This window comes from Streptomyces cadmiisoli (assembly GCF_003261055.1).
Lineage (GTDB): Bacteria > Actinomycetota > Actinomycetes > Streptomycetales > Streptomycetaceae > Streptomyces > Streptomyces cadmiisoli.
Map to the genome: position 1 here is coordinate 3680905 of NZ_CP030073.1, position 55780 is coordinate 3736684.

Here is a 55780-nt window from a genome sequence, read left to right on the forward strand (position 1 = left end):
CGTCGTGCTGCTTTCTGGCCCTGACCAAACGAAATTGACGATCCGTTATCTAGATCAGGGCAGAGGTGGACAAGGTGACTGGCTCGGGTGAGGGCTGGCTGAGTGACGGTCTCGACGCGCCGGGCGCGGACTCGGGTCTCTGGGTCTCCGGTGTCGACTACATCGGCGGGTGGCGCGAGGCGCGTGAGACCGCCGATCGGTTAAACCGGGCGCTGCTCGGCTTGGGGTTCGAAGTGCCCGCCGTGCGGGCCGTGGCGTCGACGAACGAGGACGGCCGCGGGGTGGTGCGGCTGACCGGCTGGCCTGGTGCGGTAGAGCACCTCGCGCGACTGCTGGAGACCTGCCCGGATCGTGACGGTGGTGCGTCGTGAACGGCTTTTCAGCTGGTGAGCGGTGCGCGTGGGCACGTCGTCGGCCGGAGAGACTTTGGGCTGGAGCTGCCATGGGGCGAGTGAACAGGGGGCCCTACGCTGGCCCGGCGAATCGGGCAGGCACTGGTGCTGCCCGCGGTTGTGCCCGATGGGCCCCCTGTTCTTCGAGGCTCGCCCCATGGTGGCTGCCTAAAGTCTCGGAGGGCGTCGACCCCCGGCCCCGTGGGCCCTGGCCTGCGACGGCCGGTCGTCGCCTCGACTTCTTGGGGGTGCTGCGGTGTGGGGCGCCGGCCGTCCGGACGGGACCGGCGGTCACGCCGCACGCCCGGCCGGGGCGGCCGGGCGCCCCGGCGCGCCGCAGGCGCGCCCTTGAGGAAGTGAAGGCCATTTCGACCGATCATCCCCGCCGCTCAGGCGCGGGTGCGTGGCGTGGGCTGCTTGTCGGCGGTGATCCGGTAGGCGAGTTCGGCACGGTCCGCGCCGAAGCGGAGTTCTTCGAGAAACACCGGGCGTTCGTCGGCATCGTGCGCGACGCGAGCAACGTGCAGGATCGGTGTCGCGTCCGGGAGCTGGAGGGCGGTTCGCTGGTCGGGCAGCGGCATGTGCGCGCGTACCGTCTCGGTCCAGGACAGCTCGTGTCCGGCCTGGGTGAGCAGCCGGTAGATCGCGGCGGGAGGCTTGCACGGCTCCTTGCCGAGGAGCGGAACAGCCTCGGCGACCTCGAACGGGATCAGCGTCCGGTGCATGGCACGGGTCCCGGTGCTGGGATCGACGAGGAGCCGGTCACAGCCGAACAGTGCTTCCTCCTCGCCGAGTTGGAGGAGGCGGCCAGTTTCCTTCGTGGTGCGGGTGCGGTAGGTGCTGGGCTGTTCGGTCTCCTGCCAGATGTCGCCGTTGGGCATCACGAACTTGCCCTCGGCCGTGCGGCTGATGCGGCGCTCGATGGTCAGGACGGGGTGTCCGCTGGTGCGTACGAAGCTGCCCTTGCCGTGGCGGACGTCGATGAGCCCTTCGGCGCGCAGGGCCGCGATGGCGTTGCGGACCGTGGGGCGCGAGACGCCGTAACGGGCCATGAGCTGGGCCTCGGACGGCAGCAGGGACTCGGGCGCGAACTCCCCGGACAGGATCGCTTCGCGGATCGCTGCGGCCACCTGCTGGTACAGGGCTCCGGGGCGCTGGATCTCTGACATCTCGGGATCTCCCGGGGTGAGGTCATAGTCACGTCGCACGCGCGACATCACTCGTCAGCATAAGTAGTTGCGGGGGCGCCGTACAGGACTTCATAGTCGTAACTCGTAAGGACAAGTGACGTCAGCATGTTGCTGGTGTCCCAGCGGCCAAGGAGGCCAATCACCATGCAGTCCATTCCCGTGGACACGGCACGACTGGGCGTACTGCGGTGCGCCATCGCGCCGGAAGCAAAGCTCAGCAATCACGAAACGCAGGAGGTGAAGAGGGACCGAGAAGGCAACCCCGTCTACACCGTCGCGGTCACCGTGCGGCAGGACGGGCGACGGATCTCCGTCATCGAGATCGCTGTGTCCGGCGTTCCGAAAGGCATCGAGGAAGGGCAGATCGTCCGCGTCACCGGCCTGACGGCCTTCGTCTGGTCGATGGGCGAGCGGCACGGCGTCAGCTTCCGGGCCGAAGCCATCACGCCCGTTCCGGCAGCACCGGCGCAGGGCAAGGGCGGTGGCGCGTGATGAGTCCGATCCTGCTCGCGCTCGGGCTTGCGGTGCTGGCCTGGGTGCTGGTTGTCGGGGACCTGGTCCGCCGGCATCGCCCTGCCTGGCACTGGTACATAGTCGGCTACCCGGTGACCGCCTGGCGAGTGGTGGCCACCTGGCGGCGGATCGCCGTACTCAACGACCTCGCCATCTCCCGGCTTCCGTCGCGCACGCACCTCGGTCACCTGCTGGTCAAGGGTGACCCGGTGCGGCCGGTGGCCCCGCGTTGCTCGTTCCCTCGCGCCACCTCGATGGGGCTGAGCGTGGTGGTGCGGCTGCACGCGGGACAGACCCCGGCGACGTACGTGAAGGCGGCCGATGCCTTCGTGCACGCGTGGAAGGTGCACGCCGTACGGGTCACCTCCCCGGAACGCGGCGTCGTGCTGCTGACCGCCATGGCGCACGACCCGCTGGAGCGGCCCGGCTTAGCCACGGCTCCGGCCGAACTGCTCTCCGTACTGATCGGGGCGCTGGAGACAGGCGGGGCGTGGGTGATGAATCTGCGCCTGGTCCCGCACTGGCTGATCGCCGGAGCCACCCGGTCCGGCAAGTCGACACTGCTGGCCCGGCTCATCACCCAGCTCGCCACGCAACGCGTCGCCCTGGTCGGCATCGACTGCAAAGGCGGCATGGAACTCGGCCTGTTCACCGCACGACTCAGTGCGCTGGCGACCTGCCGCCGTGAAGCGGTCGCCGTGCTCTCCGCCCTAGTGATCGACATGCAAGACCGGATGAGTGCCTGCCGGTCGGCCGGGGTCCGCTCCGTCTGGGAACTGCCGGACAAGCTCCGCCCGGTGCCGGTCGTGGTCCTGGTCGACGAGATCGCCGAGCTGTATCTGTCGGACGGCACCCGCGAGAGCAAGGCGGAAGCCGAGCAGTGTTCCACGCTCCTGCTGCGGCTGGCCCAGCTCGGTGCCGCCCTCGGTATCCACCTGGTCGTGGCCGGCCAACGCGTCGGCTCCGACCTCGGCTCCGGGGTCACCGCCCTGCGTGCCCAGCTCGGCGGCCGGATCTGCCACCGGGTCAACGACCCCGGCACCGCGGAAATGACCCTCGGCGACCTCAACAAAGACGCCGTCGCCGTCGCCCAATCCATCACCCCCGAAGAGCGCGGCGTGGCCGTGTGTACCGGGCCGGACGGCGGCTGGAGCCGTGCCCGCTCGCACCTGACACCGACCGATGAGGCCGTGGCAACGGCACGGAAGTACTCCGCGATGACCCCGGAACTGCCCCTCGTCACCCGCGCCCTCGCGGCGGTGGAAGGAGAGCACAAGTGATCAGCGAAGGTGCGGTGTTCATGTTCGCGGTGGTCTTCGGGATCATCACCGTCCTCCTCGTCCGCTCCCGCAACGTCCGCGCGTGGGAAGCGGTGTGCGTCGGACTCTTCGGCCTCTACCTCGGCCAGACCCCCGTGCTCTTTACCGTCCACGGGCTCGTGACCTGGATCATCAGCGGCTTCTCCCACACCTGAGCAGAAAGGACACCCCAGCCATGCCCATGCCTCGCGTGAGGTGCCCCCAGTGCAAGGGGGACGGCGCCCGCAAGACCTGGACCGGCCGCATCCGACGCTGCCGCGTTTGCCGCGGTACCGGCACCATCCGCTGAACTGCCAAATCATCCCTGACCAAGAAACGGAGTGATCCCCATGACCGACGACGCGCCACCACCGCTACCCCTCACCCGTGCCGCTACGGCGGCCCACCCCGGAAGGTCACCACCATCACCCCGCACCCCACCACCCCGGCCGACAGGCGCGCCGCCCTCGACCGCGCGGCGCGCCTGCGTCAACTCCCCGAAACCGACCGCGACGCAATCCGCATCGCAAAAGACCCCCAGTTCGCCCGCTGGCTGGAGCAGATCACTGCCACTGGCGGGTGTGCTCACCCCATCCATCTCACCGGCTCCACCACCACCCTGGACAGCGCAACCGGCGAGATCCTCCATCACTACGACACCCGCAACGAACCCGGCGAACGTCTCCTCGTCCGGTGCCGCAACCGCCGCGCCACCGTCTGCCCGGCCTGCTCCCACCTCCACGCCGGAGACACCTTCCACCTCGTCCGCGCGGGCCTTCTCGGGGGCAAGAACGTCCCCGCCGCCGTCCGCTACCGGCCCCGTCTCTTCGTCACCCTGACTGCTCCGTCCTTCGGACCCGTCCACCGGGCGACGGACGTCTGCCGACCCCGCCGCGACGGCGGTACCTGCGAGCACGGCCGTCCCCTCGGCTGCGGAGCTGCCCATACCTCCGATGCCCCGATCGTCGGCCAACCACTGTGCCCCGACTGCTACGACTACACCGGCCACGTCCTCTGGCACGCACATGCATCCAAGCTGTGGGACCGGTTCGTCATCGACGTACGGCGGTGCCTCGCCTCTTCGGCCGGCCTCGTACAGTCCCGCTTCGCCCAGCACGCCCGGCTGTCCTTCGCCCGCGTTGCCGAGTACCAGAAACGGGCAGCCGTCCACGTCCACGCCATCGTCCGCCTCGACGGCCCGACCGGGCCCGACGAAGACCCTCCGGCTTGGGGGACGACCGAACTACTCGCCCGTGCAGTTCATGCCTCCGCCGGGCGGGTTCTGGTCCACACCCGTTACAGCCCGGCCATAGGAGAACGAGCCTTGGGCTGGGGCGCCCAGGTCGATGCCCGGCCTCTGCGCGCCGACGGCGACGGACCCGCTGATGACGCGGTAGCCGCGTACGTCGCCAAGTACGTCACCAAGGGAGCCAGCGACACCGGCGCCGGCCTCGACCACAAGGTCACCAGTTGCGCAGGCATCGAGACAGCACCCGTTAACGCACACGTCCGCAGCCTCATGCGCGCCTGCTGGAGATTGGGCGGCCTGCCTGAGTACGGGCAGCTCAACCTGCGCACCTGGACCCACACCCTCGGCTACCGGGGCCACATCCTCACCAAATCCCGCGCCTACTCGACGACATACGCAGCGCTCCGCACCGAACGCGCCACCCACATGGGCCACACCGACCTGCCCGACACCGCAACGGAACGGAACTGGCGCTACGCAGGCTCAGGCCACACCCCGGGCGCCGCACTCATCGCCGCCGGAGTCGCTGACGACTTGGCGGCCGCCCGGGAAGCGGCGCACAGCGCTGTCTCGTCCATTAGGGGGGACGCACTTGGTGCCGGATGAGCTTCGAACACGAGTTGCTGCGTCACGCGCCCGACAGGGGCTACCACCGGTCATTGAGGATCTGGCAATCATCGAGAAAGTTGTCCGCGCCCTTTTACTGGTCCAGCCGGAATGCGATTCACCAAGACTTGCCGACGATCGATCTCATTAAATTTCAGCCGGATCTCTCCGAACGGGCCAGCTTATCGCAGAAAAGTGGGCAGAAGCTCTGCATTTCTAGCCAATGCGCAATCCAAGCCGCAGAGCGTAACTCGCGAGGCAGTCTTTTGCCATTACCGCCGTCTCTCGACTGGCACTTTTCAAAGAAGCAGCAATATTTGTCAGGATCTGGAAATCTGCAGTGTTCGGATCAGGTGGATGCAGGCAAACCCTGTCGTACTCGCGCAAATGCCTTTCGAATTTCTCTCGCTGCCCATAAATGGACTCAAAGTTTGACATTGAGAGATTTTCCGATGCAATGGACCAAACTTCAAGAAACCTCGTTCGCAAGTCAGGCTCGGAGTAGTTCGGGGTATATAATCTATACTGGATCAGATTATTTCTTGATTCGGCATCCAGATACATGCCTCTCATCAAGTCCGCCACTTTCGAGCAGGCCTTGTCTGCGAGATCGTACTTCTCCTCGTTGCGCTTCCTGCGATCCTCTTTCCCTGTGATTTTCGGTGCCCGCCCTGCCCCCCATGACGTCACGCCCGCTGCCACGACGGCTCCAACTGCGGCCGCGGATGCGGCGAGGATCGTTGTCATGGATGAACTTGGCATGGGCATGGATGTACCACATTCGCCCCACCCCTGTCTGGCGAATGCTCTAGAAGGATCCGCTTCGGCGGCTCAGTTGCGCGGAGCAAACTACGCATCCGACGGCAACCGGCCCAACATGGAGTCCGCTTGTGGCCCTCCACCAGCCCTCATGATTCGACAGGTGAGCGCAAACCTATGCTCAGGCGGGCGGGAGTTAGGCGATCCAGTCGAACACGAAACGATCAACATCCCACCGCTTGCGCGGATTCGCTGGACGCACCTCGATCGACCGGACGCACGCCGTGATGATGGCTCTGCGCTGGGAGTTGTTCATCTTCTTCCATCGGGCCTGCATATCCTCAAAGGTGCCCACAAAACCACTGAGGACTGCGATCCGGGAAACCTTCGCCAGCTTCGCCCGGTTCACGTCAAGTCGCTCCTCAATTGACTGACGGGCGATCATCCATTCCTTACGGCTGATCCTTCGCTCGCCCATGTCCTTCGCTAGGGCTTCGAGTTCCTCCTCGTCTTCCCGGATCTCGTCGTACAACCCTTTGCCGACGTAGTCCTGATCGCGTAGGCGCTGCATGAACGCCGGAGACTCCAGAGCGGCCAACACCATGTCCCGCACGTGATCGTCCGTCCGCTCGGCATTCGTGGCCGTACCGGCGCAGGAGTCCGTACCAGGAGTGTTGGGGCAAACGTAGCGTGGCACGCCGCTCCTCGGCCGGCCCACCATGCCCCAACCGCACGGGGTTCCGTCTGCCTTCGGCTTCCAGCAGTGCAGGACACTGGTGAGCAGATAGCTTCGCTTGGTCGTGCCCTCCACGTTGCGCCTCCGGGCCGGGTCGCTGAGAATCCGCCGGACGCGATCCGAGTCATCATGGCTGATGATGCCCGGCCAGACGGCATCGGCAACGATCTCCCCAAGCAGCGGGCGCGTGCTTCCCCACGAACCACGCGGCGTGTGTTCGCGACGGCCGCTGATCCGAGCAGACGCCAGCAAGCGGCGCAGTCCAGAGGGCTTCCACGGCTTACCTGCCGGGCTCGTGATCCCCCGTGCCTGCCAATCCCGACAGATGCTCGCCAGGCTCTCGTTCGCAAGTATGCGCCGAACTCCTTCGCGTATGGCCTCGGCCTCGCTCTCACATATCGTCACACGGTCGTCCTCGTATCCGAATGGCCGCTTCCCTCCCCCGGCCACCCGCCCCGCCTCGGCGGCCTGGCGACGCTGGCGCTTCTGTCGTTCGGCCTTGTGCTCCGCCTCATGGCGCGCGGCAGCTCCCAACATGCGGGCGACCATGCGACCGGTCGGTGTCGCAAGGTCGATTTCCCCGCTGACCGTGGCCAGCTCGACGCCCCGGCGATCGGCAAGGTCAATGACGTCTTCCAGCTCGCGCGGCGAACGTGTCAGCCTGTCCACGTGCCATACCGCGATCGCGTCGACCTCGCCCCTCTTCACCGCAGTCAACAGTTCTTGCCACGCCGGCCGCGGCGCTCCGGAGTACGCGCTGACGTCGTTGTCCGTGTGCACGGCTACTACATCCCATCCCACGCGGGCGCATAATGCCCGGCAGTCCTCCTCCTGGCGCGCGACGCCGAGTCCTGCACCACCCCGGTCCTGGCTGATCCGGCAGTAGATCGCTGCTCGCCTCGCACCCGAAGTGCCCCTCTTGACCGTGGAGTTCGTCATGGGTCACATAGGTACACCCTCGTAGGGACGGGGGTGTCCTGTCCGGCGGGTATCGCTCCGGCGGCAGAAGGTACGGAGCGGTAGCCGACCGGGCCTGAGCCCGCTACGGGACGCTCCCGGCCCGACCGGCCTGCGCTGTCGTGCGGCCCATCGGCGGCAGCGGGCCGCTCAGCGGGCCCCTCGGTCACGAGCGCAGGTGCGCGGTGAGTTCGTCTCCGGCCGGGTACGGCCGCTCCTGGGGCAGCAGTCGGGTCGCGGCGGCCAGGTCGCCGCTGCCGACGTGTGCGTGGATCTCGTGGGCGAGTGGGGTCACGTCGCTGATGGAGACCGTCCATTCGTCCGCGTAGCGTCGTGCGGCCTCACCAGAGAGGCCGAGCTGTAGGGACCGGTACGGCAGGGGCCGCAGGTGAAGGTCGCGCTCCGGGTCCCACTGCACACGGGTGGGCGCACGCTTCAACCGGCGCTGCCAGGTGGCCCGGTCGGGATGTACCCCGCGGACGTAACTCGACAGGCACGCGTGCCGCAGCGCCCACTCGAAGCCGTCGCGAGCGATCTCGACCGCGAGAACGGTCTCCTGTCCTGCCTTCGTGCCCCAGCCGCAGCGGTACATCATCCACAGGAACGACGGCTTGATCCATGTCAAGCCGTGTTCACAGTCCCTTGTCGCGGTACTGCCCAGGCGCCAACCCCGTGTCCAGGGCGGGGGAGTTGCCGGCGAGGAACGTAAGTCGGCATGCCGCGTGCGAGCATCCCTCATGCTCCTCTTTTTCTCTGCCCTGCCTGCTGCGCTGGCGCTCACGGCAACTGTGACCGGTCTCGTCACGCATGCGGTGCGACGGGTGCGGGAAGGAGGCAGGCCACGTCTGGCGAGCCCCAGGCCCTTGGCGCTCGGCACCGGACTCGCTGCGACCAGCGCGCTCCTGATCTTCAGCTACGCCGATCTGCTCTACTCACCCGGGTTCTACGGGGACAAGACCTGCATGGTCAGGATGGGCGTCAGGACCTACCCGGACTCGCACAGCTACTTCCCGCTCAGCACGGTTTGAAGCGGCGTGGAGATCGTCCCGCCCTGGGTCAATCCGGCGATCGTGGTGCTGCTCGCCCTGGCGGCAGCGGCACTCGTAGCTCTGCCGTTCGCATACGTGGTAAGCCGGGCGTCCACCAGGACCGCCTGACATGCGCCGTGCCCGGTCGCACCAGCAGCGCGGCCTGCTTTTCTCACTGGAACGGGCACTGGACGATTCCGGATCGCACCTGGCCGGTATTCGTTGGCCAGGGTAAGCAGTCTGGTCCGGTCAGACCTGGGCGGCGTCCGAATGGCTGTCGCCACTCCGGCGTGTCCAGAGCGACAGGTCGCTGCTTGTCGCCACGGCAATTGTCTGCCCGGAAGGTGAGAAGCCGGCTGCGCGGAATGTGGAGTAGTTCGAGTGAAAGATGTGCCACCACTTCTCTCCGTGCGGACCGGCGTGGGGCAACCCGCCATCACTGGACAGCAGGACACGGTCGTTCGGCCAGGCCGGGGCGACGACCTCTAGGGTCCAGCCGTCCCCGGTAGTGGTGTGAAGCCCACCGCCGAAGAGTCCCGCGATGCGTACGCGGCTTCCGGTGATCGGCCCCAGCCCGGGGCAGGTCAGGTCGGCAACTGCGTCAGGGGTGCTGTCCTCGGGGTCGAGGTCGCGGTCCCTGGCGATCTTCTCGCCGGTGACGGCGTCGAAGAGCCCGTGGCCATCGTGCGAGACGGCCATGACCAGGTCATGGCCACTGTCGGGATGCGCCGCGAAGCCGATGCCGAGCAGTCCACCGACAGGGACGCCGTACGCGTACTCGAAGACGGGCCGCCAGGGCGCGGGCGCGGGAACGACAGGGGCAGCGAGCAATCGGTCTCGTAGAGCCCGCTGGTAGGCGGAGAGTCCCGGTTCACTCACGGATTGCTCCATCGGAGCCGTCCTCTTGATCCACTTCATCACCCCCTCATGATCTCACTCCAGCGGGCTACCGCGCGGAGCCAGACAGCTGAGAAGATCACGGCATGGCAGCCTCCGACGAACGTCCGCCCGATGGCTGGGCCTTCCTTGGCGTCGGAGACCCGTTCCTGGTTGTCCCTGACGAGCAGCGCGGCCTTCTGGCCGTGGCAGGCCCGGATGCTCACGGAAGCGCTACGCCGGTCGCGGTCTGCAACAGCCGTTCCTTTGTCCGTCGTGTGGCTATTCGCTCACGCTTCCCGGTGCACGCGCTGGCCTTCCATCCCCGGCGTCCACTGCTCGCGATAGGTACCGGCAGGTACGACGGCGGCTACTTCTTCGAGGGAGAGCTACTCCTCCTGCACCTGAAAACGGGCGCAGTGACTTCTCTCATCGAGAACGACTTCGGCCGTCAGGTTCTGGGACTGGAGTGGCTCGACGAACGGTCACTGCAGGTCCTCATGGCGCCGCCAGACGACTGGCAGGACGAAACGGCGCACGAGAACGGACACGTTGCTGTGGTGGCGCGAGCCGACTGGACCACTGTCCCCGCACGGTCACTCAACGGTCGGGACCTGGCCGGCCCAAGGACCCCCGCGCCGCGTCCCGAGCCCCGCGAGGCAGCGCGACGAGCGGTCGCCACACTGCGATCCCTTTGGCAAGCCCAACGAGCCGAACCTTCGGGAGACCTGTGAACGTCCCCCGATGTCACCAGGACGGCACGATGCACCCTGATAACGGATGGAGGCTGTGAGCGAGGCTTGATGACCCACGTCAAGCCGTGTTCATCACCCCTTCCTCGGCAGAGCCGTGGTCATCCTCGGGTCTGGAGACGCCTGCAAGGGGTCGGCCTTCGCGATCGAGTCGCCGCTGCCGGGGCGGGTCCGGCCGGTCGGAGGACTGCTCCTCGTCCCGGTCGTTCGATGTGGCTGACGGCGTGGTGAGCCAGGTATGGGCAAGAGCGGCCGCGGCCTGATCAGAGCACCGCGAGTGCTTTGTGTATGCGCTGCGACGTGCCCTTGTGCGTGACCCATCTGCTCAGGGTCTCCAGTTCCGTCCGTGCTGCCCGATTCCCGAGCAGAGCCAGCGCGACGATGCCCGCCTCAGCCACTTGAGGCGAGCGGGGAGCGTCTCCGGACCGATGATCCAGGGAGGTCTCGACGAGGCCGACGAGGGCATGGACGGTGTCAGGCCGAGGCGGAAGGAGGGAAAGCATCCAAGCGAGTCCACGTAGCACGTGGGAGTTGTACGGGTCGAAACACGCGTTCACATCGAACGGGAGGTGCGGATGACCGAGAAGCGGGAAGGTTCGATCCAGATGAGCCAGCTCCAACCACCTGAGTACTGCCCGTCTCGCCTCCTCCGGGTCAACGGCGTTCAGCAAGGCCGATCCGGTCCGTCTCCACTTCGCCGATGGTGCGGCAGCCGTCGCGGGGGCCGCATGCTCCAGCAGCCGCTGCCACGGCCCTCCTCCGGCAGTTGCTTCCTTGAGAGCCGCGTCGGCCCACGGTTCACCGGGATTGAGTACCGGACCAGGAAAATGACCCAGTAGGTTCCGCATTCCGGGCTCCGCGCCGTTCGCGGCCGCCTGCGTGCGACGGAAGCCCGGCAGGTTCGCTGCCGCACTTGTGCGCCGGAAGGCGGCCAGTATGGCCGTGTCGGGAGTACGCCTGGCTGCGAGTTCCGCGTCGGCCAGTTCCCAGATCCGGTGGGTCGACCAGATGAGGTATTGGTCCCTCAACCGGGAGAGCTGTTCCTGGCGTTCGGCAGCCAACAGGTCCCCGTCGAGGCCACGGACGACTCCGGAAGCAACCATGAGTAGTTCGGTGCGGAGGTATCCCGGATCCCGCCTGAACTCCTCGGTCGACCAGTCGTCTTCCACGCGGACGTACCAACGGGCCCATATGCCAGCGAGCTCCAGACGGTCCTTGTCGGGCAGTGCGCGTAGGAGCTCCATGTTCTCGAACCCCACACCCGTCATGGAGCCGTTGTTGCAGGCGGCCCGCATGACGGCGCGAGACAGCTCAGGCAGATCGCCGTGCTCCGCGAGGGCGCGGTATTGAGCGGCCTGTTCTGCCAGGACCTGGGTATTCCCCATCCATCTGCTCATGGCTGGCATCCTAGAAGGGGCCACTGACATCGAACGTGTCCCCACCCGTAGGGCTCAGGCGTTCTCCCGCCTCCGAAGGGCGTCCATGACCCGAACGCAGGCGACCGACAGAAGTCTGTCAACGCGGCTTGATGACCCATGTCAAGCCTTGCTCACAGACCTCTGCCCGGTAGTACGGCGATGGCCGCTATGCAGGAAACCGGTCTTGGATCGTCGAGGAAGATATGGACATGGTTGATCACTCTCGCGGGGTGTCCCCGATGCCGCTCGTGAACGACGAGTGGGCGTACGCCCTCTGTGGTGGCCTGACGATCCCGGGGAGCTTCACCTTCGGCAGCGCCACCGTCGTCATAGGTAATGCCGGGACACTGATCATCGTGGAAGCCGGGGACAGCCTCGACGAGAGCTGCGTGTGGAACGCCGACGAGGTACGCCTCCTTGGTCCTACGCCGACGCCGGTCAAAAAACGGCTCGTGGAAGAACCTCTGGAGCGGTCCACGGACGACCCGAAGTTGCCTGTTCATCTGACGGTCCGGGTCACGGAAGGCCTTCAGTATCTCGGCACCGGAGCTGTGGCGCGGGCCACAACCGTACGCCATCCTGACTGCGACGAAGAGGTTCTCACCGACTGCGCCCTTCGACTTGATTCGCCCTTGACCAGGCCTAGCTTGGACCGGGTTCGTCCTCGCCTTCCGTCGGTGGATCTCCCGAACCTGGAGTGGCTCAGCCAGGTGAGTGGCGACCGGGCCAGTGCGCTCGAAGAGTTCATCACCGGTTGGTATCCCGCTGAGTCTGAGACTGACGAACCGGTCTCGATACAGACACCTCCCCTGGATCTTCCGCACGGACTGAGGCAGTTCCACCGGCTGGCACAGCACCGCCCTCGCTGCCTGGGAGTGCAGAACCGGCTCCTTCCCCTCTCCGAGCTTCAGACCGACCCGACGGGGGAGATGTTCGTCTTCGGTGAAGAGAACCAAGGAGGATTCTTCTGGTCGCTGCTGTGGACGCTCGACGGCCCCGAAGTCGATCCGACCGTCTGGCTCCGTGAGTACGACGAACCTCCGATCGCCGAGCGGGAACCTCTCAGCGGCTTCCTCATCCAGTTCTCGCTCTATGAAGCCTCCATGGGTGCCGACTACCTTGCACTTCCCCGCCGGCTCACAGCACAGCAGGTGGACCTGCTCACCGAGGGGCTTCTCCCCGTGCCCCTGCGTCCGTTCTGGCCCTGGGCGCCCACGCGCTTCTACGTGGCTCCCGGACTCGTCCTGCATGTCTCAGACGAAGGTGGTGACAACGGATTCAGCGCCTGGGCTGGCGCCACCCACAGGAGTGCTCTCGCCCCTTTGGTCGACGTCGCGGTCGAGTGGATCCAATTCGATGGCTGACGCCGGGGCGCACCATCGCCTTCGCGGCCGGACACAGGCAGAGTTCTGTGAACGCTGCTTGATGATCCATGTCAAGCCTTGCGCACAACCCCTGTCGAGGAGAGTCGCCCTCCTCTGCGTCCCTACGGAGGGTGTGATTCTCGAAGCTTGCGCGAAACCGAACGGCGCTGACGTGCTTTCGGTGCCGTAGACCGGGGAGAGGCTCAGGGTGATCAGCACGTGGTGGCTCATGCAGGGAGAGGCGAGGGTCGGTGAACTCCGTGAGTACCAGATCGACGAGCCGACGTACCTGTGCCACTTCTTGCCTGGGCCTGGTTGGGAGACCGTCGGTTCACTGTTCGAGGCGTGGGAGGCCGTACAGGGCACTGGCCCTGACGGGAGCCGGGGCATGGAGGCCATCCGCCCTTTGACGGATCTTGGGCTGACCCGGAACCTTCGGACGGGAGCCCGCCGTTGAACTGCTTCAAGGACTGCATCCTACGCATTACGGGGACACGTCCCGCCCCCGTTGCTGGCCTGCCGACAAACACGCGTGCCTGTCCAGACCGGCGCTGTTACGGTGCCGCATCGTGAGTACAGACATCCATGGCGGCATCGAGTTTCGTCACCCCGGCGTAGACACCGACTACTACGACGGTGAGCCGTGGGTGGCCGCCATGGATCTCTGGCCGCTGTACGACGAGACCGACTACGCAGCCTTCGGCTGTCTCTTCGGAGTCCGCAACCACGCGGGGTTTCAACCGCTCGCACCAGACCGCGGCCTTCCCGGCGATCTGTCGAGCGGGTTGCGTTCGCAGTTGGGGTCCTGGGTTGCAGCGGGTGACCTGTACGGCGCGACCTGGGTCAGCTGGGCGGAGCTTGCTTCGATGGATCGCGCGACCGCGCCTGATCACTTCATCGGCCGGCTGACCTGGCGCCCGAAATCGCTGCCGTCGACACTGCATCAACAACTCGTCCCCGATTCCTGGCCGTTGGAAGCTCTTTCCGCGGTAGGTGCGCCGCCCGCGGACTTGCGCAGTGCGACGGGACGCATGGAGTGGACCACCGACGAACTGATGTGCGCATACGAACCACTGACCGTTGGCGCCGTCCTGGGACCGGAAACGCACTGGCCACATGTCTTCGCCGTGATGAAGGCCCTGGCAGACCGCTTCGGTGATGACGGCGTCCGCCTGGTCGTGGCATTCGACTGACCACACAGAAGCTCTCATCTCAGCGGACTCGCGAGCCATCCGGACTGGCAACTCGCACGGTGCTGCAGCCGTCGTCGGACGGCGTACTCCCTCGCAGCGAGCAGCAGTCGAAAATCGGTGGCCACCTGTGCTGGCCGACCCCACGCTGTACGCCATGGAAGAACCGCACCGCGAGATCCGCGCGCTCCACACGGCATCCACGATCACCGTCTACCAGGCTTACACCCCTGAAATCGGAGTGCCCGCCGTCCGCGACGGCCGCTTTCCCTCCACGTGGCTGCGGGATCGCATGACGTGGATTAAACCCAGCTTCCTGTGGATGATGTACCGCTCCAACTGGGGGACCCGTGCCGGGCAGGAGACCGTCCTTGCCGTCGAGATCACTCGCGACGGCTTCGACTGGGCGCTGCGCCACGCCTGCCTGTCGAGCTACGTTCGCGGCCTGCATCCCGACCGTGGCACCTGGCAGCGTGACCTCAAGCGCGCACCGGCCCGTGTCCAGTGGGACCCCGAACGCGACCTGCACCTCCGCCCCCTGCCGCACCGCTCGCTGCAACTGGGACTCTCGGGCGGGGCATCGTCGCGCTACGCGGACGAGTGGATCGTGTCCATCAGCGACGTGACTCCACTGGCCCGAGAAATCCGCACAGTCGTCAATCGCGGCGATCTGGATTCCGCGGCACAACTGCTTCCCCAGGAACAGCGATACCCCGCCGGTGACGAACTGCTCGCCCACCTGCGGCCCTGACCAGCAACACGCCGGCAGCCGTTCACGATCATGCCGACAGCACGGTTGAGGTCTATGAAAGCGGCTTGATGACCCATGTCATGCGATCCCGCTTCCACCCGGCGGGGAAACGGCCCTGGTGAACCGCGGGCGTGCCGATCTCGGGTGAGTACGCCTGGTAGACGGTGACCGTGGACGCCGTGCAGTGCGCGCGGATTCTTCGTTGCGGTTCTTCCATGGAGCACAGCGTGAGGGCGGCCGATCCCGGCCGGCCATTGATTTTCGAACGCGGCCGCTTCCTCGCGAGCCGGTCGTGGCGCCGCGCACCCGGGGACACCGCGGCCGGTCGGGCCGCTGTCGGTGGTGCGGAGTCGCTCGGTGGGCCTTTGACCTTGACACGGTGACAAGGCTTTCACTGCTTGCCGAGGAGGTGGTCTCGATGACCATGACGGGACTGGACGCGGAGGCGGTACGAGCTCTCCAGGGCCTGGAGGACGGCCGTTCGTCGGTGCGGCTGCGGGCGGCGCTGGCGGTCGGCACGACGCCGGATCCGCGCTTCGTCGACAAGCTCGTCGGGCGATGCGCGATCGAACCGGAGTTCTTCGTCCGCGACATGCTGACCTGGGCGCTCACCCGCCACCCGGTGTCGGTGACGCTGCCCGAGCTGCTGCGCGAGGTCCGCTCGGAGCGGGCTCAGGCACGGAGCCAGGCGCTGCACACACTGTCCAAGATCGGGGACCGGCGGGCGTGGCCGGCGATCACCCCGGCGCTCCTGTCCGACACCGACGACGAGGTGGCGCGGAGCGCCTGGCGGACCGCGGTCGTGCTCGTGCCGGAAGGCGAGGAGTCCGGGCTGGCGGCGGTGCTGGTGACGCAGCTCGGACGCGGTGAGCGGGAGACGCAGCTGAGTCTCAGCCGGGCGCTCGTCGCGCTGGGCGAGGTCGTCCTGCCGGCGCTGCGCGCTGCGGCGACGACGGCCGCCGACCCGCGCGTACGGATGCACGCACTCGCCACGGAACGGCTGCTGCGCGACCCGGAGACCGGATTCGAGTTCGCGATCGAGGAGGCGAAGCGCGTCGTGGCCCTCGGCGGGTCGGGCCGGGAGGGACGATAGGACGTGTTGATCGGTGAGGTGGCGCAGCGGTCCGGGGTCAGTGCCCGCATGCTCAGGCACTACGAGTCGCTCGGCCTGCTGCGGCCTTCGGGGCGTACCGGCTCCGGCTACCGGGAGTACTCCGGCGAGGACATCCGGCGGATCTTCCACATCGAGAGCCTGCGGTCGCTGGGGCTGTCGCTGCGGGAGATCGGGCGCGCGCTCGACGATCCCGGCTTCACGCCCTCGGCGCTCGTCGACGACCTGATCCGTCAGACGCGCGAACGCATCGCGGCCGAGACCGAACTGCTCAAGCGGCTGCGCCGGATCGACGCCGCGGAACCCACCGGCTGGGAGGAGGTCCTCCAGGTCGTCGCGTTCCTCCAGGCCCTGGGGTCGACGAGCGCCGCCGCGCGCCAGCGCGCCGCCCTCTCCTCGGCCGACGAGGTCGCGGTGCCGGTGGAGGCCCTGGTCGAGGCGGTCCTGAGGGAGACGGACCCGAACGTCGCCGGAGCCCTTCGATGGGCGCTGGCGCGTTCGGACGGCGACGGCACACCGCTCCTCGCCGAGGGCCTCGGTTCACCGGTGGCCGCGGTGCGGGAGCGTGCCGTCCGGGCCCTGGCCGAGCTGCCCGGTGGTGAGGCCGCCGCCCGGCTGCGCGACGCCCTCACGCACCCCGATGCCGTGGTCCGCGGCCATGCGGCCCTGGCGCTCGGGACGCGTGGCGTGCCCGACGCGGTCCCGACACTCATCGACATGATCGTGGCGGGCCGGAACGACACCGACGCCGCCGACGCGCTGAGCACGCTGGCGAGTGACACCGCGGCGGCGGATCGGATCGCCACCGGGCTCGTCGACCGCCTCGCCCACGACACCACGCGAGCGCCGGCACGCGTACGGCTCACCCAGGCGCTCGCGGACATCCCTGGGACCACGGCGTCACGTGCCCTCGTGGAGCTGTCGCGCGACGGGGACCGTGCCGTCGCGCTGACCGCGACGTACCTGCTTCGGCTGCGCGACGGACGGTGACGGATCTCGCCCGCGGTGCCGCGTGCGCGGCCCGCCCGCCGGGGTCCCCGATGTGTCGCCGTCCGTCGTTCTCCGCGTTCCGCCGGGCCGCCGGGCCGCCGCCCGGTCAGCTGTCGGCGCGGGCGGGCAGCCGCCATCCCGGGCGCGGGAAGTGGCAGGTGTAACCGGCCGGGTAACGCTGCAGGTAGTCTTGATGCTCGGCCTCGGCCTCCCAGAAGGGACCGACCGGCTCCACCTCGGTGACGACCTTGCCCGGCCACAGGCCGGAGGCGTCCACGTCCGCGATCGTGTCCTCCGCGATCCGCTTCTGCTCGTCGTCCACGTAGTAGATCGCCGAGCGGTAGCTGAGGCCTATGTCGTTGCCCTGGCGGTTCTTCGTGCTCGGGTCGTGGATCTGGAAGAACAACTCCAGGATCGCGCGGTAGTCGGTCTTCGCGGGGTCGAAGTGGATCTCGATGGCCTCCGCGTGCGTGCCGTGGTTGCGGTAGGTCGCGTTCGCCACGTCACCCCCGGTGTATCCCACCCGGGTCGCCGTCACCCCCGGAAGTCGGCGGATCAGCTCCTCCATCCCCCAGAAGCAACCGCCCGCCAGCACGGCCCTCTGCGTCTGCGCAGCCATCACTGCCTCCTTCTACCTGTCAGATCGTTCACTCGGGCCGCTCGGCGCTCACGCCACCGGCATCCTTTGCCCGCCCTCCTCAACACACGAGGGGTCCGGACGATTCCGTACCCGTGTCCGGCGGTGGCGGCCGTGCCCCTCAGTCGTTCGAGCCCTTGCTCTGATGATGGGAGACCTGCTCCCGTGCCGTACGCCACCGTGACCGGGTCTGCTCGACCACGCTGTCCCACTGCCGGCGGACCTCGTGGTCGGAAGGGCGGTCGCCCTGACGGATCCGGCCGAGTTCGTCGCCTACTTCTCGTCCCAGTGCCGCCGATGCCACGAGGACGAGCATGGCGGCGAACAGGGCGGAGATCATCGCGAAGACGGCGCCGACCACCCCGTAGCGTGCGACGGAGGCGTTGAAGAGGTGCGGCATGTAGATCTTTGCACCCACCGAATACGCCACCGTCAGTACGGCGCCGGTGACGCCGAAGGGAAGCAGGTCCGGCCGGCTGATCCGCTTCGCCGACAGGATCCAGCCGCTCCAGACGAGGAATGCAGCGGTCACCGGTACCTCGCACAGCAACGCGGCCACGCCCAGCGCGCCCTTGCCGAGGAGCGCGTCGAGCAACACGTTGACCACGCCGTAGCCACCGAGAGTGAGGATCCACCACAGGCCGTTGCGCGTGTTGCGCATACTGAGGGGCTTGAGCTCCCATGCCTGCTCGAAGAGCCGCTGCGCGGCCCGCGCGAAACTCAGCACCGAGATCGTCAGGAACACGATTCCGAAGATGCCCACGCTCGCGCTGGTCCCTTCGGCGGGGGAGAACAGCGAGCCGACCGCCGCGGCGCTCGCGCCGGTGAGGCCGTAGCGCCCGATGATCCGCTCCGCGGCGTCGTAGTGCGCGAAGACGGCGCCGAGGAGGATGGAGAGCGGGACCAACGCCGTCAAGGCGCTGGACGCCAGGGCCATGGAGCGGTCGAAGCCCACGATCTTCTGAAACCGGTTGATGACGCGCAACGCGAAGGCGGGCCGCAGCCAGAACGTCAGCGTTCGGACGAGGCGCTCGCGATTGATCCCCGCCGTGCTGCCCTCCGTGAAGATCGGGACCTTTGTAGGCAAAGTGAGCATAACGGACGGCAGTCGGACCGGTGAACGGCGACACGGGAAGCAGTACCGGCCGAACGGACGCCCCCTGCCGTACCGGTCCGTTCAGCTCGGCCTCTCGGGGGGCTCTCGTCGTGTCGGACGCCTCGCCGGCGCGGCGCCGCCCCGTCGTGTCACTCCACCTCGATGCCGAAATCCTGTACGAGCCGCTCGAGGCCGCCGGTGTAGCCCTTGCCGCCCAGGACGAAGTCCCAGTCGCCGTTCGGCCTGCGGCGGAAGGAGCCGAGCACCAGGGCCGTTTCGCGGGGGCGGCCGTCGGAGACCTCCAGTTGTCCCAGTTCGGTCATCGCCGGGTCGAGGAGGCGGATGCGGGCGTCCGTGAAACCGGAGAGGTCGGCGTCCGGGGTGACAGCCGGGTCGACGGCGGCCACGAGGACGAAGCGGTCGGCCTCGGGCGGCAACGCGTCGAAGCAGACGGAGATCGCCGCCTTGTCGGGCGCGGTGGCCGGCAGGGCGCTCACGGAGCCGTCCGGTGTCCGGGTGTTGTTGAAGAAGACGAAGTGATCGTCGCTGAGGACGCGGCCGCCGCGGCAGACGAGCGCGCACACGTCCAGGGCGACGCTTCCGGTCCACGACATGCCGAGGACGTTGTAGTCGTCGGGCAGCGACGGGTCGGAGGGCGGTGGGGCGGGGGTCGCGCCTTGCCGACCGGCGCCGCCCAGCCGCCCGCGCAGCCCGTGCCGGTGCAGCAGGTCGACGAGTTCGGCGCCCGAGATCAGTTCCAGGGGTTTCCCGTTGGCGAAGGTGTGCGAGCCCGGACCGAATCCGGACGTGGTCACCAGGACGCCCTTGTTGGCACCGACGTCCTGCACGGTCCCGTACAGGTCGCGTACGGCGGTGGGGGGCACCGTGTTGCGGTAGCGCTTCACCTGGACGACGATCTCGCCGCCCCGGATCAGTGCCGGGTCGAGCGCCTTGACGTCCACGCCGCCGTCGTTCGAGCGCCGGGTCGTGACCGCCTGCATCCCCATGGCTTCGAACAGCTCGGCCATGTGCTGCCTGCCCTCCCCGAGGCACTCCGGCCGTCCCCACAACCAAGGGTGACGAGTCGACTCTAGCCAGTGCTCGACCTCGCGCACATCCACCCGGCAAGGACGAGCTGTTCGGGATTTCCGCAGGTCACCACGACCGGGCCGCCACCACGTCGGCCGATCGCCGCCGGACCGATGAGTCCTGGCCTCCGCAGCCGTCTACAACTGCGACACGACAGACACGACAGACACGACAGACACGACCGGAACGCGTCGAGGAGACGGAACATGAGCACCGAGCAGAACCCCGCGGCCGAGGGCTTCTCCTACCGGCTGACCCGCACGCTGGACGCCCCCGCGGAGCGGGTGTGGCAGGCGTGGACCACTCCCGAGCAGTACGCCCGGTGGGCCTATGCCGCTCCCGGATCCGTCGAGATGGACGTACGGCCGGGCGGGGCGTGGAAGGCCACGATGGTCACGCCCGACGGCGGACAGTTCCCGCTGACCGGCTCCTATCTCGACGTCGCCGAGAACCGCCGCCTGGTGGTCGGCATGGACGTGGCCGGCAAGTCCGCTCCGGCGGCGATGACCCTGGAACTCGACGCGGAGGACGGGCGCACGCGGATCGTGCTCCACCAGAGCTGCGACACCGCCGAGGAGCGCGACATGGCCGAGCAGGGCAGCACCATGCTCCTCGACAGCCTGGGCGCCTTCCTGGCCGGAGGGGCGGGGAGCTGAGTCCGGCCCGTAACGCGGGCAGCCGGCTCCTCGGGTGGTCGCTCACCCCGCCGGCACCCCCGGTCCCGGCCGGGTCAGCGCGGAGCGGAGCCGGCGGCGCGAGGTGACCCCGAGCTTGGCGAAGACGTTGCCGAGGTGCCACTCCACGGTGCGGGGGCTGATGAACAGCTGGGCGCCGATCTCGGCGTTGGTGTGGCCGTCCGCGGCCAGCCGGGCGATCTGGGTTTCCTGCCCGGTGAGTTCGCCGCTGACGCCGGTCGACCGCGGGCGCACGGTCTCGCCGGTCGCGAGCAGTTCCCGGCGGGCGCGCTCGGCGAAGCCCTCCGCTCCGATGCGGCTGAACGTCTCGTGCGCGGACCGCAGTTGGGCCCTGCTGTCCTGACGGCGGTTCCGGCGGCGCAGCCACTCGCCGTACAGCAGCCGGGCGCGGGCCAGCCGGACGGTGATACGGCAGTGGCCCAGATGCTCGACTGCTTCCTGGTAGAGGGCCTCGGCGGCGCGGTCGTCATCGCTGAGGAGGGCGCGCGAGCAGGCCTCCGTGCCGAGGGCCCAGGCGGTGCCGCTCGCGCGGGTGTGTTCGGTGAGCACGTCCAGCGCGGGCGCCGCGGTCTCCGGCCGTCCGGTGCGGGCGGCGGCCTCGATCTGCTCGACCAGGCCCCAGGCGAAGAGGCCGAGGTCCTCGTACTGGCACGCGCGCGTAGCGGCGGTGAGCGCGGCGTCGTAGCGGCCGAGGCCGTTGTACAGCAGTGCGGTGGCGCAGTCGGCGAGGGCGAGCGAGCGGCCCTCGCCGCGTGCGGCCACCTCCTCGCGGGTGGTGCGGATGAGGTCCAGTGCCTCGGCCTCGCGTCCCCGCCAGGCGGCGAGGACCAGGGACGTGTACATCATGGGTGTGCCGCCGGTCGCCTCCGAGATCGCCGTGGCCTCGTCGATCAGGGCCGCCGCGGTGTCGAAGTCGCCGGTGTGGACGGCGAGACAGGCCAGGTAGGTCAGCGCCGTCGGCAGGACGGCGAGCGCGCCGGCCGCGCGGGCGGTGCGGACGGCGTCGGTGGCCAGCTCGTGCCAGGCGTCGTCGTCCCACAGTTCGGTGGCGAGCGGTTCGGGGGTCACCCGGAACGCCAGCCACAGCCGGGCCCGGTCCGCTTCCGGCCCGCCGCAGCCCTGCTCGCGGACCGTGCGCAGGGCGCGCCGGAGGCCGTCGGCACCGGCGGCGCGGCCGTCGACGATCCGGCCGGTCAGGCCGTCCAGCAGGGTGTCGACCACACGCGGCGGCGTGGGTGGCGGCGGTGCGGCGCGGGCGGCCTCGGCGATCTCCCGCAGGCCGGGGCCCTCGCTCAGCCGCCCGGCGAAGATGGCCGCGCCGAGCGCTTCCAGCAGGGTGTCGCGGGCGAGGGCCGCGTCCAGGGGAGCCAGCCGGTGCGCGGCGTCGAGCAGCCGTCGGGGCGCGTCGCCGCCGCGCTGCCGGGCGAAGACGAGCCGGGCGCGCAGCCGCTCCAGCCGGGCGCGCTGGAGGTCGTCGAGCGGGTCGGCCTCGACGGCTGCCAGCGTGGTGTGCGCCTCGTCGACCGCCCCGGCGTCGATCTGGGCCTGGGCGGCGGCCAGTGCGCGGCTGACGCGGCGGGCGGGGTCCGGGGTCAGCTCCGCCGCCCTTTTCAGGAACGAGGCGGACGCGGCGGCTCCGCCCCGGCCCCGTGCGCGGTCGGCCGAGCACACCAGGTCGGCGGCCACGTCCTCGTCGGGCCGGGCGGCGGCGTGAGCGCGGTGCCAGGCCCGGCGGTCGGGGTCGAGGCGGGAGTCGGTGGCCTCGGCCAGCGCCCGGTGCGCGGCCCTGCGGTCCGGTGCGGCCGTCCTGCGGTAGATGGCCGAGCGCACCAGGGGATGGTGGAACCGCACGCGGGTGCCGAACTCCACGAGTCCCGCGGACTCGGCGGGCGCCGCGGCGTGCGCCGGTATCCCCTGCTCTCCGGCCGCACGCCACAGCAGGTCGGCGTCCCCGGTGGGCTCGGCCGCGGCGGTCAGCAGCAGCAGTCGGCTGTCCGGCGGCAGTGACCGGAACCGCTCGTGGAAGGCGGCCTCCACGCAGCCCGCCGCGGAGTGGCCGCCGGGAAGCCAGAAGCCGCCCGCCAGGTCGGCGGGTGCGAGGGCGCGCGGCAGGTGCAGCAGGACCATCGGGTTGCCGCGCGCCTCGGCCACGATCCGGTCCCGAACGACCGGGTCGAGCGGTACGCGGACGGCCGAGGCCAGCAGGGCCTGCGCGTCGGGCGGGCTGAGGCCCTCGACGATCAGCTCCGGCAGGCCCGTCGGCACCCGGTGGCCGTGGTCGCCGTCGCGCACGGCGAAGATCAGTGCCACCGCGTCGGCCAGCAGACGCCGGGCGACGAAGGCCAGCACCTGCAGGGACCCGTCGTCGAGCCACTGCGCGTCGTCGACGAGGCAGGCCAGCGGACGTTCCTCGGCGGCCCCGGCGAGCAGGCCGATCACGGCCAGGCCCACCAGGAACCGGTTGGGCGCCTCGCCCTCCCGCAGTCCGAAGGCGACGGACAGCGCGTCGCGCTGCGGCCCCGGCAGCCGGTCGATTTGGTTCAGCAGCGGCGCGCAGAGCTGGTGGAGGCCCGCGAACGGAAGCTCCATCTCCGACTCGACGCCCGCGACGCGGACGGTACGGAACCCGGTGGCCCGCCCGGCCGCGTGGTCGAGCAGCGCGGTCTTGCCGATGCCCGCCTCACCGCGCAGGAGGAGCACCGCGCTGTTGCCCGCCCGCGCCATGGCCAGCACCCGGTCGAGCGCCGCGAGCTCCTGGCCCCGGCCCCGCAGTGCGATCCGCGCGTCGGTGGCGGGCATGACCATGGATTCGAACCTTCTGCCCCATTAGGTAATCTAATGCGATCTTATTCCCTTTTGGGTTCCATGACAGTTGGGTACACCCGGTCCCGTCCCCGGTCCCGGTCCCGTCCCCGGGGTGCGGCCACGGGACGAACGCCGGGGGTCCGCCCGGACCGAAGCGCACCCGTCCGGTCCAGGGTGGACGAGCCGGCGGCCCGAAGTCGTCGGCGTAGGCAAGGAGACCCCCACATGGCAGACACTCCCGCAGCGGCGACGATCCGTCCGTTCACCTTCGAGTTCTCCGACGCGGAACTCGACGACCTGCGCCGCCGTGTCCAGGCCACACGGTTCCCCGAGAAGGAGACCGTCTCAGACGAGTCGCAGGGCACCACGCTCGCCACCGTCCAGGAACTCGCCCGCTACTGGGCGACCGAGTACGACTGGCGCAGGATCGAGGCGCGGATCAAGGCGCTGCCCAACTTCATCACCGAGATCGACGGCCTGGACATCCACTTCATCCATGTCCGCTCCAAGCACGAGGACGCGCTGCCGCTGATCATCACGCACGGCTGGCCGGGGTCGATCATCGAGCAGCTCAAGCTGGTCGAGCCGCTGACCGATCCCACCGCCCACGGCGGTGCGGCCTCGGACGCGTTCCATGTGGTGATCCCGTCGATGCCGGGCTACGGCTTCTCGGGCAAGCCCTCCTCGACCGGCTGGGGCCCGCAGCGCATCGCGCGTGCCTGGGCCGAGCTGATGAACCGCCTCGGGTACACCAAGTACGCGGCGCAGGGCGGTGACTGGGGGGCGATCGTGGTCGACGAGATGGGTGTGCAGCAGCCCGAGGGCCTGGTGGGTATCCACACCAACATGCCGAAGGTGGTGCCGCCGGCCATCGAGGCGGCCATCATCAAGGGCGATCCGCTGCCGTCCGACGTGGTTCTCGCCAACGACGAGGAGAAGGCGGCCGTCGAGCAGCTGGACTTCATGTACCGGCACGCCTACTACGCCTACCTGATGGGGTCGCGTCCGCAGACCCTGACCGGGCTGGTGGACTCCCCGGTGGGCCTGGCGGCGTTCATGCTGGACCACGACGCGGCGAGCCTGAACCTGATCTCCCGGGCCTTCGCCGGCCAGGAGGGCGGCCTGACGCGTGACGACGTGCTGGACAACATCACGCTGTTCTGGCTGACGAAGACCGCGGTGTCCGCGGCCCGTCTCTACGCGGAGAACACCACCCCGTTCTTCGGCGCCAGGGGCGTCACCCTCCCGGTCGCCGCGAGCGTCTTCCCCGACGAGATGTACCGGGCCCCCAAGAGCTGGGCCGAGCAGGCGTATCCGAACCTGATCCACTTCAACCGCCTGCCCGCCGGCGGCCACTTCGCCGCCTGGGAGCAGCCCGGACACATGGTCGACGAACTGCGCACCGGCCTGCGGTCGCTGCGCTGACCGACCGTGACGCGCTGCGTTCCCGCGCGGTGACCCGACAGGGCGGCCGAGTGCACCGGAATCCGGGGTCCTCGGCCGCCCCGAGCCATCGCGCCGCCCCGGGCCGTCACTCCGCCCCGTCCGCGCCGCGCTGCCGGCCCGCGTCAGTCCCAGATGTTCCCGTAGATGGTCGAAAAGACGGTGACGGGGCCTCCGACCGCTGAATTGAGGCAGTTTCCTATCCACTCGGAAATTCCGCCGTCGCCCTTCGCGCCGAAAACCGCTCCGAGGGCCATGAAGGGGACCCCCAATACCAGTCCCGCGGTGGCGCCGGCCAGGCACACAAGAATGATCAGGGCCGAGATACCGACGGCAATGGGCAGCGCGAACAAAGAAATCAAAAACTTGATGGCAGCCATGTCTCCCCCGAGCGCACATGTGATTCCCGAGTGGCCGGACCCGGGCAAGGGGCAACAGTGTAGGACTGTCGATCTTCGGGTCCGACCCGCCCGACAGGGGATTACGTCACAACGCTGTGCGTGACGACGCAAGCTGACGTAGACCGGGTAAGCCGCGCCCCGCTCACCTCGTGATCTCCGCGACGGAAACCGTGATTGCCTCCGCGCCCGCGTATTGCGCGGCTTTCCGGAGAGCCCCGACACTGAGGTCCGGGCGGGGTGTGGAGGGGGACGTGGAGATCGCTGTCGGCGTGGGGACGTACGGCCGCGGGGCACGGGCATGACCGCGGCATCGGGCACGGCACCGGCCGCGTCCCGGGTGCGGGAGCACCTGCGCCGGGTGGACACCGCGATCGCGCGGCGTGTGGCGCCCGGCCCCGCGGGGCGGGAGTTGCTGAACCTGGTTTCCCGGGAATTCCGGGATCTCGGACAGGTGCGCCTGGAAAGGGTGGGCTCGGCGCGATGCGGCACCAGCGTCGCCGGGTTCAGCGATGTCGACGTACTCGTGGTCTTCACCGATCCGATACGCGATCTGCTGTACTCGCCCGACTGGCTGCGCGAGGTGACGAACGGTACGTGGAATCCGGCGGACGGAAGTCTGCCGTACTCCCTGCGTAACGTCCTGGACGTCCTGGCGGAAACTCCGGCCGGAGAACCGCCGGCGAAATCCCTGCTTCCCGATCCACCCCGTCCGGAACGGGTCTTCGGTGACTTCGCCGACCGCCTGACCGCACTCGGGCGGACCGTCAGTGGATTCGACACTCCCCGGCCCGACTTTCCGGCCGTCACCTTCGCGTCGAAGTGCGACGATCCGTCGATCGAGCTGGTACCGGGCCTGGAGGCCGACTTCCTCTGGGACGGCCCGGAGCACACACCGTCCTCCGGACTGTCGTACCGGGTGTTCCCGGGTACGCGAGATCGCTGGCTGGGCACCAACCCGGAACAGCACGACGCCACGCTCAGTTGCAGTCCGGGCGGCAGTGACTACACCTGCCGGGAGATGATCAGGCTCCTGAAGCTGCTGCTGAAGTACGCGGGAGGAGTTCCCCTCCGCTCGTACTTCATCGAGTTGTTCGCTCTGCGCTGGATCGAGGGCTCCCACGACCTGCCGGCCCGTACCGTCGAGGACATCCTCGAGCGGATGGCCGCGCTCGGCCGGCACCCGTACACGCACACCGGGCGGCTCACGCGGGACATCGCGTCCGTACTCGCCGCCCTGGCCGAGCAGTTGCGGACCTGCACGGCCGGGGGACGGCTGCTGGACACGGTCGATCTGACCACACCGGAGACGTCGGGGCAGACCGAGGCCTGCGCTACGCCGACGGCCCAGGCCGAGTGCGCGGACGGTGTCGCGCGTCTCCACGAGGCGGTCCTCCGGGCCCGGCACGCGGAGGAGGCGGGGGACGCGGAGACCGCCGTCGACCTGTGGCAGCGGCTGCTGCACCCTCCCGGCGGCCCCCGGCCCTGACCATGCCCGGCCAAACCCACGCGCCCACGCCCTGACGACGCCCGGCCCACACCACGCACCCCCACCCTGACCCCGCCCGGCCCACACCACGCACCCCCACCCTGACCACGCCCGGCCCCGACGACGCCCCGCCCGGCCGTGCCACCGGCACCCGCCGCGTGCCGATCCCGACTCGAATGAGGTGTTCGTGTCCCTGTTCCCCGGCGACATGCCCGACTCCCTTCGTGCCATCGCGCAGGAGGCCGACCGGATCCACGAGAGTGCGCTGTGGAGCGCCCAAGGGCAGTTCGAGCAGGCCAAGTTGTGGCGGCTGATCAACCTGCTGCTCGGCGTGCCGGCCGCGGCGCTGGCGGCCGTGTCCGGCGGGACCGCGCTCGCCGGGGACGTGGGCATCTGGCCCGGGGTCCTCGCGCTGGCCGCCGCCGCCCTCAGCGCGACGCTGACCACGGTGAACGCCTCCCGCCGGATGGCCCAGGCCCAGACGTCGGCGAACGCCTATCTGCAACTCCAGACCGCCGCGCGGCAGTTCCTCACGATCGACCTGGCCGGCGCGAGCCGTGAGGAGGCCCGCCAGACGCTGCGCGGCCTGACGAGCACGCGCGACGAACTCAACCAGGCGGCCGATCCGCCGGGCCGTATCGCCTACCGGCTGGCGGGCCGGAACATCGGCGCCGAGGGCCAGCGCTACGGCGCGGACGGGACGCCGGACCGACCGGCCGCCCCCGTCACGCCCCGACTCCGCCCGTGACCCGCCGAGCACCCCGGGTGCCGTGGTGGCCGTGGGGCGGAGGAGGGCTCCCGGGCGTCGCGGGCCTGCGCGGCTCCTTTCCGACGGGCCGTTGTCGGACCCCGGTGCTTTGATGGCTGGCATGACCACCAGGAAGAACGTCGTCGTGGAGCGGCGTATCGCCGCCGGCCGGCTGCCGGTGTGGGAAGCCCTGACCGACCTCGGGGACATGGAGCGCGTGCTCAGCGGCGTCACGAAGATCGAGGTCCTCACCGAAGGGGCCTTCGGCGTCGGCACGCGGTGGCGCGAGACGCGCCGGATGTTCGGCCAGGAGGCCACCGAGGAGCTGTGGGTGACCGCCTGCGAACCGCCCGAGCGCTATGTGGTGGAGGCCGAATCGCACGGCTCGCACTACGTCTCGGAGTGGCAGTTGCGCGCGGACGGCCCGCTGACGACCACGGTGCGGATGACCTTCGGCGCCTCGCCGACCCGTGCTTCCACGGGGCTGCTCGCCAGGATCATGGGCGGGGTGGGCGCGCGGGCGGTGCGGAAGGCGATCGTGAAGGACCTCGACGACCTGGCCGCGGCGGTGGAGGGCCGCAGCGGCTGAGGCCGGCCGGGGGTCCGCCCGCCCCGTGCGGTCCCCGGCCCGCCCGCCCGGCCGACGCCCCTGAGCGGTGCCGCCGCTCAGCCCCCGGTCCCGTACGGCCGCGTGATGATCTCCAGGTTGTGGCCGTTCGGATCGTCGAAGTAGGTGCCCCGGCCGCCGTCGTTGTGGTTGATCTCGCCGGGGCGGCGGTGGTGGGGGTCCGCCCAGAAGGTCAGGCCGGAGCGCTGGATGCGGGCGAAGATCGTGTCGAAGTCCGCCTCGGAGACCAGGAAGGCGTAGTGCTGGGGCGTGATGTCGCCGTCGGTCTCCATGTAGTCGAGCGTCACGCCGTTCGGCAGCTCGACCGGGGTGAAGGGGCCGAAGGGGTCGCTCACGTCCAGGCCGAGCAGCTCGGCGAGGAATCGTGCCGAGGCTTCCTTGTCATGGGCGGCGACGATGGTGTGGTTCAGCTCGATCGTCATGGAGTGGCCTCCTGCGCGTCGCGGAACTCACGAGCGGACACTTCCACGCTAGCGCCGCCCGCCGTCACCCACCCGGACGGTTTCGGTCCGTACCGAGCCCCTCACGCACCCGGTTCCGGCCGTACCGGAAGCCTTCCGCTTCCGCCCGTGCCCAGGGCCCCCGGCCGAAGGGGGAGGCCGGGGGCCCTGGTGCATCGGCAGGAGCGGAGGTCAGATCGTCGAGGTGTCGATCACGAACCGGTAGCGGACGTCGCTCGCCAGCACCCGCTCGTAGGCCTCGTTGATCTGGTCCGCGCGGATCAGCTCGATCTCGGCGCCGAAGCCGTGCTCGGCGCAGAAGTCCAGCATCTCCTGCGTCTCGGCGATCCCGCCGATCGCGGACCCGGCGAGGGTCTTGCGCCCGGAGATCAGCGAGAAGAGGTTGAGGGAGATGGGCTCCTCCGGGGCACCCACGTTCACCAGGGCGCCGTCGGACTTGAGCAGAGCGAGATACGCCGCGAGGTCCAGCGGGACCGAGACCGTCGAGACGATCAGGTCGAAGGTGCCGGCCAGCTCCTCGAAGGTCCTCGGGTCGCTGGTGGCGTAGTAGTGGTCCGCGCCCAGCTTGAGCCCGTCGTCCTTCTTGCGCAGCGACTGGGACAGGACCGTCACCTCGGCGCCGAGAGCGTGCGCGATCTTGACACCCATGTGCCCGAGGCCGCCCATGCCCAGGATCGCGACCTTCTTGCCGGGGCCGGCGTTCCAGTGCTTCAGCGGGGAGTACAGCGTGATGCCCGCGCACAGCAGCGGCGCGGCCTCGTCCAGGCCGAGCCCCTCGGGGATGCCCACGACGTAGTTCTCGTCGACGACGATCTTCTCGGCGTAGCCGCCGTAGGTGGGCTCACCGTTCTTGTCGAGGGCGTTGTACGTGCCGACCATGCCGCCGCCGGTGCAGTACTGCTCCTGTCCGGCCCGGCAGCTCTCGCACTCACGGCAGGAGTCGACCATGCAGCCGACGCCCACCCGGTCGCCGACCGCGAAGCGGCTGACCGCCGGGCCGACCTCGGTGACGACGCCCGCGATCTCGTGGCCGGGCACCATCGGGAAGATGGCCTCACCCCAGCCCTCACGGGCCTGATGGATGTCGGAATGGCAGATTCCGGAGTACTTGACGTCGATCAGGACGTCATGCGCGCCGACCTCACGGCGCTCGATGGTGGTGCGCTCCAGCGGAGCCTTGGCGGCTGGTGCGGCATAGGCAGCGACAGTGGTCATGCCGGTGGGTCTCCTCGGAAGACGGTCCGTGCCCGGCTGTCTTCCGCCGGGCACGGCATCCAGCCTGCCGAGGTTGCGCGCGTCCACCCAGATCACGGCTTTGCGTACGCTCGCTGTGCCTACCACTGGCGGGGACAGGATGGTGTGCGTACGACCGGTGATACTGGGCCCATGGACGACCATGCCGACGACACCGCGGGCGCCGGGCGTGAGCACCGGTGCGGCGCTGGACCGACGTGCCGAGCTGTGCGAGTTCCTGCGCAGCCGGCGGGCCCGGCTGAAGCCGCAGGACGTGGGGCTGCCGGTGTTCGGGCGGCACCGCCGGGTGCCGGGGCTGCGCCGGGAGGAGCTGGCGCAGCTGGCCGGGGTGTCCGTGGCGTACTACACGCGTCTGGAACAGGGCAACGGGCGCAACGTCTCGGCGGAGGTGCTGGACGCCATCGCGCGGGCATTGCGGCTGAGCGACGCGGAGCGCGCCCACCTCACGCACCTGGCCAGGCCGAAGCAGCACAAGAAGAAGCCGGCCGCGCGGGCCACGCAGGTCCGGCCGGCACTGCGGCAGCTGCTGGAGACGATGGACGGCGTCCCGGCGTACATCGTGGGACGCCGTTCGGACGTCCTGGCCTGGAACCGGATGGCGTCCGCCCTCTTCGGCGACTGGGGCGAGCTGCCGGAACGCGAGCGCAACTGGGCGCGGATGGTGTTCCTGAAGCCCGAGTACCAGGACCTGTTCGTGGAATGGGAGCAGAAGGCGGTCGACATCGTCTGCCAGCTGCGGATGGAGGCCGGCTGCCATCCGGACGATCCGCGGCTGGCGGCGCTGGTGGGCGAGCTGTCCGTCAAGAGCGAGGACTTCCGCCGGCTGTGGGCCACGCACGACGTCAAGGAGAAGACCCACGGAGTGAAGCGGATGCACCATCCGCTGGTGGGTGACCTGGCGCTGTCGTACGAGACGTTCCGCCTGATCGGCGACCCGGAACAGATACTCGTCACGTATCACCCCGAGCCCGGCTCGTCCTCGGAGCAGGGGCTGCGGCTGCTGGCGAGCTGGGGCGCGGACGCGACCCGGGCGGGCGACGCCGCCTCGGCCCCGCCCGCCTGACACGGCCTGCCCGTGCCGGGCAGACGGAAAGCCCGCCGGAAGCCGAGCTTCCGACGGGCTTTCGCCTTTACGTCACTTGCCGTAGTACGCGTTGTAGATCGAGATCGTCGACTTGTTGTTCTGCTTGTCGGTGATCTTGGCGTGGAAGGAGATCGCCTTCCCCTTCGCCGGGTTCTTGAAGCTGATCTTGCCGTTCTTCACGGTGACCTTCTTCCAGGTCTGGCCGTAGTCGTACGACACGTACACCGCCAGCGACTTGAGGTTGGCGCCCTTGGCGGAGCCCTCGACGGTGACCGGGACGGTGGCCGTGCGGCCGGCCGTGACGCGGCTGTCCAGCGTGGTGTTCGCGTTGAAGCGGACGGTGGACGCCGGGAGCTTGGCCATGTCGGCGGTCGGCTTCTTCGAGCGGAACGTCCAGCTCGCGTCGATCCGCGTGGACGCGGCCGCGACCTTGACGCTGCGCTTGACCGAGGTGGTCAGACGGTACTCGGCGTCGCCGGTCGGAACCGTGAACGCCTTGTCGCCGAAGAGGGGGTCGTCGTGCGTGCCGACCTTGGTCCCGTTGCGGTACAGGGTCGTGGCGACCGAGGTGAACAGCGACGAACCCGGGTGCTGCGAGCTGTCGGAGAACAGCGGCACGTAGCCGTAGATCTCGTTGCCCTGACGGAACAGACCGAACTCGGAGTTCAGATGCGGGCCGAAGACCGCTCTGTTGAAGGTCTTCGCGTACGACTTGCCCGCCTTGAACAGCTGCGGTTCGCCGAGCGTGTAGTACGCCTCCGACAGCGGGTAGCCCTCCGGGTCCTTGCCGCCGTACTGCTCGAAGTCGAAGGACCACTTGACCGCGTCGCCCGTCGACACGTGCAGCGTGCGGGTGCCGGGCAGCTTCTGCTCCACGGGGCTGCCGAAGACGACGTCCTCGGGGAAGTAGCCGAGCGGCGTGACCCCTCCGGTCTTGCCGGAGGCGGCGGCGCCGAGGCCGGTCCTCACCGTGGCGAGTTCGCTCTGCTTGAAGTGGCGGACCTTGTCGCCCTGGATCTTCTTGACCGTGGCGGTGGTGGCCACGTCGTACTCCGTGGCACCGCCCTTGGTCCACTGCCCGCTCCAGGTCTGGCTGAGACCGCTCGCGATCTCCCCGCCCAGGTGAGCCATGCGCAGGTCGGCGAAGGACCCGGCGCCGAATCCGAAGCCGATGCCCGCGGTGTCGTAGATGTAGCTGATCATCGCGGAGTGGGGCTTGGCGGAGGCGTCGGGCACCCGGATGTCGGCCGCCTCGGTCTTACGGGCGTCGATCGTCACGGAGGTGTTCTTGGTGACGGTCAGCCGGGGCTGGACCAGCCAGTCGAGGCCGCCCTCCAGGGTCACGAAGTCCTTGGCGATCCAGGCGTCCAGGAGGTACGTGCCCTTGGGGATCCGCAGCGTGGTGGTGCCGGACTCGGTGATCGGGACCTGGAAGCCGCGGCCCTCGACCGCGCCGGTGTAGCCGAGCAGCGCCGTGTTGTAGTCGTCGGTCGGCTGCCCGTCACGGCCGATGTGCTTGACCGTGACGTCGTAGGACTCGACCTCGCGCTGCACCGCGGCGGCCGTACGGACGCTCTGCCCGCCGCCCGTCGCCGTCACGTACGCGGAGTAGGCACCGTCGAGGGTGCCGCCCAGCCTGGTGTCGACGGTCAGGTCGACGGAGGCCTTGCCGCCGGCCGGGACGGTCACCTCGGCCGCGCCGAGCTTGAAGAAGCCCGCCGGGGCGGGCCGGCCCTTGGGGTCGGTGGCGGTCGCGCTCAGGTCGAGCGTGACATCGGTCGTACCGAGGTTGCGGTACGTCAGCTCCTTGGTGACCGGGGTGTCGTCCGTGTGCGGCCACTGCTGGACGCCGAAGCTCACCGAGACCGGGTCGGCGAACACCGTCTGCTTGACGGCCTTGTCGACCTGGATCCGGCCCGAGCCCTGCTGGAACGGCGTGTAGGCGCCGGCCTTCGTGGACGCGGTGAGCACGCCCTTGATCTCGGCGTACGTCCAGTCCGGGTGCTGCTGCTTGAGGATCGCGGCGGCGCCCGCCACGTGCGGGGTCGCCATCGACGTACCCGAGATGGTCAGGTAGCCGGCCGGACTCTCGCCGACCTCCTGCTCGATGACGCTGCCCTTGGCCGAGGCCGCCGTGATGTCCACGCCCGGACCGGTGACGTCCGGCTTGACCGCGCCGTCGCCGACCCGCGGGCCGGTGCTGGAGAAGCCCGCCAGCTGGTCCTTGTCGTCCACGGCGCCGACGGTGAGCGCGGCGTCCGCCGAGCCCGGCGAACCGACCGACTCCGGACCGGAGTTGCCGGCCGCGACGGCGAACAGGATGCCCTTCTCGGCGGACAGCCGGTTGACGGCCGCCTCCAGCGGGTCGACCTCCGGCGAGTCCGGACCGCCGAGGCTCAGGTTGACGACGTCGGCGCCCTGCTCGGCCGCCCACTCCATACCGGCGAGGATGCCGGAGTCGTCGCCGAAGCCGTTGTCGTCGAGGACCTTGCCGTTGAGGATCTCGGCACCGGGCGCGACGCCCTTGAACTTGCCGCCGGACTTCGCGCCCGTGCCGGCCGCGATGGACGCGACGTGCGTGCCGTGGCCGTACTTGTCGGTGGCGTCGGCGGCGGCGGTGAAGTTCTTCGACGCCGTCACCTGGGACTTGAGGTCCGCGTGGGTCGCGTCCACACCGGTGTCGAGGACGGCGATCTTCACGCCCTTGCCGTCGTACCCGGCGGCCCATGCCTTGGGGGCGCCGATCTGGGCGACGGACTTGTCGAGGGTGACCTTGCGGACGCCGTCGAGCCAGACGTGCGCGATGCCGGCGACGGTGCGGCCACCGTCGGTGACCGCGTCCCACAGCTCGGGAGTGTCCTCGTGCGCGGTCTGCACCGCGTCCGCGTTGAGGGTCTCCAGGCTCTGGCGGAGGGTGCCGGCGTCCCGGACGTCGGCCTTCGCCGCGCTCGCGGCGCCCCGGTAGCCGACGATGACCTTCAGGCCGTTCTTCTGGGCCTTGCGGGTCGCGGACTTGTTCAACTCGGTGATGTCGAACAGCCGCTGGTCCAGCTTGCCGGTGGCGACGAGACGGGCCGCGTCCGCGGGTATGACGAGGGTGTGCCCGTCGGCCTTGCGGATCTGTACGGGTATGTGCTCGCGGCCCTCGGCCCGATCCAGGCCGACGACCCGCCCCTTGGCGTCCACGGTGACCCGGTCGCCGGTGATCAGGGTGATGCGGTGGTGCGACTTGAGGTTCGCAGCGCCGGTCACACGCTGCTCCGGCTTCGCCGACGCCGGGCTGGTCAGTCCCGCGGCGAGGGCGACGGCGGCCGCAGTGGCGACCGCGGCGGCACCGGCTCTCTTCACTTGTCTGCGCAAAACTCCCCCTGGAGTGGTGGAACCGGGCGAATTCCCCGTTCACCCGGCCGGGGGGCATCCCGCACACCTGCGCGTGCACCCCCCGGAATCTCGCAGTATGCCGGGGGGTGATCACCCACCTCAAGGGAGGTCTCTGTCACGAGTTCGCTATAGACCGCCCCCGGTCGGGGCCGGTCGAGCCCGGTCAGGACCGTTCGGTCGCCGCGTTCTCCTTCACGCTGATCCGGCCCTTGCGGATCGTCGCCAGCCGGGGGGCCTTGCGGGCGATGGCGGAGTCATGGGTGACCATGACGAAGGTCAGCCCGAGCTCCTTCCACATGCGTTCCAGCACCTCCATGATCTCGTCGCGCATCGACTCGTCGAGGTTTCCGGTGGGTTCGTCGGCGAGCAGCACCTTCGGCTGCTTCACCAGGGCCCGCGCGATCGCCACGCGTTGCTGCTGACCGCCGGACATCTCCCCGGGCAGATGTCCGAGCCGTTCACCGAGTCCGACCGACTTCAGCGCCTCCGCGGCCCTTTCGCGCCGCTCCTTTCCCTTCAGGCCGAGCGGCACGAGGGCGGTCTCCACGTTCTCCTGGGCGGTGAGCGTCGGGATCAGGTTGAAGCTCTGGAAGACGAAGCCGATGTTCTCGCTGCGCACCCTGGTGAGCCTGGCCTCGGGCAGCCGGGCCAGATCGGTGCCGTCGAGGACGACCTCACCGGAGGTCGGCCGGTCCAGGCCGCCGAGCATCTGCAGCAGCGTGGACTTGCCACCGCCGGTGGGTCCTTGGATGACCAGGCGGTCGCCGTCGGCGATGGTCAGATCGATGCCGTCGAGGGCGTGGACGGTTTCCTTGCCGCGCGTGTAGCGCTTGGTGACGGCCTTGAGTTCGTACATGGCTGGCAACTCCTGGAAAAAAGGTGGGGGTGGGACGGTCGGGTCTCGGTCACTCGACCCGGCGCAGCGCGTCGGCCGGCCGCAGCCGCGACGCCCGCCATCCACCGAACGCACCCGCGACCAGGCCGCCGGTGACCGCGAGACCGACCGCGAGGACGATCGTGGTGACGCTGACCGGCGCGGTGAGCGCGACGTCGAGGGTGCGGGAGGCCGCCTCACGCGCGGGCCCGCCGGCGAAGCCGCCGCCCCCCGGGCCGCCGCCCATGCCGCCCATGCCGCCGCCCCCGCCGCCGAGTTCGGCCTCCAGGGTCGGGCTGACCGCGGTCACGGCGTACGCGCCCGCCAGTCCGATCGCGATGCCCAGCGCTCCGCCCAGCAGACCGTGCACGACGGCCTCGCCGACCACCTGCCGGGTCACCCGCCCCGACCGCCAGCCCAGCGCCTTGAGCGTGCCGAACTCCCGCACCCGCCGCGACACCGCCGACGACGTCAGCAGCCCGGCGACCAGGAACGCCGCCACCAGCACCACGATCGACAGCCACTTGCCGACGGTGGTGGCGAGGTCGGACGCGGTGGACAGGGAGCCGGAGACGGTGTCCGCGAGGTCGGCGGAGGTGGTCACGGTCGTGCCGGAGATGTTCTTCTGGATGGCCGACTTGACGCCGTCGATGCGCTGCGAGTCGGTGGCCTGGACATAGATCGTGGTGATCTTGCCCTTGGAGTCGCTGAGGGTCTGGGCCTGCTTCAGCGGGATGTAGAGGTTGGCCGCCGCGTCGCCGCTCTCCGGCGTGGCGATACCGATGACCTCGTACTTGACGCCCTTGACGGTGACGGTGTCGCCGACGGCGAGCTTCTTCTCCTTGGCGTAGGCCGCGTCGGCGACGACGACCTCGGCGTCGGTCTCCGACGACTTGAAGGTGCGGCCGCTGGTGATCTTCGAGGAGGTCAGCGGGCCGAGTGCGGGCTCGGTGACGTCGGTGCCGTAGACGGAGTAGCTGTTGACGTCGAAGTCGGCGCCGCCGCCCTCGACCCGGCCCTCCGGCTGACCGTTGCCGCCGCCGGGGCCGCCGGGCATCGCGCCGCCGTCCTGCTGGAACCGGCCGCGGGTGAACTCTCCGCTGACCTTGACGACCTGGAGGCTCAGCCCGCCCACCGCGTCGGACACGCCGTCCTGCGCGGCGACCTTGCCCACGGTCGAGTCGGCCAGGGTCTCGAAGCCCTGGACCATGACCTGGTCGTTGCTCTGCTCGTCGTCGGATTCGCTGTCCCGCGCGTCGAACCGGAAGCGGGGCCCCTGCCGCGCGCCGTCCTCCTCGGCGGCACGGGCCTTGGTGACGGTCATGTCGGTGCCGAGCCCGTACAGGGACTCCAGGACCTTGTCCTGGGCCTTGCCCATGCCGGACGACACGGAGGTGACCACGATGACGAGCGCGATGCCCAGCGCGAGTCCGGAGGCGACGACGACGGCCGCCTTTCTGCGGCGGCGCAGCTCGCGCCTCAGGTAGGTGAAGAACATGCGCCGCAAGTTATGGAGGCACCGTGATGACGGCATAAGGCCGCCATAAGAGAAGGATGAGAAGGTCGGGCCGGGGCCCGGAAAGCACGAATGCCGCCCCGGGAGGCGGCATTCGCGGTGCGTCGAGGGGGCGTCAGGCGGCGGAGCCCGCCTTCCAGTCGGCCCAGCTCATGTTCCAGCCGTTGAGGCCGTTGTCCGGGGCGATGGTCTTGTCGCCGGTGTTCTGGACGACCACGACGTCACCGATGACCGAGTTGTCGAAGAACCAGGATCCCGGCGTGTTGGGGTCGTTGGCGCCCTTGGTGTCCGACAGGCCGACGCAGCCGTGGCTGGTGTTGACGCTGCCGAAGATGGACTTGGCACCCCAGTAGTTGCCGTGGATGAAGGTGCCGGAGGTCGACAGGCGCATGGCGTGCGGCACGTCCTTGATGTCGTACTCGCCCTTGCCGTCGTCGTCGGTGAAGCCGACCGTCGCACCGTTCATCCGGGTCTCCTTGAACTTCTCGGAGATCACCATCTGGCCCTCGTACGTCTTGTTCTCGGGGGCGCCGGCGGAGATCGGGATGGTCTTGACGACCTTGCCGTCCTGCGTGACCTTCATCTGCTTGGTCTGCGCGTCGACGTAGGAGACCTGGTTGCGGCCGATGGTGAAGGAGACCGTCTTCTGCTGGACGCCGTAGACGCCCTCTGCGCCCTCGACACCGTCGAGCGCCAGCTTCAGCGTGACGGTGGAGCCTTCCTTCCAGTACGCCTCGGGGCGGCAGTCCATCCGGTTGGCGTTGAACCAGTGGCAGGCCACCTCCTGGCCGCTGCTGGTGCTGACCGTGACGCCCTTCTGGACCTCGGCCTTGTTGGTGATCGCCTTGTCGAAGTTGATCGAGACCGGCATGCCCACGCCGACGGTGGTGCCGTCGTCCGGCGTGAAGTTGCCTATGAAGCTGTTGTCCGGGGAGACGGTGGTGAACGAGGCGTTCTCGTGGGCCTCGCGGCCCTTGGCGTCCTCCGCGGTCACCGCGATCTTGTAGGTGGTGGCCCGCTCCAGCTGGCCGGTGGGCTTCCAACTGGCCTTGTCGGCGGATATCTCGCCCTCGACGGCGGTGCCGTCGGAGGTGGTCATCTTCACCTCGGTGAGCGTGCCCTTGCCCACGGTGACGGCGGCGGAGTTGTTGATGGAGGCGTTGGCCGAGCCGTCCTTCGGCGTGATCTTGATCTGGGCCTCGGAGCTCTTCTGCGCCGCCGCCTCGTCGACCTTGGCCTGCGAGGTGTCGTTGCCGTCGTCTCCGGAAGCCTCGCTGCCGCCGGAGCACGCCGAGAGCACCAGCACACCGCCGAGCAGTACGGACGCGGCCCGCAGGCCCTTGCGCCGCTTACTGTTCGTTATCACACGCTTCTCCATCGTCGCCGATTCCCCAAAACCCCAAGAATCCCCGTTAAGAACTTTCAACGCTACGACCGGTTCGTCCCGTTCCACATTCCTCGAATGTGTGGGGCACACCACTTTCACCCTGTGACGAGTGGTGCGGGTGTCGGTCCGTGCGCCACTTGAGACGAGAAAACCCCGGGCAGCGGTTGCCGCCCGGGGTCAGGTTTTCCCCGGACCGCGTCAGCCGACCCGTTCCTCCGCGCCGCCCTGTTCGTCTTCCCGGTCGTCGGCCACATCATCCTCGTCGAGGTCCCAGTCGGGCGAGTCCGGGTCGTAGTCGACCGGTTCGCTGCTCCAGGAGGCCTGTTGCAGCTCGATCCCCGGCACCTGTCCGACCAGGTCGAAGGGGTCCACCAGGTAGGCGAGGGCCTCCGCCGTGTCTTCCGTCACAGCGCTCTCGGCGTGCACCCGCTCCTGCGCCGGCAGCTCCGGGTCGTCGGTGATCCGCCGCAGCGCGGCCCCGGTCACCGCCTCCTCGTCGTGGATCTCGATGACGACTTCCACTCGAAGCCGTACAAAACGTGATGTCTCTGGAGTGCTCATGCCCGGAGAGTACGGCCCCGGGCCCCCGCGACTTTCCCACGACCCGCGGCTTTCACTAGCATCGCTCCACACGGCCAATTCGCCAGCGTCACAAGGGGATCGATATTCCGTGTCATCCGCTCGTCGTCCGTTGCTGACCGCCACCGCCGCGGGCACCCTGCTGGGCGCCCTGTGGTTCGTCCCGTCCGCGAACGCGACGGGGGACGAGCCGGGGAGAGAACGGCCCTCGGTGACCCGGACGACGCAGGCCAGGTTCGCCACCACGGCGATCGGCACGGAGACCGACGGCACCCGGCTGGCCGACACGGGCAGCTTCGACAGCACCCCGTACGTCGTCGGCGGTTCGTTCTGCCTGGCCCTGGGCGCCGGATTCGTCGTCTACTCGGTGCGCCGGGAGCGTCTGGGCTTCTGAAAAGGGGTTTGACGTGTCCTCGACCCCGGCGTCATAGTCCCGATCATGAAGAGATCATCGGGTGCGCGGTGGAGCGCCACGGTCGCCGTGAGCGCGCTGTCGCTCGCCCTCATCACGGGCTGTGCCGAGGCCGGCTCGGACGACTCCGGGGATTCCAAGGGATCCGGCTCGGGCTCGTCGGCCGCCGCGAAGGCCCTGAGCGCCACAGAACTGAAGAAGCTGATCATCGCCGAGGGCGATGTCGAGGGGTACAAGGTCGAGGCCACCGACGCCTCTTTCCCCAAGGCCAAGAGCGAGGTGAAGGTCGACAAGGCGGAGTGCGAGCCGCTCGCCTTCGCCATGGCCGGGCTCGCGCCGGGTGACTCGTCCGCCGAGGCGAGCAGCCAGGCCACCGAGGAGAAGAAGCCGTCGGACACCGCCTCCGACTCCCTGGAGGACCTGGCGTCGGGTGAGATGGAGGACGCCCTCACCGACGCCATGAGCGTCAGGATGACCGTCGTGGGCCTGTCCTCCTACGAGGGCGACGGCGCCGAGAAGACGTTCAAGTCCGTGTCCGACGCGGTCGCGGGCTGCGCCGGCGGCTTCACCGTCGCCGCGCAGGGCGAGGAGCAGAAGCTCACCGGGATCGCCTCGGTGAAGGCCTCCGGCACCGGCGACGAGTCGGTGCGGTTCTCCTCCACCGCCCCGACGGAGGAGTCGGGTGGCGAGCCGGTCAAGGTGCTCACCGAGGTGGTGCGGCACGGCGGCACCATCGCCACGTACTACTCCGTCGACCTCGGCTCGATGCTCACGGGTGAGGACCCCCGGATGCCGACGCCGGTCATCGAGGCCCAGGCCGCCAAGCTGAAGTGACCCACCGGGGCCCCGCCGTCGTCGTACGGAGGGGCCCCGTGCGTGTTCCCGCAAGGGGCCGGTGCCGGTCACCGCGCGGCGCCGGGGCCGGCCGCGGTCACCGCGGCCGGCCCCGGGCCACGGTCACTGCAGCGGGCCGGTGACCGCCTCCGCCGCAGCGACCAGCCGTCCCTCGCGTACGAAGACGTCCGCCGCCGCGAGGTCGGGCGCCAGGAAGCGGTCCGGTCCCGGGCCCGCCACCCCCGCCGCGCGCACCGCGTCGATGACCGCCCGCGAGGCCGGGGCCGGCTCCAGCCCTTCGCGCAGTTCTATGGCGCGGGTCGCGGCGTACAGTTCGACGGCGATCACCCGCGCGAGGCTGTCCACGGCCGTGCGCAGCTTGCGTGCCGCGGACCAGCCCATCGAGACATGGTCCTCCTGCATCGCCGAGGACGGGATCGAGTCCACCGACGCCGGTACGGCGAGCCGCTTCATCTCGCTGACCAGCGCGGCCTGCGTGTACTGGGCGATCATCAGCCCGCTGTCCACCCCGGCGTCGTCCGCGAGGAACGGCGGCAGTCCGTGGCTGCGGTTCTTGTCCAGCAGCCGGTCCGTACGGCGCTCGGCGATCGACGCGAGGTCGGCGGCGGCGATGGCGAGGAAGTCCAGGACGTAGGCGACCGGGGCGCCGTGGAAGTTGCCGTTCGACTCGACCCGTCCGCCCCCGGTGCCGAAGCCGTCGAGGAGGACGACGGGGTTGTCCACCGCGGCGGCCAGTTCGCGGTCGGCGACCAGGCGGGCGTGGGCCAGCGTGTCCCGTCCGGCACCGGCCACCTGCGGGGCGCACCGCACGGAGTAGGCGTCCTGGACCCGGGGCGCGTCGTCCTGGTGATGACCGGTCAGGCCCGAACCCTTCAGCACGGCCAGCATGTTGGCGGCGCTGGCGCCCTGGCCGGGGTGCGGGCGGATGGCGTGCAGTTCGGGGGCGAGCACCCGGTCCGTGCCGAGCAGGGCCTCCAGCGAAAGGGCCGCGGTGACGTCGGCGGACTTGTAGAGGGTGTCCAGGTCGGCGAGGGCCATCAGCAGCATGCCGAGCATGCCGTCGGTGCCGTTGAGGAGGGCGAGGCCCTCCTTCTCACGGAGTTCGACGGGTTCGATGCCGTGCGCGGCGAGGAGTTCGGCGGCCGGGCGCACGGTCCCGTCGGGTCCCTCCGCGTCGCCCTCGCCCATCAGCGTCAGGGCGCAGTGGGACAGCGGCGCGAGGTCGCCGGAGCAGCCCAGCGAGCCGTACTCGTGCACGACCGGGGTGATACCGGCGTTCAGCACGTCGGCCATGGTCTGCGCGACCCCGGGCCGCACACCGGTGTGCCCGGAGCAGACCGTCTTCAGCCGCAGGAACATCAGGGCCCGTACGACCTCCCGCTCGACGCGCGGGCCCATGCCGGCGGCGTGCGAGCGGACGATGTTGCGCTGGAGCAGGGTGCGGAGCTCATGGCCGATGTGCCGGGTCGCCAGGGCGCCGAAGCCGGTGGAAACGCCGTAGACCGGTTCCGGCTTGGCCGCCAGCGCCTCCACGACCTCCCGCGCCGCGGTGAGGGCGGCGACCGCCTCGTCGGAGAGCTCGACCCGGGCGCCCGCGCGGGCCACGGCGAGTACATCGGACGCGGTGACCCCGGACGTCCCCACCACCACAGTGTGCATATCCATATTCAGGAACGTACACAGTGAATTCGAAGATGTCACGAGTGGATGCGCGACGTGCCCCTTACCGCTGTGACGGCGGCGGTGTTCACGGGCGGCCGCGGAAGCGGCGCCGCTCCGGGGCGTGCTCGTCGGAGGGGGCGTCGGCGAGACGCACCACCGGGTCGTCGGGTCCCTCGCGGCCGGCCACGACCGCACGGGCGGCGCGCACCCCCTTGGCCCGGTACTGGGCGGCGTCCGCGAGCCGGAACAGCCTGCGGGCGGAGCGGACCGCGCCGATCGGGTCCCCGGTGGAGGCGACGCCGCAGGCGACACCGTCGCCCAGTTCCAGCTCTGCGGCCCGGCGGCACAGTTCGTCGGCCACCTTGACCACGTCGTTTGCGGACGGCCCGACCGCCAGCAGACAGAACTCGTCGCCGCCGAGGCGGGCCGCCAGCGTGCCCGGGAGCATCGCCCCGCACAGCGACAGCACGGAGCCGAACCGTTCCAGGAGCCGGTCGCCGACCGCGTGCCCGCGGGTGTCGTTGACCCGCTTCAACCCGTTGAGGTCGCAGACGACGAGGCTGACGACGACGCCCTCGGCGCGGTGCCGTTCGACGGCCCGGTCCAGGTGCACATCGACGGCCCGGCGGTTGGCGAGCCCGGTGAGGGAGTCGGTGAAGGCCAGCCGCCGGGCCTCCTCCAGTTGCTCGGTCTGCGCGATTCCGGCGGACACCACGGCGGCCAGCACCGTGGCGAAGTCGGCGTCCGCCCGGTCGAGGACGGCCGCGCCGACCGGACGCGCGACATACAACTCGCCCCAGGCCCGGCCGTGCAGCACGACGGGCGCGACCACGCAGCTGCTGCGGCCCCGGCGGCGCAGCGCGGCGACCCGCTGGTGGCAGTACCCGGCACGGCCGGCCGTGGCACCGTCGGCGGTCTCGACCCACGCGTCGGGCTCGCCGCCGCCCGCCCACCGCTCGTGCAGGAACTCGGTGATCTCGGCGAACTGGTTGACCGGATAGGTCTCGTCGTCCGGGAACTCGTCCTCGTCAGGTGCCCGCTCGCCCACGTTCACCAGGACCCGGAGGCGACCGAGGTCCCGCTCCCACACCGACAGCGCGGCGAAGCTCCCGTCCAGCGCCCGGCACGCCCCGAGCGCCGCGGCCCGCCAGGAATCGCGCGGGGTGTGCGCCGCGGCCATGCCCTGAGCCAGCGCCACGACGGCCGCGAGTCGGTCATCCTCACCCATCACTCCAGGCTAGGGATGTTTGAGGCGATTCGGGATGTTTGCGGAGCGCTGGGGTGACCACGCGGCGACCGAGCGCCCGCACCCCTCCTACGAGCGGTGCGGCCGCCTCACTCCCCCGGCCACTGGGGCCGCCGCTTCTCGTTGAACGCCGCCACCCCCTCCGCGCGGTCCCCCGAGAACGCCACCGAGCGCCAGGCCGCGTCCTCCACCTCCAGTCCGGCCCGCAGGTCCAGCCCGTGCCCCAGCCGCAGCGCCCGCTTGGCGGCCCGCAGACCGACCGGCGAGTTCGCGGCGATCCGGGACCCCAGCGCCAGCGCCTCCTCCCGGTCGCGCCCCTCGTCCACCAGAACGTCCACCAGGCCCAGCTCCCGCGCCTCGGCGGCCTCCACCCGGCGCGCGGTGAAGATCAGCTCGGCGGCGCGGGCGGCCCCCACCCGCCGGGGCAGCAACTGCGTACCGCCACCGCCCGGGATCACCCCCACGGACACCTCCGGCAGCCCGACCACGGCCGTACGGTCCGCGACGATCACGTCGCAGGCCAGCGCCAGCTCGAAGCCGCCGCCGAGCGCGAAGCCGTGCACGGCCGCGACCGTCGGCACCGGCAGCTCCAGCACGCCGGTGTACGCCCCGCGCGCGACCGGCCGCTGCCGCACCAGCTCGGCGTCGCTGAAGGAGTTGCGCTCCTTGAGGTCCGCCCCGACGCAGAACGCCCGCTCGTGCGTGGACGTCACGACCACCACACGTACGTCACGGTCCTCGCCCAGCGCGGCACACGCGTCGGCGACGGATCTGGCCATCTCGGTCGAGACGGCGTTCATCGCCTTGGGCCGGTCCAGGGCCAGCTCCGCGACATACCCCTGCTCATGCCGCCTGACCAGCACGAACTCCCCGAACCGCTCCTCGCTCACGACACCCTCCCGGTTAACGTGGGTTAACAACGCCGATCCCGATCATCGCAGCCCCGCGCGCACGGGGAAAGGGCGGACGCCCCGCGGCCCGACACCCCGTTCGAGTGACATCCGCGCGACTCCCGCCCGCTTGTTCACGGGAGCGCATAGCGTGCGCACCGCCGAGGCGCATCGGGGGCGCGACGGCATCGGGAGGGATCGCCATGACGACCGACACGACGAACACCTCGGCGAGGAACCGGCCCACGCGGGAGCGGCGGGGCGAGGGGCAGGGCGCGGACGGCGCGGAGCGGGGTGACCGGCGGACCGCGGAGCGTGCCGGGGAAGGGGTCGCGGAACGAGGCACCGCGCGGGCCACGGAACGGGGCGATCAGCAGGGCGCCCAGCGGGCCGAGAAGCACGGCCGGACGCAGGGCCGGAAACAGGGCGGGGAACGGACGGCGGCACGAACGGCGGCGCGAACCGGGGAACGGACGGCGGCACGAACGGCGGCGCGAACCGGGGAGCGGGGCGAGGAACGGACCGCGGAGCGGAACCCGGAGAAGGGCGTCCAGCGGGCCGGGAAACGAACCGCGGACCAGACCACCCGGCGGACCGAGACACCGGCCGAGAAGCAGACCGAGAAGCAGGCCGCGAAGCCGATCGAGGCACCGGCCAGGAAACAGGCCGCCGAACCGGGCGAGGCACGGGCCGCCAGATCGGCCAAGGCACGGCCCGAGAAGCAAGCCGCGAAACCGGCCGGGACACGGATCGAAAAGCAGGCCGCCAAACCGGCCGAGAAGCCGCTCAAGGCTCAGGCTCACGCCCACACCGAGAAGCCGGCCGAGGCGCGGGGCGAGAAGCGGACCGGTGCCGAAGGTGAGGGTGCGGCCCTCGCCGGTTCGTGGCCGTGGGGCGCTCGGGGCCGGCACCGGCGGCCCCGCCCCCGCAAGATCCTGTTCGCCGTCGGCGCTCTCGCGCTGGCCGCGGGCGCGCTGGGCCTCGTACGTCTGGTGTCGCAGCCCGCGCCCGACACGCCCGGCATCGCTCTGGCGGAGCCCGGTCCGGACCGGGTGACCGGAACGTCCCCGGCGACCGACCGGCCCGGCAGCGCCCGGCACGTTCCCGACGCGGGCCCGTCGGCGAGCGTCCCGCCGGGCACGGCCGGCATCACGCCGGCCACCGGTACGGGCCCGGACCCGCTCCTGTCCGCGACCACGTCGTCGACCCACCCGGCCATCGTCCCCACCGGCACACTCCCACCGGCCCTCCATACCCCCGGCGCTCCGCCTCCCGGCACCACGGCCGCACCCCGGCCTCCGGAGACCACGGGCCCCGCTCCGCGACCGACCCCCACGCCCAAGCCCACGCCGCCCCCGCCGAACACGCCGCCCCCGGCACCCCCGGCATCGGACCGTCCGGGAATCTGCGTACCGATCATCAACCTCTGCCTGGGCGGATCGGGCGACTGACCCGAACCGAACACCCCGCACGCCGCCCCGACGACCGGCCCGGGACCAAGACCCACCGCACGCCCCGGCACCCCGCCCCCGCCCCCGCCGAACAGACGAGCCCCCGACTGCCGCCGGTCTAGGCGGTCCCCTCGCGCCGGGTGAGCAGCCAGGGTTCGACCACTCCGAGGCCGCGGACCGGGCGCTGCCACATCGGCTGGAGCGCGAAGCGGTACGTCGGCGGCTCCTCGCCCTCCTTCTCCGCGGCGGCGGCGGCCTCCGCGGCCTCCGCCTCGGAGGCGGGCGCCTCCCCCGTGCGGATCAGCTCCTCGGCGAACGCGCTGTCGACCAGGACGGCGTCACGCGGAGCTATCGACGTCAGCCGTGAGGCCAGGTTCACCGTCGTACCGAAGACGTCACCCATACGGGTCGTCACGGTGCCGAAGGCTATGCCTACGCGCAGCTCCGGCATCGTGTCGTCGTTCGCCATCGTCTCCACGAGCAGCAGCGCGATCTCCGCGGCGACGCCCGCGTCGTCGGCGGCGTACAGCACCTCGTCGCCGAGGGTCTTCACGAGCCGTCCGCCGCGCGCGGCGACCAGGTCGGCGGCCGTCGTCTCGAAGGCCTCGACGAGTTCGCCGAGTTCCTCCTCCTCCAGGCGGCGGGTCAGCCGCGTGAACCCGACGAGGTCGGCGAAGCCGACGGCCAGCCGGCGGTCCACCATCTCCTCGTCGTCGGCGGCCTGGATGACGCGTCCGGCGGAGGCGGCGAGCTGGCGCCGCCAGACGTAGACGAGGAACTCCTCCAGCTCGGGCAGGAGCAGCTCGATGATCGGGTACGTCACCTCGGTGCGGGTCATACCGGGCTCGGGGGGCTCGGTCAGGCCCTCCAGGAAGGAGTCGATCTGCCACTCGGCCAGGCGGGCCGTGGTCTGCCCGGTGGACCGGGCCACCTGGACGGCCATCGCCTCGCTCAGCAGCCCCGCCTCGACGAGACCGGCGAGTCGGCGCAGCGCCAGCACGTCGGCCTCGGTGAGCGCCTTCGCCTGCCCGATGTCGGCGAAGCCCATCGCCCGCCAGAAGCGGGAGGCCAGCTCCATGGAGACACCGGCGCTGCGGGCCGCCTGGAAGGGGGTGTAGCGCCGTTCGGCGCCGAGGATGAGCGCTTCGAGGCGCAGCGCGAGGGGGTCCTCGCCGGAATCGGCGTCATGGGCGTCCCCCCGCTCGAACGAAGCCGAGGGTCGGGGCGGATCCACTCGGCCGTGCGCGTCCGTGCCGGAGCCCGTGTCGTCGACGCTCACGCCTGTTGCCCTTCCGATCTGCCGCGGTCAGGTATCGACCGGCCCCAACTTTACGTCAGCTGTGGGCCAGCTCACTCTTCGCGGGTCTGCGCAGCCCGCGGGCAGGTTGCACCCCCGATCCGTCGCCTGCGCGGGCGGGCGCGTCCCCGGGCGCGGGCGGCCGTGACCGTGCGGTCCCGGCGCCGGCCGTCCGGTCTCAGGCCGGCCTCAGGTGCACGATGTCCCCCGCTCCCACCGGCTCCTGCACTCCCTCCTGCGTCGCCAGCACCAGCCGTCCGTCCCCGTCGATCGCCACCGCCTCGCCGGTGATCGACCGATCTCCCGGCAGTTCGGCGCGTACCTCTCTTCCCAGCGTGGCGCACCCGGCCGCATACGTCTCCTGCAGCCCGCTGACCATGGGATCGCCCCCTGCGGCCCGCCACCGTCCGTACCAGTCCTCCAGCGCGCGCAGCACGGCCCTGAGCAGGGGATCGCGGTCGGTGCTCGACGCCCCGGCCAGCGCCAGCGAACCCGCGGCCGGCACCGGCAGTTCCGGCTCGCGCAGCGTCACGTTGATGCCGACGCCGATCACCACACCGTCCTCGCCGGCCCGCTCCGCCAGGATGCCGCCGGCCTTGCGCTCCTCGCCCCCGACGCCGACCAGGAGGTCGTTGGGCCACTTGAGTGCCGTGTCGACGCCCGCCGCCCGGGACAGTGCCGTCGCCACCGCGACGCCGGTGAGCAGGGGCAGCCAGCCCCAGCGGGCGACCGGGATCTCGGCGGGGCGCAGCAGGACGGAGAAGAACAGGCCGGAGCGGGCGGGGGCCGTCCACTGCCGGTCGAGCCGGCCGCGGGCCGCGGTCTGCTCCTCGGCGACCAGTACGGTGCCCTCGTCGGCCGTGCCCGCGACCGCGCGGGCCACCAGGTCGGTGTTGGTGGAGCCGGTGTGCTGCACCACCTCCAGCTCCGTCCACAGGCCGTCCCCGCGCAGCAGGGCGCGACGCAGGGCCGTCGCGTTGAGGGGCGGCCGGTCCAGGTCGGACCACCTGCTGTCATTCGGCTCTTGTGCATCTTGCGGCGTCATGCAAGCCACCCTAGGTGTGGTAAACGCCGCACTGCCGATCGGTAGGCCCCCCACTACTCTACGGATGAGTAACCGTCCCCCCTTTTGAGCAGGCAGGGAGCCGCATCCCGATGTCCGAGCCGGAAGAGATCGACATTCATACGACCGCGGGCAAGCTCGCGGACCTTCAGCGCCGCATCCAGGAGGCGACGCACGCCGGTTCGGAACGCGCGGTCGACAAACAGCACGCCAAGGGCAAACTGACGGCCCGTGAGCGGATCGATCTCCTGATGGACGAGGGATCCTTCGTCGAACTCGACGAGTTCGCCCGGCACCGCTCCACCAACTTCGGCCTGGAACACAACCGCCCCTACGGCGACGGCGTCGTCACCGGCTACGGCACCGTCGACGGCCGCCCCGTCGCCGTCTTCTCCCAGGACTTCACCGTCTTCGGCGGCGCCCTCGGCGAGGTCTACGGCCAGAAGATCGTCAAAGTCATGGACTTCGCCCTCAAGACCGGCTGCCCCGTCATCGGCATCAACGACTCCGGCGGCGCCCGCATCCAGGAAGGCGTCGCCTCCCTCGGCGCCTACGGCGAGATCTTCCGCCGCAACACCCACGCCTCCGGCGTCATCCCCCAGATCAGCCTCGTCGTCGGACCCTGCGCCGGCGGAGCCGTCTACTCCCCCGCCATCACCGACTTCACCGTCATGGTCGACCAGACCTCCCACATGTTCATCACCGGCCCCGACGTCATCAAGACCGTCACCGGCGAAGACGTCGGCTTCGAAGAACTCGGCGGCGCCCGCACCCACAACACCACCTCCGGCGTCGCCCACCACATGGCCGGCGACGAGAAGGACGCCATCGAATACGTCAAACAGCTCCTGTCCTACCTGCCGTCCAACAACCTCACCGAACCCCCCGCCTTCCCCGAGGAAGCCGACCTCACCCCCACCGACGAGGACCACGCACTCGACACCCTCGTCCCCGACAGCGCCAACCAGCCCTACGACATGCACACGGTGATCGAACACATCCTGGACGACACCGAATTCTTCGAGACCCAGCCCCTGTTCGCCCCCAACATCCTCACCGGCTTCGGCCGCGTCGAAGGCCGCCCCGTCGGCATCGTCGCCAACCAGCCCATGCAGTTCGCCGGCTGCCTCGACATCACCGCCAGCGAAAAAGCCGCACGCTTCGTCCGCACCTGCGACGCCTTCAACGTCCCCGTCCTGACCTTCGTCGACGTCCCCGGCTTCCTGCCCGGCGTCGGCCAGGAACACGACGGCATCATCCGCCGCGGCGCCAAACTCATCTACGCCTACGCCGAAGCCACCGTCCCCCTGATCACCGTCATCACCCGCAAAGCCTTCGGCGGCGCCTACGACGTCATGGGCTCCAAACACCTCGGCGCCGACCTCAACCTCGCCTGGCCCACCGCCCAGATCGCCGTCATGGGCGCCCAGGGCGCCGTCAACATCCTCCACCGCCGCACCATCACCGACGCCGACGACCCCGACACCACCCGCACCCGCCTCATCACCGAATACGAAGACACCCTCCTCAACCCCTACATCGCCGCCGAACGCGGCTACGTCGACGCCGTCATCATGCCCTCCGACACCCGCCGCCACATCGTCCGCGGCCTACGCCAACTCCGCACCAAACGCGCCACCCTGCCCCCCAAGAAACACGGCAACATCCCCCTGTGACCCCGGAGCCACCCATGACCATCAAAGTCGTACGGGGCAACCCCACCCCCGAGGAGCTCGCCGCCGCCCTGGCGGTGGTCAGAGCCCGCGCCGCGGCGGCGTCCGCCGTGCCGCCCGGCGCCACCGGCCCGCGGGACGCCTGGTCGGACCCGTCGCGCGTCGCCGCCCAGCACCTGCCCCAGCCGGGCCCGGCGTCCTGGGCGCGCACCTACTGGCCGGGCTAGGGCCTGTCGTCACATTCCTGTCGTTGCCCGAAGGGCGGCCCCGCGGCGTCCGGTGCGTGCTCTCGGCGTGCCGGGCGGAAGTCCTCGTACTGGACGTACTCGGGCTTTCGCCCGGTGCGGCGAGAGTGGGTGCCGGGCGTCGCGGGGCAGGCGGGAATTTGACGACAGGCCCCAGGGCCTGGGCCGGTGATCGGGCCGTGTCTGTCCTGGCGGCGTCCGCGGCCCGTTCGCAGAAGTTGAGTACGCGTACTCAGGCGCCGCCCGACGTCACCGCCCGACGATCGAAGGCATGCTGTGGTCCGACCCGGAGAACGAGCCGCCCGAGGAACTGCGCGAGACGCAGAAGATGTTGCGGCGGCTCGGTGTTCTCGTGGCGCTGGCCATGGTGCTCACGATGATCGTGATCGGGCTGGGCTGACCACCCGCGAACCCGGCCGTTCTGCGGGGGCCGGCCCGGCCCGTACCCTGATCGCATGACCGATCAGCCGCGCCGCCGACTCGTCCTCGCCTCCCAGTCCCCCGCCCGGCTCGGACTGCTGCGCCAGGCCGGACTCGACCCCGAGGTGATCGTCAGCGGCGTGGACGAGGACGCGGTCACCGCGCCCACCCCCGCGGAGCTGGCGCTAGCCCTGGCCGAGGCGAAGGCCTCGGTGGTGGCCGCCCGGCCCGAGGTCAAGGGCGCCCTGGTGATCGGCTGCGACTCCGTGCTCGACCTGGACGGCCAGGCGCTGGGCAAGCCCGCCGACGCCGAGGAGGCCGTCGCGCGCTGGAAGGCGATGCGCGGACGGGCCGGCACGCTCCAGACCGGCCACTGCATCTACGACACGCTGAGCGGGCGGTACGCCTCCGCCACCGCCTCCACGGTCGTCCGTTTCGGTGAGCCCACCGACGCGGAGATCGCCGCCTACGTCGCCTCCGGTGAGCCGCTCTACGTCGCCGGCGCGTTCACCCTGGACGGCCGCTCGGCCCCGTTCATCGACGGCATCGACGGCGACCACGGCAACGTGATCGGCATCAGCCTGCCGCTGGTGCGCCGCCTGCTGGCCGATCTGGGGGTCGGGATCACGGAGCTGTGGGCGCCGGCGGAGGGCTGACCGGGGAGCCGCCGTCCCCCTTGCCGCCCGCCGGTACCGCGTCGGCCGGCTCCGCCCGGCCGTCGTAGGTCATCAGCAGCAGCACGATCAGGCCGAGCACCACCACCATGAGGAGGAACGCGGTCCAGCCCACCAGCCCCCAGGTGAACGCGCCCAGCAGGCCGTGCACGACGGCGGCGCTGATCAGCAGGACCCGTCCGAACCCGGCGGGAGCCCGGTCGCGCAGGGCGACGAGCAGGGCCACCAGGCCGCACAGGGCGAAGTAGAGGCCGAAGACGACCCCGCCGGCCTTCGAGGACACGGACATCACGTCCGGGTCCAGCCCGGCCAGGGACATGTCCTGACGGTCCACCACGACCCCCAGGAACCAGTTCAGCGCGGCCACGCCGAGCGCCTCCGCGAAGAGCACGACCGCCACGATCCAAGCCACCGGCCTGCGCACCACCGGTCCCCACCCACTTCCCGAGCCGCCGAGCCGTCCGGCCTCGTCCGGCCGGCACTGCTGTTACCCCAAGTACGTTCGAGCCGTCGTGAACGCTACTAACGGGTAAACCCGGGGACAAGGGTTCTGCGGAAGGCAAAGATGCATTGGGCCATTCGTAGGGACTCGACAAAGAAACCGGGTGGGGCGCAGCACGCTCTCACAGAGACCTTGACCACATCGGAGGGCTAGGGTTTTCCGGAGGAATCCTGCGTAGCACCGTGCGACATGGGATTTCGCGGGTCGAGCGAGCCTCGCATCACGCTCCGTGTGGGCAAGCTCACCACTGGGGACGGGTCGAAGTGCCGTGTCGGCAGTCCCTAAACTCGGCTTGTTTCAAGGAGGGAGCCTCATCGTGCGCAAGGTGCTCATCGCCAATCGTGGCGAAATCGCTGTCCGCGTGGCCCGGGCGTGCCGGGATGCCGGCATCGCGAGCGTGGCCGTCTACGCCGACCCGGACCGGGACGCTCTGCATGTCCGCGCCGCGGATGAGGCGTTCGCTCTGGGCGGTGACACCCCGGCGAGCAGCTACCTCGATTTCGAGAAGGTGTTGCGGGCGGCGCGGGAGTCGGGTGCGGACGCGGTCCATCCGGGGTACGGCTTCTTGTCGGAGAACGCGGAGTTCGCGCAGGCGGTGCTGGACGCGGGGCTGGTGTGGATCGGTCCGCCGCCGCAGGCGATCCGGGATCTGGGGGACAAGGTCGCCGCCCGGCACATCGCGCAGCGGGCCGGGGCGCCGCTGGTGGCGGGGACGCCGGATCCGGTCTCGGGTGCGCCCGAGGTGGTGGCGTTCGCCGAGGAGCACGGTCTGCCGATCGCGATCAAGGCGGCGTTCGGTGGTGGCGGGCGCGGTCTGAAGGTGGCCCGCACGCTGGAGGAAGTGCCGGAGCTGTACGAGTCGGCGGTACGTGAGGCGGTGGCCGCGTTCGGCCGGGGCGAGTGCTTCGTCGAGCGGTACCTCGACAAGCCCCGGCACGTGGAGACCCAGTGCCTGGCCGACCGCCACGGCAACGTCGTGGTGGTCTCCACGCGTGACTGCTCGCTGCAGCGCCGCCACCAGAAACTGGTCGAGGAAGCCCCCGCGCCGTTCCTGTCGCCGGCGCAGGTCCAGGAGCTGTACCGGGCCTCGAAGGCGATCCTGAAGGAGGCCGGCTACGTCGGTGCCGGCACCGTGGAGTTCCTCGTCGGCACCGACGGCACCATCTCCTTCCTCGAGGTCAACACCCGCCTCCAGGTCGAGCACCCGGTCACCGAGGAAGTCGCCGGGATCGACCTGGTCCGTGAGATGTTCCGGATCGCCGACGGCGAGGAACTCGGCTACGACGACCCGCCGCTGCGCGGACACTCCTTCGAGTTCCGCATCAACGGCGAGGACCCCGGCCGCAACTTCCTGCCCGCCCCCGGCACCGTCACCGCCTTCACCCCGCCCACCGGCCCCGGAGTCCGCCTGGACGCAGGAGTCGAGTCCGGCAGCGTGATCGGCCCGGCCTGGGACTCCCTGCTCGCCAAACTGATCGTGACCGGCCGCACCCGCGCCGAAGCACTCCAGCGCGCCTCCCGGGCGCTCGCGGAGTTCCAGGTCGAGGGCATGGCCACCGCGATCCCCTTCCACCGCGCCGTGGTCACCGATCCCGCCTTCGCTCCCGAGCTGTCCGGATCGGACGATCCCTTCACGGTCCACACCCGCTGGATCGAGACCGAGTTCGTCAACGACATCAAGCCCTTCGCGTCGCCGGCCGACACCGACACCGACGAGGAAGCCGGCCGTGAGACCGTCGTCGTCGAGGTCGGCGGCAAGCGCCTGGAGGTCTCCCTGCCCGTCTCGCTGGGCATGTCCCTGGCCCGGACCGGCCTGGCCGCCGGCGCCAAACCCAAACGACGCGCCGCGAAGAAGTCCGGCCCCGCGGCCTCCGGCGACACCCTCGCCTCACCCATGCAGGGCACCATCGTCAAGGTCGCCGTCGAAGAAGGCCAGCAGGTCCAGGAAGGCGACCTCGTCGTCGTCCTGGAAGCCATGAAGATGGAACAGCCCCTCAACGCCCACAGGTCCGGCACCATCAAGGGCCTCACCGCCGACGTCGGCGCCTCCATCACCTCCGGCGCCCTCATCTGCGAGATCAAGGACTGACGGCCCCGACCGCACAGCGGTCGAGGAGACGGACGCGGCGGCGCGTTCGGCGAGGGTCTCCCTCGCCGGGCGGGCCGCCGCGGCGTTGTGTCCCCGGGTCGGCCGTCCGGCCGTCACGTCCGCCCGGACACCGGTGCCGCCCCCGGCGAACGGGGACACTCCAGCCGTCCGGTGACTCCACCCGACGCCAGGTCGTCCCGGGGCCGTGCCGTCCCGATGACCCGTCATGCCGACGCCGCGTCACCCTGACGGCCGAGCGTCGTCGCGGAGGTTCCGGCGGGCCGGCGTCGCGCCACGGCAGACGGTCCACCGGCCGACGCACCGCCATCCGGACGGCCCAACGCCGCGAAGACACGGCGTGCGACGCGAGCCGACTCCATGACCCCGCGGCTCACCGTCGGCAGAGGCCCCATGCCCGAGCTGATCCCACCGTCGGCGGAGGCCCATGACCTGAGCTGATCCCACCGTCGGCGGAAGCCGCCACCCGAACCGGATTCACCGTTGGCGGAGGCCCACCACGCGGGCCCGATGCACCACCGGCGGAATCCCGTCACCCGAACGAACCGGATTCACCGTCGGCGGAGGTCCGCCACCCGGGCCCGTTCCGTTCCCGGCGGCTGGTCGCCCAGGACCGCAGCCGTACGGAGGGTGGGGCCGCCGGGGACCTGGCCGCGGCGCGGCCCCGGGAGCGGTACGTCCCGGCGCTGCTGACGCGCCGGGCCGGCATCACCCCCCACGTTTCCGTTTCCCGGGGCGCCGGTCCCCGCCACCGCGATCTGCACGCCCTGGTCGGCCAGCGCCTGCAACTCGGTGGCCGCACGGTCGTCGTGCGGCGGGGGCTCGTCCGTCACCAGCCGGGTGATCAGATCGGTCGGGACCGTCTGGAACATCGTGTCGGTGCCGAGCTTGGTGTGGTCCGCGAGGACCACCACCTCCGCGGCGGCCTGGACGAGTGCGCGGTCGACGGAGGCCGAGAGCATGTTGGACGTGGACAGTCCGCGCTCGGCGGTCAGACCGCTTCCGGACAGGAAGGCCCGGGACACCCGCAGCCCCTGGAGGGACTGCTCGGCGCCGGAGCCGACCAGGGCGTAGTTGGAACCGCGGAGGGTCCCGCCGGTCATCACGACCTCCACCCGGTTGGCGTGGGCGAGCGCCTGGGCCACCAGGAGGGAGTTGGTGACGACGGTCAGGCCGGGGACCCGGGCGAGCCGGCGGGCCAGCTCCTGCGTGGTCGTCCCCGCCCCGACCACGATGGCCTCGCCCTCTTCGACGAAGCCCGCGGCGAGATCGGCGATGGCCGTCTTCTCGGCGGTCGCGAGATGTGACTTCTGCGGAAAGCCGGACTCCCGCGTGAATCCGCCCGGCAGTACCGCACCGCCGTGCCGGCGGTCTAGGAGTCCTTCTGCCTCCAGTGCGCGCACGTCCCGCCGTACGGTCACTTCGGAGGTCTGGACGACGCGGGCGAGCTCACGGAGCGACACGGCCCCGTTCGCTCGCACCATTTCGAGGATCAACTGGCGACGTTCTGCAGCGAACACGAAACTGACAGTAACCCCAACGACCGTCTGCTTTCAGCAGTTTGCGCCGAATAACAGAAGTTGTTCGCACACAGCAGCGGGAAGTGGTATAGGAACCTACTCTCCCCGCCTATGCCGCCCGCATGGGCGGCAACTCCCCGTGACCAGCGGGGAGTCGGTTTCGGCCGTCAGACTTCGCCGGTCGCCTTGCGGGTGTACAGCTGCCGCGCCACCTCGGCGATCGACCCCGAAAGGGAGGGGTACACGGTGAACGCGTTCGCGATCTGTTCGACCGTCAGATTGTTGTCGACGGCGATCGAGATGGGATGGATCAGCTCCGAGGCGCGCGGTGCGACGACCACACCGCCGACCACGATGCCGGTGCCCGGCCGGCAGAACATCTTCACGAAGCCGTCCCGGATGCCCTGCATCTTGGCGCGCGGGTTGCGCAGGAGGGGCAGCTTCACGACCCGCGCCTCGATGACGCCGCCGTCCACGTCGGCCTGCGTGTAGCCGACCGTGGCGATCTCCGGGTCGGTGAAGACGTTGGAGGAGACCGTCTTGAGGTCGAGGGGGGCCACCGCGTCGCCGAGGAAGTGGTAGACGGCGATGCGTCCCTGCATGGCGGCGACGGACGCGAGGGCGAAGACACCGGTCACGTCACCGGCCGCGTACACACCCGGGGCGGTCGTCCTGGACACCTTGTCGGTCCAGATGTGACCGGAGTCGCGCAGCTTGACGCCCGCCTCCTCCAGACCCATGCCCGCGGAGTTGGGGACCGCGCCGACGGCCATCAGGCAGTGCGAGCCGGTGATGACCCGGCCGTCGGAGAGGGTGACCTCCACCCGGTCGCCGACCCGCTTGGCGGAGGCGGCACGGGAGCGGGCCATCACGTTCATGCCACGGCGCCGGAAGACGTCCTCCAGCACGGCGGCGGCGTCCGGGTCCTCGCCGGGCAGCACGCGGTCGCGGGAGGAGACGAGGGTGACCTTGGAACCGAGCGCCTGGTAGGCGCCGGCGAACTCGGCGCCGGTGACACC

Annotated in this window: 51 protein-coding genes and 2 pseudogenes (1 of these 53 cut by a window edge); 26 read left to right on the forward strand and 27 right to left on the reverse strand. The window is 70.2% G+C overall.

What is annotated here, in order from left to right:
• Positions 1–74: 74 nt before the first annotated feature.
• Complete coding sequence (locus DN051_RS15555; RefSeq protein ID WP_112442289.1) at positions 75–371, forward strand: hypothetical protein; 297 nt, start codon at positions 75–77, stop codon at positions 369–371.
• Between the two features lie 410 nt (positions 372–781).
• Here the strand turns inward: DN051_RS15555 and DN051_RS15560 are convergent, their stop codons facing one another.
• A complete protein-coding gene (locus DN051_RS15560; protein WP_112442291.1) occupies positions 782–1561 on the reverse strand; it encodes a GntR family transcriptional regulator in 780 nt (259 codons plus the stop codon).
• A 165-nt stretch (positions 1562–1726) separates the two neighbouring features.
• On the opposite strand from DN051_RS15560, the gene DN051_RS15565 reads away from it, so the two are divergent.
• The 4 genes from DN051_RS15565 (at position 1727) to DN051_RS15580 (ending at position 5248) form a co-directional block, all read left to right on the forward strand.
• Positions 1727–2074, forward strand: coding sequence for an SCO3933 family regulatory protein (locus tag DN051_RS15565; RefSeq protein ID WP_112438919.1), 348 nt, complete (start codon positions 1727–1729; stop codon positions 2072–2074).
• Entirely contained in the window at positions 2074–3375 is a 1302-nt protein-coding gene (locus DN051_RS15570; RefSeq protein WP_112438920.1) for an FtsK/SpoIIIE domain-containing protein, read from the forward strand. The genes DN051_RS15565 and DN051_RS15570 overlap by 1 nt, the downstream gene beginning before the upstream one ends.
• Positions 3372–3569, forward strand: a complete 198-nt coding sequence (locus tag DN051_RS15575) for a hypothetical protein (RefSeq protein ID WP_112438921.1) — start codon at positions 3372–3374, stop codon at positions 3567–3569. The genes DN051_RS15570 and DN051_RS15575 overlap by 4 nt, the downstream gene beginning before the upstream one ends.
• Positions 3570–3877: 308 nt before the next feature.
• Positions 3878–5248 carry a replication initiator gene (locus tag DN051_RS15580; RefSeq protein ID WP_112438922.1) on the forward strand — a complete coding sequence of 457 codons (1371 nt, stop codon included), beginning with the start codon at positions 3878–3880 and terminating at the stop codon, positions 5246–5248.
• A 216-nt stretch (positions 5249–5464) separates the two neighbouring features.
• Here the strand turns inward: DN051_RS15580 and DN051_RS45055 are convergent, their stop codons facing one another.
• The 3 genes from DN051_RS45055 to DN051_RS15590 form a co-directional block, all read right to left on the reverse strand.
• Positions 5465–5995, reverse strand: a complete 531-nt coding sequence (locus DN051_RS45055; protein WP_162624936.1) for a hypothetical protein — start codon at positions 5993–5995, stop codon at positions 5465–5467.
• Between the two features lie 208 nt (positions 5996–6203).
• Complete coding sequence (locus tag DN051_RS15585) at positions 6204–7682, reverse strand: recombinase family protein (RefSeq protein ID WP_112438923.1); 1479 nt, start codon at positions 7680–7682, stop codon at positions 6204–6206.
• Positions 7683–7866: 184 nt separating this feature from the next.
• Positions 7867–8439, reverse strand: coding sequence for a DUF4291 domain-containing protein (locus DN051_RS15590; protein ID WP_112438924.1), 573 nt, complete (start codon positions 8437–8439; stop codon positions 7867–7869).
• 124 nt (positions 8440–8563) lie between these two features.
• Between DN051_RS15590 and DN051_RS45060 the strand changes: the two genes are divergently transcribed.
• Positions 8564–8728 carry a hypothetical protein gene (locus tag DN051_RS45060; protein ID WP_162624937.1) on the forward strand — a complete coding sequence of 55 codons (165 nt, stop codon included), beginning with the start codon at positions 8564–8566 and terminating at the stop codon, positions 8726–8728.
• 249 nt (positions 8729–8977) lie between these two features.
• Here DN051_RS45060 and DN051_RS15600 read toward each other — a convergent pair whose 3' ends face one another.
• Entirely contained in the window at positions 8978–9646 is a 669-nt protein-coding gene (locus DN051_RS15600; protein WP_112438926.1) for a hypothetical protein, read from the reverse strand.
• Positions 9647–9711: 65 nt separating this feature from the next.
• On the opposite strand from DN051_RS15600, the gene DN051_RS45065 reads away from it, so the two are divergent.
• Complete coding sequence (locus DN051_RS45065) at positions 9712–10338, forward strand: hypothetical protein (protein WP_162624938.1); 627 nt, start codon at positions 9712–9714, stop codon at positions 10336–10338.
• Positions 10339–10619: 281 nt separating this feature from the next.
• Here DN051_RS45065 and DN051_RS15610 read toward each other — a convergent pair whose 3' ends face one another.
• On the reverse strand, positions 10620–11753 hold the full coding sequence (locus tag DN051_RS15610; protein ID WP_162624939.1) for a hypothetical protein: 1134 nt from the start codon (positions 11751–11753) through the stop codon (positions 10620–10622).
• 260 nt (positions 11754–12013) lie between these two features.
• Here DN051_RS15610 and DN051_RS15615 point away from each other — a divergent pair, with 260 nt between their 5' ends.
• From DN051_RS15615 to DN051_RS15625, 3 genes are all read left to right on the forward strand, one after another.
• Positions 12014–13138 carry a hypothetical protein gene (locus tag DN051_RS15615; RefSeq protein WP_162624940.1) on the forward strand — a complete coding sequence of 375 codons (1125 nt, stop codon included), beginning with the start codon at positions 12014–12016 and terminating at the stop codon, positions 13136–13138.
• A gap of 569 nt (positions 13139–13707) precedes the next feature.
• Complete coding sequence (locus tag DN051_RS45070) at positions 13708–14331, forward strand: hypothetical protein (RefSeq protein ID WP_162624941.1); 624 nt, start codon at positions 13708–13710, stop codon at positions 14329–14331.
• A 154-nt stretch (positions 14332–14485) separates the two neighbouring features.
• Entirely contained in the window at positions 14486–15079 is a 594-nt protein-coding gene (locus tag DN051_RS15625; protein WP_112442293.1) for a DUF4291 domain-containing protein, read from the forward strand.
• Between the two features lie 61 nt (positions 15080–15140).
• Here the strand turns inward: DN051_RS15625 and DN051_RS15630 are convergent.
• Positions 15141–15296: pseudogene (locus DN051_RS15630) on the reverse strand (DUF4291 family protein); the annotation flags it as partial.
• 201 nt (positions 15297–15497) lie between these two features.
• Between DN051_RS15630 and DN051_RS15635 the strand changes: the two are divergent.
• Together DN051_RS15635 and DN051_RS15640 are read left to right on the forward strand one after the other, a co-directional pair.
• Positions 15498–16172: a HEAT repeat domain-containing protein gene (locus DN051_RS15635; RefSeq protein WP_112438931.1), complete on the forward strand. Its 675-nt coding sequence runs from the start codon at positions 15498–15500 to the stop codon at positions 16170–16172.
• 3 nt (positions 16173–16175) lie between these two features.
• Positions 16176–17180: a MerR family transcriptional regulator gene (locus DN051_RS15640; RefSeq protein WP_112438932.1), complete on the forward strand. Its 1005-nt coding sequence runs from the start codon at positions 16176–16178 to the stop codon at positions 17178–17180.
• A 106-nt stretch (positions 17181–17286) separates the two neighbouring features.
• Here the strand turns inward: DN051_RS15640 and msrA are convergent, their stop codons facing one another.
• The 3 genes and pseudogenes from msrA to DN051_RS15655 all read right to left on the reverse strand — a co-directional run.
• A complete protein-coding gene (msrA, locus tag DN051_RS15645; RefSeq protein WP_053761714.1) occupies positions 17287–17799 on the reverse strand; it encodes a peptide-methionine (S)-S-oxide reductase MsrA in 513 nt (170 codons plus the stop codon).
• A 139-nt stretch (positions 17800–17938) separates the two neighbouring features.
• The gene (locus DN051_RS15650; protein WP_246041028.1) at positions 17939–18904 is read right to left on the reverse strand and encodes a YihY/virulence factor BrkB family protein; all 966 of its coding nucleotides are present in this window, start codon (positions 18902–18904) and stop codon (positions 17939–17941) included.
• Between the two features lie 158 nt (positions 18905–19062).
• Positions 19063–19941 (reverse strand): annotated as a pseudogene (locus tag DN051_RS15655) (restriction endonuclease); the annotation flags it as partial.
• Between the two features lie 267 nt (positions 19942–20208).
• Here DN051_RS15655 and DN051_RS15660 point away from each other — a divergent pair.
• Positions 20209–20658 (forward strand): SRPBCC family protein, encoded by a 450-nt coding sequence (locus DN051_RS15660; protein ID WP_053761715.1) that lies wholly within the window; start codon positions 20209–20211, stop codon positions 20656–20658.
• 42 nt (positions 20659–20700) lie between these two features.
• Here the strand turns inward: DN051_RS15660 and DN051_RS15665 are convergent, their stop codons facing one another.
• On the reverse strand, positions 20701–23502 hold the full coding sequence (locus DN051_RS15665) for an ATP-binding protein (RefSeq protein WP_112438933.1): 2802 nt from the start codon (positions 23500–23502) through the stop codon (positions 20701–20703).
• Positions 23503–23727: 225 nt separating this feature from the next.
• On the opposite strand from DN051_RS15665, the gene DN051_RS15670 reads away from it, so the two are divergent.
• Positions 23728–24927 (forward strand): epoxide hydrolase family protein, encoded by a 1200-nt coding sequence (locus DN051_RS15670; protein ID WP_112438934.1) that lies wholly within the window; start codon positions 23728–23730, stop codon positions 24925–24927.
• A gap of 143 nt (positions 24928–25070) precedes the next feature.
• On the opposite strand, the gene DN051_RS15675 is transcribed toward DN051_RS15670, so the two are convergent.
• On the reverse strand, positions 25071–25325 hold the full coding sequence (locus DN051_RS15675; RefSeq protein WP_053763841.1) for a hypothetical protein: 255 nt from the start codon (positions 25323–25325) through the stop codon (positions 25071–25073).
• A gap of 319 nt (positions 25326–25644) precedes the next feature.
• On the opposite strand from DN051_RS15675, the gene DN051_RS15680 reads away from it, so the two are divergent.
• The 3 genes from DN051_RS15680 to DN051_RS15690 all read left to right on the forward strand — a co-directional run bounded on the left by DN051_RS15680 (position 25645) and on the right by DN051_RS15690 (position 28169).
• A complete protein-coding gene (locus DN051_RS15680) occupies positions 25645–26832 on the forward strand; it encodes a nucleotidyltransferase family protein (RefSeq protein WP_112438935.1) in 1188 nt (395 codons plus the stop codon).
• A 187-nt stretch (positions 26833–27019) separates the two neighbouring features.
• Positions 27020–27580, forward strand: a complete 561-nt coding sequence (locus DN051_RS15685) for an SLATT domain-containing protein (RefSeq protein ID WP_079002122.1) — start codon at positions 27020–27022, stop codon at positions 27578–27580.
• A gap of 112 nt (positions 27581–27692) precedes the next feature.
• Positions 27693–28169 (forward strand): SRPBCC family protein, encoded by a 477-nt coding sequence (locus DN051_RS15690; protein WP_420709269.1) that lies wholly within the window; start codon positions 27693–27695, stop codon positions 28167–28169.
• A gap of 77 nt (positions 28170–28246) precedes the next feature.
• Here the strand turns inward: DN051_RS15690 and DN051_RS15695 are convergent, their stop codons facing one another.
• Positions 28247–28630: a VOC family protein gene (locus tag DN051_RS15695; protein WP_053763844.1), complete on the reverse strand. Its 384-nt coding sequence runs from the start codon at positions 28628–28630 to the stop codon at positions 28247–28249.
• Positions 28631–28840: 210 nt separating this feature from the next.
• Positions 28841–29884 (reverse strand): NAD(P)-dependent alcohol dehydrogenase, encoded by a 1044-nt coding sequence (locus DN051_RS15700; RefSeq protein ID WP_053763845.1) that lies wholly within the window; start codon positions 29882–29884, stop codon positions 28841–28843.
• Between the two features lie 181 nt (positions 29885–30065).
• Here DN051_RS15700 and DN051_RS15705 point away from each other — a divergent pair, with 181 nt between their 5' ends.
• Positions 30066–30986 carry a helix-turn-helix domain-containing protein gene (locus tag DN051_RS15705; RefSeq protein WP_199314940.1) on the forward strand — a complete coding sequence of 307 codons (921 nt, stop codon included), beginning with the start codon at positions 30066–30068 and terminating at the stop codon, positions 30984–30986.
• Positions 30987–31058: 72 nt separating this feature from the next.
• Here DN051_RS15705 and DN051_RS15710 read toward each other — a convergent pair whose 3' ends face one another.
• From DN051_RS15710 to DN051_RS15735, 5 genes are all read right to left on the reverse strand, one after another.
• The gene (locus DN051_RS15710; protein ID WP_246041029.1) at positions 31059–34355 is read right to left on the reverse strand and encodes a S8 family peptidase; all 3297 of its coding nucleotides are present in this window, start codon (positions 34353–34355) and stop codon (positions 31059–31061) included.
• Between the two features lie 196 nt (positions 34356–34551).
• Complete coding sequence (locus DN051_RS15720) at positions 34552–35244, reverse strand: ABC transporter ATP-binding protein (RefSeq protein WP_053763848.1); 693 nt, start codon at positions 35242–35244, stop codon at positions 34552–34554.
• A 49-nt stretch (positions 35245–35293) separates the two neighbouring features.
• Positions 35294–36760: an ABC transporter permease gene (locus DN051_RS15725; protein WP_112438937.1), complete on the reverse strand. Its 1467-nt coding sequence runs from the start codon at positions 36758–36760 to the stop codon at positions 35294–35296.
• Between the two features lie 133 nt (positions 36761–36893).
• Positions 36894–38156, reverse strand: a complete 1263-nt coding sequence (locus tag DN051_RS15730) for a L,D-transpeptidase (RefSeq protein ID WP_053763850.1) — start codon at positions 38154–38156, stop codon at positions 36894–36896.
• 207 nt (positions 38157–38363) lie between these two features.
• Positions 38364–38726, reverse strand: coding sequence for a hypothetical protein (locus DN051_RS15735; RefSeq protein WP_053763851.1), 363 nt, complete (start codon positions 38724–38726; stop codon positions 38364–38366).
• 109 nt (positions 38727–38835) lie between these two features.
• Here DN051_RS15735 and DN051_RS15740 point away from each other — a divergent pair, with 109 nt between their 5' ends.
• Both DN051_RS15740 and DN051_RS15745 read left to right on the forward strand, forming a co-directional pair.
• Positions 38836–39138, forward strand: coding sequence for a hypothetical protein (locus tag DN051_RS15740; protein ID WP_079002119.1), 303 nt, complete (start codon positions 38836–38838; stop codon positions 39136–39138).
• A gap of 45 nt (positions 39139–39183) precedes the next feature.
• The gene (locus tag DN051_RS15745; protein ID WP_112438938.1) at positions 39184–39990 is read left to right on the forward strand and encodes a hypothetical protein; all 807 of its coding nucleotides are present in this window, start codon (positions 39184–39186) and stop codon (positions 39988–39990) included.
• A 123-nt stretch (positions 39991–40113) separates the two neighbouring features.
• Here DN051_RS15745 and hutH read toward each other — a convergent pair whose 3' ends face one another.
• The 3 genes from hutH to DN051_RS15760 form a co-directional block, all read right to left on the reverse strand.
• Positions 40114–41670 carry a histidine ammonia-lyase gene (gene hutH / locus DN051_RS15750; RefSeq protein ID WP_053763854.1) on the reverse strand — a complete coding sequence of 519 codons (1557 nt, stop codon included), beginning with the start codon at positions 41668–41670 and terminating at the stop codon, positions 40114–40116.
• A gap of 88 nt (positions 41671–41758) precedes the next feature.
• On the reverse strand, positions 41759–42901 hold the full coding sequence (locus DN051_RS15755; protein WP_053763855.1) for a GGDEF domain-containing protein: 1143 nt from the start codon (positions 42899–42901) through the stop codon (positions 41759–41761).
• Between the two features lie 107 nt (positions 42902–43008).
• On the reverse strand, positions 43009–43809 hold the full coding sequence (locus DN051_RS15760) for an enoyl-CoA hydratase/isomerase family protein (RefSeq protein ID WP_112438939.1): 801 nt from the start codon (positions 43807–43809) through the stop codon (positions 43009–43011).
• 203 nt (positions 43810–44012) lie between these two features.
• Here DN051_RS15760 and DN051_RS45075 point away from each other — a divergent pair, with 203 nt between their 5' ends.
• On the forward strand, positions 44013–45260 hold the full coding sequence (locus tag DN051_RS45075; protein WP_162624942.1) for a hypothetical protein: 1248 nt from the start codon (positions 44013–44015) through the stop codon (positions 45258–45260).
• A 118-nt stretch (positions 45261–45378) separates the two neighbouring features.
• Here DN051_RS45075 and DN051_RS15770 read toward each other — a convergent pair whose 3' ends face one another.
• Together DN051_RS15770 and DN051_RS15775 are read right to left on the reverse strand one after the other, a co-directional pair.
• Positions 45379–46539, reverse strand: a complete 1161-nt coding sequence (locus DN051_RS15770; RefSeq protein WP_053763858.1) for an adenylate/guanylate cyclase domain-containing protein — start codon at positions 46537–46539, stop codon at positions 45379–45381.
• A 196-nt stretch (positions 46540–46735) separates the two neighbouring features.
• Positions 46736–47602, reverse strand: a complete 867-nt coding sequence (locus DN051_RS15775; RefSeq protein ID WP_053763859.1) for a biotin--[acetyl-CoA-carboxylase] ligase — start codon at positions 47600–47602, stop codon at positions 46736–46738.
• Between the two features lie 110 nt (positions 47603–47712).
• Between DN051_RS15775 and DN051_RS15780 the strand changes: the two genes are divergently transcribed.
• The 4 genes from DN051_RS15780 (at position 47713) to DN051_RS15800 (ending at position 50614) form a co-directional block, all read left to right on the forward strand.
• Complete coding sequence (locus tag DN051_RS15780) at positions 47713–49296, forward strand: acyl-CoA carboxylase subunit beta (protein WP_112438940.1); 1584 nt, start codon at positions 47713–47715, stop codon at positions 49294–49296.
• 14 nt (positions 49297–49310) lie between these two features.
• Positions 49311–49520 (forward strand): acyl-CoA carboxylase epsilon subunit, encoded by a 210-nt coding sequence (locus tag DN051_RS15785; RefSeq protein WP_053758329.1) that lies wholly within the window; start codon positions 49311–49313, stop codon positions 49518–49520.
• A gap of 289 nt (positions 49521–49809) precedes the next feature.
• Positions 49810–49938: a morphogenic membrane protein MmpB gene (gene mmpB / locus DN051_RS47270; protein WP_107093892.1), complete on the forward strand. Its 129-nt coding sequence runs from the start codon at positions 49810–49812 to the stop codon at positions 49936–49938.
• A gap of 55 nt (positions 49939–49993) precedes the next feature.
• Positions 49994–50614, forward strand: coding sequence for a Maf family protein (locus DN051_RS15800; RefSeq protein WP_053758328.1), 621 nt, complete (start codon positions 49994–49996; stop codon positions 50612–50614).
• On the opposite strand, the gene DN051_RS15805 is transcribed toward DN051_RS15800, so the two are convergent.
• A complete protein-coding gene (locus tag DN051_RS15805) occupies positions 50583–51059 on the reverse strand; it encodes a hypothetical protein (RefSeq protein ID WP_053758327.1) in 477 nt (158 codons plus the stop codon). The genes DN051_RS15800 and DN051_RS15805 overlap by 32 nt on opposite strands.
• Before the next feature lie 391 nt (positions 51060–51450).
• Here DN051_RS15805 and DN051_RS15810 point away from each other — a divergent pair, with 391 nt between their 5' ends.
• The gene (locus DN051_RS15810) at positions 51451–53223 is read left to right on the forward strand and encodes an acetyl/propionyl/methylcrotonyl-CoA carboxylase subunit alpha (RefSeq protein ID WP_112438941.1); all 1773 of its coding nucleotides are present in this window, start codon (positions 51451–51453) and stop codon (positions 53221–53223) included.
• 569 nt (positions 53224–53792) lie between these two features.
• On the opposite strand, the gene DN051_RS15815 is transcribed toward DN051_RS15810, so the two are convergent.
• Positions 53793–54725 (reverse strand): DeoR/GlpR family DNA-binding transcription regulator, encoded by a 933-nt coding sequence (locus DN051_RS15815; protein WP_053756950.1) that lies wholly within the window; start codon positions 54723–54725, stop codon positions 53793–53795.
• 203 nt (positions 54726–54928) lie between these two features.
• Positions 54929–55780, reverse strand: partial view of an NAD(P)H-quinone dehydrogenase gene (locus DN051_RS15820; protein WP_053756949.1) — the 3' portion only. It continues 597 nt past the right edge of the window; the window shows 852 of its 1449 coding nt (coding positions 598–1449); its start codon lies off the right edge, out of view; it ends in the stop codon at positions 54929–54931.

What these genes read in the sequence shown, in the direction of transcription:
- DN051_RS15615 (WP_162624940.1), top strand. Translation starts at nt 12,014, where the DNA reads ATGCCGCTCGTGAACGACGAGTGGGCGTACGCCCTCTGTGGTGGCCTG.
- DN051_RS15600 (WP_112438926.1), bottom strand. Translation starts at nt 9,646, where the DNA reads ATGAAGTGGATCAAGAGGACGGCTCCGATGGAGCAATCCGTGAGTGAA.
- DN051_RS15690 (WP_420709269.1), top strand. Translation starts at nt 27,693, where the DNA reads ATGGCTGGCATGACCACCAGGAAGAACGTCGTCGTGGAGCGGCGTATC.
- DN051_RS15695 (WP_053763844.1), bottom strand. Translation starts at nt 28,630, where the DNA reads ATGACGATCGAGCTGAACCACACCATCGTCGCCGCCCATGACAAGGAA.
- DN051_RS15800 (WP_053758328.1), top strand. Translation starts at nt 49,994, where the DNA reads ATGACCGATCAGCCGCGCCGCCGACTCGTCCTCGCCTCCCAGTCCCCC.
- msrA (WP_053761714.1), bottom strand. Translation starts at nt 17,799, where the DNA reads ATGGCTGCGCAGACGCAGAGGGCCGTGCTGGCGGGCGGTTGCTTCTGG.
- DN051_RS15745 (WP_112438938.1), top strand. Translation starts at nt 39,184, where the DNA reads ATGAAGAGATCATCGGGTGCGCGGTGGAGCGCCACGGTCGCCGTGAGC.
- DN051_RS15680 (WP_112438935.1), top strand. Translation starts at nt 25,645, where the DNA reads ATGACCGCGGCATCGGGCACGGCACCGGCCGCGTCCCGGGTGCGGGAG.
- DN051_RS15775 (WP_053763859.1), bottom strand. Translation starts at nt 47,602, where the DNA reads ATGACGCCGCAAGATGCACAAGAGCCGAATGACAGCAGGTGGTCCGAC.
- DN051_RS15565 (WP_112438919.1), top strand. Translation starts at nt 1,727, where the DNA reads ATGCAGTCCATTCCCGTGGACACGGCACGACTGGGCGTACTGCGGTGC.
- hutH (WP_053763854.1), bottom strand. Translation starts at nt 41,670, where the DNA reads ATGCACACTGTGGTGGTGGGGACGTCCGGGGTCACCGCGTCCGATGTA.
- DN051_RS45065 (WP_162624938.1), top strand. Translation starts at nt 9,712, where the DNA reads ATGGCAGCCTCCGACGAACGTCCGCCCGATGGCTGGGCCTTCCTTGGC.
- DN051_RS15585 (WP_112438923.1), bottom strand. Translation starts at nt 7,682, where the DNA reads ATGACGAACTCCACGGTCAAGAGGGGCACTTCGGGTGCGAGGCGAGCA.
- DN051_RS15660 (WP_053761715.1), top strand. Translation starts at nt 20,209, where the DNA reads ATGAGCACCGAGCAGAACCCCGCGGCCGAGGGCTTCTCCTACCGGCTG.
- DN051_RS15675 (WP_053763841.1), bottom strand. Translation starts at nt 25,325, where the DNA reads ATGGCTGCCATCAAGTTTTTGATTTCTTTGTTCGCGCTGCCCATTGCC.
- DN051_RS15705 (WP_199314940.1), top strand. Translation starts at nt 30,066, where the DNA reads ATGCCGACGACACCGCGGGCGCCGGGCGTGAGCACCGGTGCGGCGCTG.
- DN051_RS15590 (WP_112438924.1), bottom strand. Translation starts at nt 8,439, where the DNA reads ATGAGGGATGCTCGCACGCGGCATGCCGACTTACGTTCCTCGCCGGCA.
- DN051_RS45055 (WP_162624936.1), bottom strand. Translation starts at nt 5,995, where the DNA reads ATGACAACGATCCTCGCCGCATCCGCGGCCGCAGTTGGAGCCGTCGTG.
- DN051_RS15635 (WP_112438931.1), top strand. Translation starts at nt 15,498, where the DNA reads ATGACCATGACGGGACTGGACGCGGAGGCGGTACGAGCTCTCCAGGGC.
- DN051_RS15735 (WP_053763851.1), bottom strand. Translation starts at nt 38,726, where the DNA reads ATGAGCACTCCAGAGACATCACGTTTTGTACGGCTTCGAGTGGAAGTC.
- DN051_RS15625 (WP_112442293.1), top strand. Translation starts at nt 14,486, where the DNA reads ATGGAAGAACCGCACCGCGAGATCCGCGCGCTCCACACGGCATCCACG.
- DN051_RS15560 (WP_112442291.1), bottom strand. Translation starts at nt 1,561, where the DNA reads ATGTCAGAGATCCAGCGCCCCGGAGCCCTGTACCAGCAGGTGGCCGCA.
- DN051_RS15610 (WP_162624939.1), bottom strand. Translation starts at nt 11,753, where the DNA reads ATGAGCAGATGGATGGGGAATACCCAGGTCCTGGCAGAACAGGCCGCT.
- DN051_RS15720 (WP_053763848.1), bottom strand. Translation starts at nt 35,244, where the DNA reads ATGTACGAACTCAAGGCCGTCACCAAGCGCTACACGCGCGGCAAGGAA.
- DN051_RS15780 (WP_112438940.1), top strand. Translation starts at nt 47,713, where the DNA reads ATGTCCGAGCCGGAAGAGATCGACATTCATACGACCGCGGGCAAGCTC.
- DN051_RS15725 (WP_112438937.1), bottom strand. Translation starts at nt 36,760, where the DNA reads ATGTTCTTCACCTACCTGAGGCGCGAGCTGCGCCGCCGCAGAAAGGCG.
- DN051_RS45075 (WP_162624942.1), top strand. Translation starts at nt 44,013, where the DNA reads ATGACGACCGACACGACGAACACCTCGGCGAGGAACCGGCCCACGCGG.
- DN051_RS15670 (WP_112438934.1), top strand. Translation starts at nt 23,728, where the DNA reads ATGGCAGACACTCCCGCAGCGGCGACGATCCGTCCGTTCACCTTCGAG.
- DN051_RS15785 (WP_053758329.1), top strand. Translation starts at nt 49,311, where the DNA reads ATGACCATCAAAGTCGTACGGGGCAACCCCACCCCCGAGGAGCTCGCC.
- DN051_RS15755 (WP_053763855.1), bottom strand. Translation starts at nt 42,901, where the DNA reads ATGGGTGAGGATGACCGACTCGCGGCCGTCGTGGCGCTGGCTCAGGGC.
- mmpB (WP_107093892.1), top strand. Translation starts at nt 49,810, where the DNA reads ATGCTGTGGTCCGACCCGGAGAACGAGCCGCCCGAGGAACTGCGCGAG.
- DN051_RS15700 (WP_053763845.1), bottom strand. Translation starts at nt 29,884, where the DNA reads ATGACCACTGTCGCTGCCTATGCCGCACCAGCCGCCAAGGCTCCGCTG.
- DN051_RS15730 (WP_053763850.1), bottom strand. Translation starts at nt 38,156, where the DNA reads ATGGAGAAGCGTGTGATAACGAACAGTAAGCGGCGCAAGGGCCTGCGG.
- DN051_RS15570 (WP_112438920.1), top strand. Translation starts at nt 2,074, where the DNA reads ATGAGTCCGATCCTGCTCGCGCTCGGGCTTGCGGTGCTGGCCTGGGTG.
- DN051_RS15665 (WP_112438933.1), bottom strand. Translation starts at nt 23,502, where the DNA reads ATGGTCATGCCCGCCACCGACGCGCGGATCGCACTGCGGGGCCGGGGC.
- DN051_RS15815 (WP_053756950.1), bottom strand. Translation starts at nt 54,725, where the DNA reads ATGGTGCGAGCGAACGGGGCCGTGTCGCTCCGTGAGCTCGCCCGCGTC.